The sequence below is a fragment of the Pseudoalteromonas nigrifaciens genome (assembly GCF_002221505.1).
Classification (GTDB): Bacteria; Pseudomonadota; Gammaproteobacteria; order Enterobacterales; family Alteromonadaceae; genus Pseudoalteromonas; species Pseudoalteromonas nigrifaciens.
The window spans coordinates 57,672-115,342 of sequence record NZ_CP011036.1 but is presented as its reverse complement, the minus strand read 5'-3'; the positions used below and the strand labels follow the sequence as shown (position 1 = coordinate 115,342).

The window sequence follows — 57,671 nt, the reverse complement described above, 5'->3', positions numbered from 1 at the left end:
CATCTAAGGTATCTTGAAAACCCATATCTAGCATTTGGTCGGCTTCATCTAATACGAGCGTTTCTACATCATCTAAACGCAAAGTACCTTTACGAATATGATCGTCAACTCGCCCCGGTGTACCAACAATAATATGTGCGCCATGTTCAAGTGAGCCAATTTGTGGACCAATTGATACACCACCACATAAAGTAAGTATTTTAATATTATGGATGCCACGCGCTAATTTGCGCATTTCTACAGCTACTTGCTCTGCCAACTCACGTGTTGGGCACAATACTAAAGATTGAATGCGAAAACGTTTTACGTTTAATTTAGCCAATACGCCTAAGCTAAACGCCGCAGTTTTACCTGACCCCGTTTTTGCTTGAGCAATAATGTCTTTTCCAGCCAGTACTGGCGGTAAACTTTGCGCCTGAACAGGTGTCATGTGGGTGTAGCCGAGTGTTGATAAGTTATCAACTAACCCAGAAGGTAAAGCCAAAGATGAAAAAGCAGTTGTGGTCACAGTAAATCCCAATACAAAAAAATAACATGGGGAAAAGCCCCACTCAATATGCTGCTAATAATAGCAGAATTCCTAATTGGCAACCATTAAGCATTATAAAAAAACACACTAAAAGGCATTGCAAATGATACTGGTTTTCATTAAGATTAACTCAGCATTAATACTATCAACCCGGAAACAACTAATGAAACTAAGCCCACTTTTTATCGCACTGCTAGCAAGTACTACTGCGAGTGTTTATGCAAACGCAACAGATATAGAACATATAGAAGTAAAAGGAAGTTATTTTAATGACTATAAAGTAGACAATGCTAATGGCGCAATGAGAACGTCAGCTTCGTTACTTGATACCGCACAGTCGGTTACCGTTATTACCGACACCATAGTAAATGAACAACTCGCAACTACGTTAGGTGAAGTACTTACTAACGATGCCAGCTTAACGCCAGGTTCAAAGCAACGTAACCGTGAAGTATTTAATTTACGTGGGTTTGAACTGAGTTCATCTACAGGTTACTTGCGTGACGGCCATCAGCACTGGTCGCACTACCAACAACCTATCGAAATATTACAACAAGTTGAAGTTATTAAAGGCCCATCAAGTATTTTATATGGCCAATCGGGTCCTGGTGGCTTGGTTAATATGGTCACTAAAAAACCCACGTCACAAACATTATTTAAAGCCAGTGCCGATGTTGATCAACATGGTTCAACTCGCTTTATGCTGGATGCGGGCGGTGCACTTACTGAGTCGGAAGATTTACGTGCTCGCGGTATTTTAGTAAAGCAAGATGTTGATTATTGGCGTGAATACCAAAATGGTGAAAACCGTGAACGCGATCGCTTTTTAGGTGCATTAATTGTTGATTACGATATTAGCGATAACGCCTTAGTACGCGTACATTACGACCGCACAGATGACGAAGCCGGTTTAGATACGGGTGCCTGGATTGATAGTAATGCCAATGTAATTGGCGACGATAAAACAATTCGCGATATGTCTTGGGCGTTTACAGATATAACGGTAGAAAACCTAGGTGTTGACCTAGAAGTGTTTTTAACCGAAAACTGGCAAGTAAAACTTGGTTACAACGAGCAAACATTTGAGCGTCAACGCTTTGAGTCAGCACCTCGTAAACCAAGTAACTTTATCGAAGGTGATAGCTACGCGTCACGCCCTTACGATCGTTTTGATGATTGGCAGTTTAAAACCGCCTTTGTTGACTTTATTGGTGAATTTGAAACCTTTGGTATTCAGCACCAATTTTTAATTGGCGCAAATTCGCTTGATTATTATTATGGCCAATTAAAAACTAATGCCGAATCATTTGACTTTAGCGCCGGGCAAAACGAACCATTTCGCCCAGCTATAAGCTATAAAACAGATGACACTGTTAGCTCATCTGCTTATGACTATTACGGTATTTACATGCAAGATCTCATTTCGTTCTCACCAGAATGGCAGTTATCTTTAGGCGGTCGTTACGACAAGCAAAGTAAAGAAAATAGTAATAATGAATCGTTTGTTCCTAAAGTGGGTGTGCTATATCACCCTAATGCCTCGGCCACTATTTACGCTAGTTACTCTGAAGGTTTTGAGCCGCAAAACGAAACGCTAGTAAATACAAACGATGTTAATAATGGCATGAAGCTCGATGCGATTACCTCTGAGCAAAAAGAAATTGGTATTAAATGGCAGCTGTTTGACGATCGATTAATGCTCAGTGGCGCATTATTTGATATTAGCAAAACAGGCACTTTAGTGAGCGAAGATCTTGTAAACCCTGTTGATAATATAACCAGCATCACTACTCAAGCTGGCGAGCAGCGCCATAAAGGCTTTGAATTAGCGGCGCAAGGTGCAGCAACTGATCGCTTATTTGTAATGGCATCAACTATGTACTTAGATGCCAACTACGAGCGCGACGCAACATTGCAAGGTAAGCGCCCTACCGATGCCCCTAAATGGTCTGCATCACTTTGGACGCGTTATGAATTAAACGACGTAATTGCATTAAACGCAGGTGCATTTTACGAAGGCGAACGCTTTGCCGACAATGCCAATACCGTTACTAAAGATGCCTACACCCGCGTAGATGTGGGTGCAACGTATAAAATAAACTTAAACAATACCGACGTTAACTTACGCCTAAATATTGAAAACTTATTTGATACAAACTACCTAGCAGGCGGTGGTTTAAATAATGTAACCATAGGTGAAGGCGCGAGCGTACGCTTAGCAGCACAATTTAGCTTTTAATTAATACAGCCCATACACATTTAACTGTATGGGCTTATTTAACTATACGGTTGTTAAACAGGCAATAATTGTAAGGTGTGAATTAGCGCTATTTTTTGAATATTTTTAAATAAGCTAAATGCCCAAGCACAACAACTAAGCCTGCTATAACACCTAATAAGCCATCAAATATAAGTGGTACCAGCACTTCACCTGTAGTACCTACAATTGTTTGCCCATAATTGGTTACCGCTATTTGAATATGATGCAAAGCTTTAATGCCATGCACTAAAATGCCGCCGCCCACTAAAAACATTGCAACTGTACCCGCAAATGCTAAAAACTGCATAAGCCGTGGTGCTGCCGCTAACAACCCTTTGCCTAGTATTTCTTTAAATTTATTAGCCGATAGCTTAGATTGATTAAGTAAATATAGACCTGCATCATCAAGCTTCACAATTCCTGCAACTAAGCCATAAACGCCAATAGTCATAATTATGGCAATAACACACAATACCAATGCCTGATTTATTAATGTAGCAGCTGCAACTGTGCCAAGCGTAATTACTATGATCTCAGCAGAAAGTATAAAGTCGGTTCTAATCGCACCTTTAACTTTTTGCTTCTCGTATTCTACTAGGTCTAATTTGTCGCCCTCACTTTCGCTTTTATCATCATGAGGCAAAAACTTGGCAAATACTTTTTCTGCGCCCTCAAAACATAAAAATAATCCACCTAACATTAATAAAGGCGTAATTAACCAAGGTAACCACACACTTATTAATAACGCCGCAGGTACTAATATTGCTTTATTTAAAAACGATCCTTTTGCTACCGCCCACACCACAGGTAGCTCACGCTCTGCAGCTACACCGGTAACTTGTTGAGCATTAAGCGCTAAGTCATCACCTAATACACCCGCTGTTTTTTTTGTAGCAACTTTACTCATAGTTGCAATGTCATCTAGTAGCACAGTAATGTCGTCTAATAAGGTTAAAAGATTAGTACCTGCCATATAAATACCTAGCTTAAAAATAATATTATTAACATAACTTAAAGCCGCATTTTCACCAACGGTTAATTTTGCTTTGCTATGCTGATTAAAATTAATACGCAAATATCGATAATTACTTGCTGTTTGCACTGGAGATATAAATGAAAGCGCTGCTGATAATCGCATTAACTGTATTAGGCTTATCTGCTTGTAATGAGCCCACAATTAACACTCGTTATCTATGTAATCAAAAAGAAGCCACGCTTAGCGTTATCAATGAGCAAACAGCAGCACTAACACTTAATAATAATACTTATCAGCTTAGCCGAGAAAAAAGCGCCTCAGGTAATAAATACATAAATAAAAATGTGTTGTTTTGGAGTAAAGATAGCGAAGCCATGCTTATTATTGAAGGGACAAAATACCACTGCCTACAACAGTAGGTAGTACAATAAAACTAATAAAATTAAACCGTGATAAAGCAAGTTTAGTGATACAAAGTAACTGTATTTTTCCAAGTGCTAATAGCTAAGTAACTGAGCATGCAATTTTACGTTACTTGGGTATAATACTTTTAACTTTATTGCTTAATAGCGGCCCACAATGAAATACAAAGATCTTCGTGATTTTATCGATTTACTTGAAAAAAGAGGTGAGCTTAAACGCATCACTCAAGAAATCGACCCGTATCTTGAAATGACCGAAATAGCCGACCGTACATTACGTGCTAAAGGCCCTGCGTTATTATTTGAAAACCCTAAAGGTTACGATATTCCGGTATTGGCTAACTTATTTGGCACACCCAAGCGTGTTGCCATGGGTATGGGCCAAGAAGATGTAAGCGAATTACGTGAAGTTGGCAAGCTTTTGGCTTTTTTAAAAGAACCAGAGCCACCAAAAGGCATTAAAGAAGCGCTAGGGCAAATACCTGTTTATAAACAAGTGCTTAATATGCCAGCAAAAGAAGTAAAAAAAGCCCCCTGCCAAGAAGTTATTTTACAAGGTGATGAGGTCGATTTAACTAAGCTGCCTATTCAACATTGCTGGCCAGGTGATGCTGCACCGTTAATTACTTGGGGCCTTACCGTTACTAAAGGGCCTTATAAAAAGCGCCAAAATTTAGGAATATACCGCCAACAACTGTTAGGCAAAAATAAAATTATTATGCGCTGGTTGTCTCACCGTGGCGGCGCGCTTGATTTTCAAGAATGGTGTAAAGAAAATCCAGGCCAACCGTACCCGGTATCTGTGGCATTGGGCGCCGATCCGGCGACTATATTAGGTGCAGTAACCCCTGTACCCGACACATTAAGCGAGTACGCTTTTGCAGGCTTACTGCGCGGCAGTAAAACTGAAGTAGTTAAATCAATATCAAACGATTTACAAGTACCCGCAAGCGCCGAAATAGTACTTGAAGGCTACATAATGCCAGGTGAAATGGCGCCCGAGGGCCCATATGGCGATCACACTGGATATTATAACGAAGTTGATGACTTTCCGGTGATGACAGTAACCCATATGACCCACCGTAAAAACCCTATTTACCACAGTACCTTTACCGGCCGCCCGCCTGATGAGCCTGCTATTTTAGGGGTGGCATTAAACGAAGTATTTGTACCTATTTTACAAAAACAATTCCCTGAAATTGTTGATTTTTACTTGCCACCAGAAGGCTGCTCGTACCGCATGGCTATTGTTACCATGAAAAAACAATATCCTGGCCATGCAAAACGCGTAATGATGGGAGTGTGGTCTTACTTACGTCAATTTATGTATACCAAGTTTGTTATTGTGTGCGATGACGATATTAACGCCCGAGATTGGGAAGATGTTATTTGGGCAATTACTACGCGTATGGACCCCGCTCGCGACACCACTTTAATAGAAAACACACCAATTGATTATTTAGATTTTGCGTCACCGGTTTCTGGCCTTGGCTCTAAAATGGGTATGGATGCAACGAACAAATGGCCTGGCGAAACAAACCGTGAATGGGGCGAGCCGATTGAGATGGATAAAGCCACCAAAGATCGCGTAGACGACATTTGGCAGAGCCTCAACATTCTCTAATATCCTAGACCAATAGGCTATAAAACAACCCTGCAGATATGCTAGAATCAACACATTCTATTGCGTATCTGCTATGAAAAGCGCTGCTAAAAGGTAAAAAATGCAAACATTAAAAGCTGAAGTTGTTGCTATCAGCCCACTTACAGAATTTGTTCATAAAGTAATTTTAAAACCACAACAACCGGTTTCGTTTGAAGCAGGCCAATACATGCATCTTGTATTGAGCGAAAATGACAAGCGTGCATTTTCGATTGCCAGCCGCCCTTCACAATGCGATCAAATAGAGTTACATATTGGCGCTTCGGGAACCGATACATATGCAATGCAGTCGCTTGAACATTTACGCAATGCACTTAACGAAAAGCAGCTAATAGAGATAGAAGCAGGCTTAGGTATATCGCAACTTCGTTTACAGTGTGAACGTCCAATTATTTTACTTGCTGGCGGTACTGGGTTTTCATATGCAAAATCAATGGCTGATCACCTAGCTGAAATTAGCTGCGACCGCCCGGTATTATTATACTGGGGCGTAAGAGAAGAATCGGCACTTTATGCACACCGCGAAATGCAAGTGTGGGCCGATAGCCACAAAAACTTTCAGTTTATTCCGGTAGTAGAAAACCCATCGCCTGATTGGCAAGGACATACCGGTTATGTACACAAAGCCGTAATGCAAGATATAGTATCGCTAGCGCCTTACGATATTTACATGGCTGGACGTTTTGACATGATAGGCATAGTTCGTGACGATTTTATTGCTCATGGTGCTATTCGCGAAAACATGTACGCAGATGCGTTTGCATTTATTAAATAATTGCACTTAACGCTCTCATTTCAAATATTAAGGCATCTAAATAGGTGCCTTAATTGTTTTTATAACAATAAATAATTAATAGTTAAAATCTATCAACATCATCAACATAAACAATTTCCTAAAAGTCGATCTATAAACCATACTTTGTATAGAACATTCAGCGGGAGAGACCCATATGCTAAATACAAAAGTAAAAGACTTTATGCAACACAAGTTGCCAAACATTACCCCAGATACCGAAATGACCACTGCCATTGCAGAGCTGCAAAAATTTAAATTACTTGGTGCCCCAGTATTCGATAGCAATAAATTTTTAGTTGGCTTTATCTCTGAGCAAGAGCTGCTTAAACCACTCATGCAAAGCAGTTATTTTTGTGATGGGGTGGTGAAAGTATCGCAACTAATGCAAACAGAAGTCGTGACTGTAAATGGCGACACCAACATTATTGAACTTGCTGAGCAAATGAGACCCGGTAAACCGAAAAACTACCCTGTGGTTGACGGCGAAAAAGTAATAGGAATGATCAGCAGAGCCGATATTCTCAAAGCCCTTTACGATAACTACCTAGCTTGTCAAACACACTAATTTATAAATACTTCACCTGAACTCTGGTTACTTAGATACAAAAATGCCGCTATTAATAGCGGCATTTTTTATACTAATAATATTAAATTAGCGCGTACTTGCCATTGTTAGCAGTGCTTTTTTATCGCTGTAACTTAAGTAGGCTATTTCAAGCGCATTAGCTTGCGCTTTTTCCATATCGGCTTGTGATAAACCAGCTTGTGGCGCTGCCACTAAGTATTCGTGTTCAATTTCAATACCTTCAACCGCTGGATCATCGGTATTAATACAAGCCAAAATACCATGATCTAAAAACTGTTTTAGCGGATGCTGAGCTAAATCATTTACGGTACTGGTTTGTATATTACTAGTTAAGCACGACTCAATACCAATACGCTTATCGCGCAGATAGTTCATTAATTCAATATCTTCAATTGCTTTAACGCCATGGCCTATACGGCTCGCACCTAGCTCGTTAATTGCTTGCCAAATACTTGGTGCACCTAGTGCTTCACCGGCATGAATTGTTGCTGCTAAGTATGCGTCGTGTACTTGCTTAAAATGCTCTACAAATAACTCACCCGGAAAACCAATTTCATCACCGGCTAAATCTACAGCCACTAAATCGTCTTTAAAAGCGAGTAAGGCATCAAGCTCTTGTTGGCAAACTTTTACGCCATAAGTGCGTGATAAAATACCAATTAAATTAGCTTTTACATTAGCGCCTTTGGTTGCCGACTTAATGCCATCAATTACCGCCTCAACCACACCTTGAGGGTGTAAACCTTGGCTTTGTGCCATGTAGTAAGGGCTAAAGCGCAGCTCAACATAATCAAGCCCTTGGGCTTGTGCATCTTCAATATTTTCAATCGCTATACGTCTACAAGCATCGTAGTCACCTAATACAGTTACACCCCAATCTAACTTTTGTAAAAACGCCATCAGGTTTGGCTCAGGATCAATGACTTGTACATGAGGGATAAGTGCTGCAACGTTATCAGCAGGCAAAGTTATATTAAACTGACGACCAAGTTCTAATATGGTTTGCGCTCGTACATTACCATCTAAATGGCGATGAATATCTAGCAAAGGTAGTTTTCTATTGATCATAGTAGCAACTCAGTTAGGTTAAAATTGCGCGCATAATACGCAGCTATAGTAATAATTCAAGTCTAGTTTATTTAAAATATACTTTTGAGGCCATATGTCTGCTTTTTATGCAAAAAAGCAGATGATTTTATTTTTCTATCGCCGCTAAATAATGCCAAAGAGCTTTGAACAAAATATTCGCATCTATTGGTTTCGTTATTATAGCTATTCATTCCACAGGCAAGCGCTTTTTTAACATCGTCATCATGGGCATTAGCCGATAAACCTATAATAGGCAAATCTAATAAGCCTAGCTCATTACGTATTACCTTGGTTGCTTGTAAGCCGTCCATTTTGGGCATTTGAATGTCCATAAGGACAATGTCGTAACTTTTTTCAGTTAACATTTCAATTGCGGCAAAGCCATCATTAGCAATATCAGCAACACACCCTTTGGTTTTTAAAATGGCAGTGGCTACATGTTGGTTTAACGGGTTATCCTCAACTAAAAGTACTGCGCTGTTCGCAAATGATACGTTTTCTATATCCACGTCACTAAAGCTTTGCTCACTTTTCTCTACTTTAGGTAAAGGGGAGTTAAGCGGTAAACTAAAGGTAAATGTTGAACCTTGCCCTGCAGTGCTTTTTAAATCTATAGCGCCACCCATAAGCTCAACTAGCTTTTTACAAATACTGAGGCCCAACCCTGTACCGCCATATTGGCGTGACGTAGAGTTATCTGCTTGAGCAAAAGGCCTAAATAATTTCTTTTGTGCCTCTTTACTAATACCAATACCTGTATCGCTTACACTTAAATAGGTCATGGTTTTCGATTGCCAAATTTTCAGTGTAATACTCCCTTGAGCAGTAAATTTAACCGCATTATTGAGTAAATTTAGTAGCACTTGCTTTAAACGAATAGCATCGGTGTTAATCATCAAGTTTGTATTTTTATCGTAATCTAGCTTTATTTCTAACGACTTAACACTTACTTCAAATTGTATTAAGTTAATTATCTCTTCAGCCAAGCGCCCTATATCAACGGGTTCTTGCATTAAATCAAGTTTACCTGCCTCCATTTTAGAAAAGTCGAGCAAGTCATTTAATACTCTAAGTAACACCCCTAACGCACCATCAGCTTGCTCTATGTAAGTACGGGCTTGTTGCCAATCATTTTGTTGTAACGCTAAGTAGTGTAAGCCTTTAATACCATTAATTGGCGTGCGCACTTCGTGGCTCATATTCGCTAAAAACTGGCTTTTTATTTGACTCGCTTCATCAGCTTTTTGCTTTTCTTGGCGTAATGTGCGCGTTTGCCTAGCAACTTGCTCGCGTATTTGAACATTTGTGCCTGTAACAGAAATTAAAAATGCTACCAGTAACCAAACAAACAGCATCCCCACTATTTGTGCCAACCAATATATTAACCAGGAGGTTGTAACTAAGGGCTCGTGCAACTCAACCTGCCACATACGGTTACCAATGAGTAGCTGGTAGGACTTTAACAAGTCCATTGACTCGTTGTTGGCAATATAAATAGCGTGGGTATTATTGGTATTGTTAATATCTAAAAAGCTTGCTGTAACTAAGTTTTCATGATCAAAAAGCAACGACTGCGATAGTTTTTTTAAGCTCACTACCGCAACGGCAAAACCTTTAAAGTCATCTTCAGTCTCTATACTTCCAAATACAGGATGCAAAAATAACACCCCTAACTCAGCCTGATTTTGCACCAACTTAACCGGTTGGCTAATGACCATTTCGTTAAGCGTTTTTGACTTATTTAATGCCTCTTGCATAAAGTCGTTTGATGCTAAATCAAAGCCAATAGCATCTTCATTGCCTTTTAATGGGTATGCGTACCTAATTGGATAATATACATCTCGCTCAGCAACGGCTTGCCATTGGTTGGTTGGTGATTTTTCTTTTACAAAAAAATGTTCAACATCGGCTAGTTGCGTCATTTGTTGATATTCTAACAGCGCACTTTTAGGAACATACGGTACCCATTCAAACGCCAATATTTCTTCGCTGTAGCTTAACTGTTTTGCCGTAAATTGCCGAAACTCTTTAAAGTTCACATCTTCACTGCTCGAAAAAAAAGTAGCCAGTAAAGCCAAGTGTGCAGAGATTTCATCTAATTTATGAGTAATTGAGTCTTGTACAGCTAATGTTTTTATCTCTTGTTTTTGAATGTTTTTTTCTTTTTTAACACTGGCAGCACCATAAAAGCTAACACTAATAAGAATGTAAATAAGTAAAGAAGGCAGGATAACTTGTAGCCGGTATCGCATCACTGAGTAATTAAATGCAGCCAGCATCAATGGCGTAAAAATGAGCACCCCAATACTGTCGCCAATCCACCACGCAATAAAACTATCTAGCGCGGCATGTTGAGCAATTATATTATTAAAAACAAGTAAGCTGGTGCCGACACTAGCACCAATAATACAACATACAGGGCCGGCTATAATTAAGCTTTGTACACTATGTTTTAGTGACGATAAATCGAGGGGGGCTTTAATAACTTTAATTATTATTTGCGCGCCAAGCCATGCTTGAAAAACAACAGCGATAGCAATTGCAGCGGCTTGGAAAAAAACTTGCCAGTTTAATATATCAACAACATTATCAAGGTGAATTAAGCTAGTAAGTAATGCACCAACAAAAACACCTAAAAAAGACTTACGGCCCCATAACAAAAAGCTTGCTACAGCTATGCCCGCAGGGGGCCAAGATGCCACAGCGAAACCATCTATAGCAAGCAATAAATTACTAAAATAGCCTGTAATAAAGTAAGCGCAAGCTAAGCTAAAAGACAATTTAAACAAACCTTTCATCGCCTTTTGCTCCTTGCAATATTAAATGGTGTTTATTAAATGTAACTCATTATTTATAAAGTACCAATGCTTTATCTAGTTGTGCACTTTTTTCATAACTTAACTTTGCTTGCTGCATATATTGTTTTTTATTTTCATTATTTAGTGCTTTATCAAACACCCTTGCCGCTAGGTCGTAATCACCTTGCGCATTAGCAAGACAAGCCAAAGCGAGCAGTAATGAGTTATTTTGCTCATCTTTTTTAAGTCGATCTTGAATACTCGTTTGTAATTTACGGGCATTTGCCGTTGTTGCTTTACTTAATATGTTAGCTAATTGTGCATGTTGTTCTTCATGCTTAACCATTTTTATTAAGTCATTTTCAATTACGCTTAACTGCCCTGCAGCAGCCATTTGCGTTAAATAAGCGCTGTAGGCGTAGCTATGTAGCTTTTTAGGTAACTGCTTATATTTAGCTGTTACTTCATCAACAGGAAATGAGGCAAAATAGGCATTAAAAACGCGATGCCACTGCTCATTTGTTAGTACTTTTTTGCGTAAAAGACGCGGTAAAAATGCTTCTAAAGCACTAAAATGTTGTTGCTGCACTAGCACTTCGGTGTAAATTTTTAGCTCAAGTGCTGTCGCTTTTTTCGATTCTGCAATAACCCGTAGTTGCGACTCTATAGCGCTACTATTACCACTAGCTAGCCATAGTTTTGCTACTTTTAGTTGCTGCTCTGGGTTTATATCAAATAAGTACTCAAGGGCTTTGTCGGTTTGATTATTAGCTAGTGCCGCCTTAGCAAGCAGTGCTAAACGTATATCTTGATACTGATCGGGTACCTTGCTAGATAGCGCCTGCTCTATTTGTGCATAGTCGTCATTAATTACACTCCATAGCGCCTGCTCAATTGCAGCTTGCTTGCGCCCTTGGCTACGAGCAAAAAAACTATGCTTAGTATTGCGATAAATAGAGAATAAATAACGCACGAGTTTATAGGTTAAATAACTAACGACTAATACTGCGATTATTAGCACGGCAAACGAAACAATTGTGCCTTCAATTGTGGTGTTGTTAAACGAAATTAGTACATAGCCTTTTTCGTCCAATAAAAAAGGGGCTGCTGCTAACACCACAACAAGTGCAATAATTAAAATGATCAACCCTATCATTTTGCCCACTCCTTAACTTGCTGCGTGCTTTGTAAGTTTACTTTAGGGTTAAAGTTTAGCTGCTCTTTTTCTAGATTAGACAGCGACTTTAAAACCATTTTTGTAACATCATCATCTTGTTTAAAGTATTCAGCCACTAAACGTTTTGCTTCGCTTAGTGCTGCAAAGTAAACACTGGCGTGCTTGCTCAATAATGCATCTTGCGCTTGCGTTATATAAAGCTTAACTCTTTGATTTACCAGGTGTCGCTGTTGTTCACTTAATAATGGCTCTATAGCAACGCCTTCACGATGACGAATAGTAATAAAACCATCTAAAAATTGATCCCAACTATTTTTTAAGTTTTGCTGCCAATCGCTAAGATCTTCACTTAATACCTTGTCATCAATTTTTGCTACTTCTTCAGGCAGGTTCACCGCATTAAATACCAATTCATCAATATTTTTCAGCACACTACTAAGCTGTAAATAAATAGCTTCAACGGCAATTGGTTTTATGGCATCTAAGGTTTGTATATCTTGTGTAATGGCTTGGCGCACTGTAATAGTACCGGGGTGATCGCTAAGTAAAGCATCTAAACGTTTTAATACAGCGCTAGTTCCTTGATAGTCGTTTTCGGCCCACAACTTAAACTCAGCCATGCGCTGCAAGCTGGTAACTTCTTGTGGATTTAAAGACGAGCCTTGCTGCTGCGCTTGTTGTAAGGCAGCCTTTAGTTCTTGCTGGTTTTTTGTAGTACTTTCGCGCATTGCAGCTGTTACTTTTTGCTCAGACGTTAATAGTGTCTGTTGCAAATTAGCTTGAGCTAACTTAAGTGCTTGCAGCTCTTGTTGTAGTAATTTATTTTGCTCATTTAATTGATTAACAGCTAAGCTTTGCGTCTTGCTCGCGTTGAGCTTTTGATAAAACTCAAAGCCAACTCCAGAGGCAACAATTAATGAAATAATAAGTGCTAAGCTCCCAACTTTACTTACTCGTTGCTTAGTATTGTCAGCCTTATCAGTTGCTTTAAGCGTTTCGCTTTTAGCCGTAGCTTTGCCATTGTTGGCTGTTGCATTAGTCGTTTTTTGCGCTGCTTTATCTACCGTTGACGGTACTGACTGTTCGCTCATTTTGCTACCTTGCTGATTAATGCAGGTAAACATAGCGTTATCGCTAGCTCCTGCTGCAATATGTATATTAGCCGAACTTACCTGATGCTGCTGTAAATAAGCGCCTATACGCTCACTAGCTACATAAAATCGGCACTGTTGTAACCATTGTCTTTGGGGTGCAGCAAGGTTTTTAAAAATAGCATCAACCGCCGCATTACTTGTTATGACTATACCGTGTACATTCTGGCTTTGCCAGTGGTCTATCCAGTTGTTAGGCTCAGGGTCTATGGGAGTACGCTGATACACTACGCAGTTATTTAAAAAGGCACCACGCTGCTTTAGTGTTTTAGCTATATCAGGACGCCCCCCTATTCCTTTAACCAATACAATATTACAGCTATCAACATCGGCAAGCGATTTAAGCGCTAATAACCCCTCTGAGTCGTGCTGTTTAGGAACAGCCGCTCGCACGCCAAACACCTCATAAATAGTGTCGGCTGTTTGTTGGCCAACCCCATAAAATTGCGCTTTTATATTAATATCTGGCTTTAATTCACTCAGCGCCAAAACCGCATCTTGCGACACAAAAATAATTTTATCGGCATTAGTTAATGGGCTGAGCTCAATACTATCGGGGGTTAAATACTCTATTTTTAATACGGGAAATAAAGACGCTTGATAACCCGCTTGCTCAAGTTGTTGTGCAAGGGCTGCGCCTTTTCCTTGGGGACGAGTTATCAAGATATTTAACATTACGCGTCTCTATATACTTCAGCTAATATTCTGTCTGCACCTTGAGCCAATAACATTTTAGCCAGCTCAACCCCTAGTTTTTCTGCGTCATTAACGTGGCCGCTAACTTCATCACGTAAAATTTCGCTACCATCTATTGCGCCTACTAAACCACGTAAGTGCACTTGATCGCCGTTAACTAGCGCATAAGCACCAATTGGCACCTGACACCCACCTTCTAAATGGCGGTTCATTGCGCGCTCGGCATTTACCCGAATACGTGTTTCGCTGTGCTCCAGTGGAGCAAGTAATGCTTTTATTGCTTCGTCATCAGTACGACACTCAATACCTACAGCACCTTGTCCATTGGCAGGCAATGACACTTCAGGCTCAATATAAGCACGAATGCGGTCTTTCATTTCTAAACGGATCAAGCCTGCTGCTGCTAAAATAATTGCGTCGTATTGGCCTGAATCTAATTTTGCTAAGCGTGTATTTACGTTACCGCGAAGGTCATGAATTTTTAGATCTGGACGTGATGCGCGTATTTGACACTGACGACGTAAGCTTGAAGTGCCCACAATTGCACCTTGTGGCAGCTCGTCAATATTGGCAAAGTTATTTGATACAAAAGCATCACGTGGATCTTCGCGCTCACAAATAGTGTGTAGTGTTAACCCTTCTGGAAACTCTACAGGCATATCTTTCATCGAGTGCACGGCCATATCGGCCAACCCTTCTAGCATGGCTTGTTCAAGCTCTTTAACAAATAAACCTTTACCACCAATTTTAGCTAAAGGGGTATCTAAAATAATATCGCCTTGGGTCGACATAGGCACTAATTCTACTAAAATACCTGGGTGATAATGCTCTAATTGCGCCTTTACAAATTCAGCTTGCCAAAGTGCCAATGCACTTTTACGAGTAGCAATACGCACTATATTTGTTGTTTGGGTCATAAAAAATACTCACTTAATAATTGCAATTTAGCTGGCTCAATCAGCTAATATTCTAAATTCTTTTTGAGCAATTAATTGGCCTTGCTCATCAATTACATCAACCCGCCATTGGCCTATTTGCGAGTCCATTATATTCTTGGTCGAATACGTACGATAACGAGAGGATGTTATATCTAACTCAATTTCAGCCACAATATCATCCTCAAAAAACCATACATGCTTTACCTGTTGGCCTTGTAAGTTTTTTAGCTCACTAAAAAACGATAACGTCTCGTCAAATTGACTTAAACGAATATCTGCAGCAAATACATTTACCGGCTCTCGCTTGCTTACTTTACGTGTAAGCACTGCTCGGCTTATTTTATCGGTATCTATTTGCGCGCCAAGTGCCACACTCGCTAGCTGCGCTAAAGGGGCAAAGCCCTGCGTGCTAGAGAGTGCAGTATCACTAATAGCGGCAACATCTGTATCAACTAATAAATCGGTAGTAGGTACTTGCTCAATATTAACCGGCTCTGGTGAGTTGTTTTTAATCTCAGCTTGCGGGATTACGGGTAACTCTGCCGCTGCTACTTTATCAGGCTCTGCTACTTTTTGCTCTGCAACTAAATTAATAGGCGCAACTAACAACTCACTTTCACTGTTTTGTGACGCAACTGTTGCCGAGGTATTTAGCTCTACTTGCGTTGTTTGTAATGAAGTAACAGCACGCTGGCTTGTATCGTTACTTTGCGCCAACACTCTATCCTCTGGCTCATTGGGGTGTTCGTCCTGCTCGGCACTAACGGCACTGGTTAAGCCATATATAACGGCAGCAGAGGTCATGAGTAGCAGCATAGAAATACTCACAATACGACGCCAATTCCACTCGTAGGTTAGTGTAGTTACACTTTCTTGTGGTTCGCGTTTAACATTTGCTTTAATAACTATTTTTTGACTCATTTTAACCTCAGCGGCTCCATTATTAGCTTAAGCGAGCAATTAACCAATGGCGAATAGCTTGCAGTTCTTCTGCGCAAACCTGGTGAGCCATAGGGTACTCTTGCCAGCTTACATCCATGCTAAGTGCTGTTAATACTTCGAACGCACTTTTACCTGCACTAGGCGGTACTACATTATCTTGACTGCCATGCGCCATAAAAATATTTAAATCTGTGTGTAGTGCTTCATCTGCCAGCTTTTCTGGTACACACATATAGGTTGAAAGCGCCATTACACCCGCCAGCTTTTGCTCAAAACGTGGGGCTAAATGCAAAGCTACAACGCCACCTTGGGAAAAACCCGCTAAAATAATTTTATCAGCAGCAATACCATTGGCTATTTCTTGGTTAATAAGTTGCTCTACTTTAGCGGCAGAATCTCTTACACCTTGCTCATCGGCACGTTTATCTAATTCTATTGATTTAATATCATACCAAGAACGCATTTCCATGCCACCATTTATGGTGACCGGTTGCACAGGCGCGTGCGGAAAAATAAATCGCAGCCCTAGTTCATTTGGTAATTGTAACTGTGGTGCTACGGGTGCAAAACCTTCCCCCGAATCACCTAAACCGTGCAACCAAATAACGGTTGCTTTATGCTCACCTTGAGCCGGATATTCTACAAACTCTAAACTCATAACGATGATTGCCATTTAACGTCTTGGCCAGCTTGGCGAGTTGATGCCTCGTTAATAAACTGCCAAAACTCTGCGCCAGAGCGATTATCTATCCACTTATCACCACGTAATTCAAAATGATGTCCGTTAAATTTAGTCGCAACCCATACTTGGTGTAAAGGTGCTTGCTTGTTAATCACAATTTTACTGTTGTCAGGAAAAATAAGTTCTAAAATACCTTGTGCCGACTCATAATCTAAATCTGCTTCACAATCATCAACTTGTTCTTCAATTGTGAACATAAGTGCTTCGGCTAATTGGTGATATTCATGATCAGTCATGGTTAATTTCCTTTGCAGGCGAGCCGCCTAATAGTGGGTGCGTTTTTGTACAGCTAGTGTAACAGGAATAAAATCATCCGCGAATAGCTGCATTTTTTAGATATTCTGTTACTCTGCGATTATAAAGCCAGCAACACTATTAATCTAATGAAAGCGATACATACTTCACAATTTAAGCAACTATTAATAAGCACTGTACTGCTAAGCGCATTAGCTGGCTGTGGTCAAAGCGGTCCGCTCTATTTGCCAGAGCAAAAAGCAGAACAAAATAAACCTCAAGACGTAGCTAATCCAGCAACTCAAACTGAGCAAACCAATACACCTAAAAAGCAGGAGCAATAAATGGATTTTTTTAATTATAAAAACAATCAATTATTTGCTGAAGACGTAAGCATTGCAAGTATTGCTCAGCAATATGGTACGCCATGCTACGTTTATTCGCGAGCCACCTTTGAGCGCCATTATTTAGCCTTTGCTAATGCTACTAAAAATCATAAATCCCTGGTGTGCTACGCCGTTAAAGCCAACTCTAATATTGCGGTACTCAATATATTAGCGCGTTTAGGGTCGGGCTTCGACATTGTATCTAAGGGTGAACTGGCGCGAGTAATTAAAGTCGGTGGCGACGCCTCCAAAGTGGTGTTTTCGGGTGTGGCTAAAACAGCAGACGAAATAGCCTATGCATTAAAGCTCGGAATTAAATGCTTTAATGTTGAGTCGGTCTCGGAGCTAGAACGTATTTCAGAAGTGGCCTGTGAGCTAAATTTAGCAGCGCCTATTTCTATTCGCGTTAACCCCGATATAGATGCAAAAACGCATCCGTATATTTCTACCGGCTTAAAAGAAAACAAGTTTGGTATAGATATTCAAACAGCTGTGAGCGTGTATCAGCATGCCGCTTCACTGCCTGGATTAAACATTATTGGCGTTGATTGCCACATTGGCTCGCAACTCACCGAAACCAGACCTTTTCTTGAAGCACTTGATAAGCTACTAACGCTAATAGATGAATTAAAAGCGTGTAACATCGAGCTTACCCATTTAGATATAGGCGGTGGTTTAGGGGTAACTTATAATGACGAGCAACCTCCGCACCCTAGCGAATATGCAGCGCAAGTTACTGAGCGCCTAGTTAATTATCGCCACCTTGAGCTTATATTTGAACCCGGTCGCGCCATTGCTGCTAACGCAGGAGTTTTAGTTACTCAAGTTGAATTTATTAAACAAAACCAAGATAAGTACTTTGCTATTGTTGATGCAGGCATGAACGACATGCTGCGCCCAGCGCTTTATCAAGCATGGCAAAAAATCATTCCGGTATCGGTACGCGACGACGAAACCCCTACTCATAACTTTGATATTGTTGGCCCTGTTTGCGAAACTGGTGACTTTTTAGGTAAAGACCGCGAGTTAGCACTTAAACAAGGCGACTTACTGGTACAAAGAAGTGCCGGTGCTTATGGCTTTACTATGAGTTCAAATTATAACTCGCGTCCGCGTGTTGCAGAAATAATGGTAGATGGCAGTCAACACCATCTTATTCGCGAACGCGAAACCATAGAGAGCCTGTATCAAGGTGAGAAAATTTTACCTTAAACGTTTTTGTAAGTCCCTGCTCTGTGGCATGATTAGCGCAGAGCAAAACCGAATTAGAGCGCTATGTTAGTTAATTTTTCCAAAATGCACGGCTTAGGCAACGACTTTGTTGTGATTGATAATATTACACAAAACGTTTTTTTGTCGCGAGATCAAATAATAAAACTGGCCGATCGCCATTTTGGCATTGGCTTTGACCAACTGCTAATGGTTGAAGCACCATACTCCCCTGATCTCGATTTTCATTACCGTATTTTTAATGCCGATGGCACCGAAGTAGAGCAATGCGGCAATGGCGCACGTTGCTTTGCCCGCTTTGTACGTATGAAAGGCCTTACCAATAAACACAAAATTACTGTGTCTACTAAGTCGGGTAATTTAACCCTATACATAGAAAAAGACGGCCAAGTAACTGTAAATATGGGCCATCCTAATTTTGAGCCAAGTAAAATCCCACTCAAAGCAACCAAGCGCGAACTGACCTATATTATTCGTACCGAAGAGCATACTGTTTTTAGTGGCGCGGTTTCTATGGGTAACCCACATTGTGTATTAGAAGTTGACGATATTACTACCGCACAAGTTGATATTTTGGGTCCGTTACTTGAAAACCATGAGCGTTTTCCGCAGCGAGCTAATATTGGTTTTATGCAAGTTATTTCCAAAGAGCATATTAAATTACGAGTGTGGGAGCGCGGTGTAAACGAAACATTAGCATGTGGTACAGGCGCTTGTGCAGCAATGGTTATTGGGTTTATTCAAAATAAATTAATCAGCACAGTACAAGTAGACTTACCCGGTGGCAGTTTACAAATTCGCTGGAACGGTGAAGGCCACCCAGTACGTATGACCGGCCCAGCAGAGCATGTGTTTGATGGACAAGTGGCACTATGAGTGAGCTAAACGCGCAGCAAGTGGTAGATTATTTACAACACCACCCTGATTTTTTAATTCAGCACCCTGAGCTACTTGCTCAGCTTGAGCTGCAACAACAAGCTCAAGGTGCAACATCTTTGGTGCATATTCAGCAGCGGCAATTGCGCGAGCACAATACGTTGTTAAAAAATCAAATTGCCAGCATGAGCAAATACGCTGCACAAAATGAGCAAGTGTATCGCTTATTTAGCCTATGCCATCAACAGCTTTGCAGTAATAACGACTTCGATGCGCTTGCCAGTAACTTACAAGATATTATTTGTAGCAATCCAGATATTAGCGACTGTCGGTTAGTAAAGTACGACACTAAATATGCTCAACTTGTTGAGCATCGCCTGAGTAATTCAGGGCACTATTTAGGGCGTATTAATCAGCAAGAACGAGATTTGTTATTTAGCGATACGACGCAATCAACGGCTATTTATTTAATTGGTGATATTAACAAGCCAATTGCTATTTTGGCTTTTGCCAGCAACAACGCCAACCACTTTGAGCCCGCACAAGACACCCTTTTTGTACTAGACTTTGTAGTCGCTCTGCAGTCAAGGTTGCTGGAACTTGCATGAGTGACAACCCTGCGCCAAATATCAGCGACTTAAGCGATAACTGGCGCACGCCTATTACTTTATTTAGCGACTATTTAAAGTTTGAAAGGCAATACTCAGCGCACACTGTTAACCAATATGTCAGCCAACTTGGCTTTGCAGCGCTTTACTTTAGTAAGCTCTGCGACGACTGGTTTAGTGTACAGGGTGAGCATATTCGCCGTTACAGCATGGCACTGCGCTCAAAACAATTAAGTGGCCGCACTATTAGTTTAAAGCTCAGTTGTATTCGCAGTTTATATAAATTCTTAAAAGCCAAAAATATTGCTAAACAAGCGCATTACCATAACCCAGCGGTAGGCATAAAAGGGCCTAAGTTTGCTAAGCCTTTACCTAAAAATCTCGATGTAGATCAAATGGCACGCTTGCTCGAAATACCCGACGACGAACCTCTGGCCATTAGAGACAAAGCCATGATGGAGCTTATGTACTCATCAGGTTTACGTATTAGCGAGTTAGTTGGTGCCAACCTACAAGATATAAGCGCCGCAAATGGTGAAATATTAGTACGCGGTAAAGGCAATAAAGAACGCTTAATTCCGGTAGGCAGTAAAGCGCTAAACGCGCTAAAAAAATGGCTCATAATACGCCCTCAATTTGCAACCCCTGACGAAGTGGCAGTATTTTTAAGTAGCAAAAAAAATCGCATTTCGGTACGCCAAGTACGTTTAAGAATGCAAGAATGGGGCATCAAGCAAGGCATTAGCTCGCAAGTGCATCCGCACAAATTGCGCCACTCGTTTGCTTCGCATATTTTAGAGTCATCTGGGGATTTACGCGCGGTACAAGAACTGCTCGGGCACAGTAGTTTGTCGGCCACTCAAGTGTATACTCATTTAGATTTTCAGCATTTAGCCAAGGTGTACGACAACACGCACCCAAGGGCAAAAAAGCGAACCGATTAGGAAACCATAATATGATCCGCTTTAATCGTGCCATTGCACCTGTGTCGGTATTAAGCTTCGACCTAGACGATACCCTTTACGACAATCGCCCTATTATAAAAGCCGCCGTACAAGCGCAAACTGATTATTTAAATACCCTGCCGGGTTATCAACATCAGGGCTTGCAGCAATGGCTGCATTGTCGTGATTGTGCACTGCAACAGCAGCCAAAATTAATTGAAGATGTAACACAGTGGCGTTTGCAAACACTGGGCTTACTTCTTGCTAAGCAAGGCTTTAATGCCGACGACGCAAAACACTTTGCAAGTGCTGCGTACAAGGTATTTGCTCAAGCTCGCAGTAATATAACCGTGACCGATGACGTACTTAACTTACTCGATAAGCTCGCTACTCGCTTTACCCTTATAGCCATAACCAACGGCAATGCCGATGTGAGCCAGTTTAATTTAAATAATAAATTTAACTTGGTACTGCAAGCGGGTTTACATGGTAAAGCTAAACCGCACAATAACTTGTTTGATCAAGCAGCTACACATTTACAGGTGCCACACAAAGCTATTTTACACATTGGTGACAGCCTAGATAGCGACGTGCAAGGCGCTAATAATGCCGGCTGCCAATCTGTATGGTTAAATAACCAAGCTGCCAACTATACTTACAAAGGCCTTGCCGATATTGAAATAACTAACATTAATGCCTTATCACACTTAATTTAAGTGCACGTGTACTAGTTTAATATAAATCAGTAAACAGATAGGTTAGAGTTAAGTATAAAAATAATCCTAAGGACAGAAAGTGACTCTAAGTGACTACCTAGAAAAATTGGCAAATGAGCCAAAAAGCATCGAATTTACCGACACTATGGCAATTATCGATACACATTACCGCTTCACCCCTTGCGCATTTAATAATCATGGTTTACTTAGTGCTGCGAGCGAGAACAATGGTTCTTGCAAAATTTTCGCTTTTGCAAAACTAAACCAACTTAGTAAACAAAATACGCTCGATTGCTTTGGTCAGTTTTATCATCAAGATGTGCTTAACAACCCCAAAGGTAGCGATCATATGAATATTCGCACCTTTATGCTTGCTCCTGAAGTGACCCCGTTTTTAGGCGTAACCTTTACAGGCGAGCCACTTAAAGCTATTTAATCACCCTGCAAGGGTTTAATAAGCGATTTTTCCATAAAATAGCGAGTACCCGTGCGCGGATAATTATTAAGTTGATACTTAACTTGGTAACCGTGCTTTTCATAAAAAGGCTTGGCTTGAAAATCAAGCGTATCGAGCTGCCCCCTCGTTGCCCCAAGCTCAACTGCAGCCGCTTCAAGTGCGACTAATAACTTAGTCGCCAAGCCATTGCCACGTACTAACTCGCTGCACCAAAGCCAATTTATCTGCAACCAATTGCCAAATACACAGCCACTAATCCCAGCGACCAATTCCTCTTGTGCGTCTAAAAACTGATAACCAATAGACATACGCTCAGCATCAAAATGCGCGCTATTAAACGCCACTATTTTTTGACGAAGCGCCTGATTTAAGCAATCGTCATTATTTGCATATAATTGATACATTAACGCCTCTAATATTTATAAAATTAAAAATTATTAAACCAACAGCTGCTTATAAAAATGCATATTCTGTAGCGCCTAACACTAAATTTATAGCTATTTACCCACCTTCAGTAATGTTTACTTGGCAGCTTTGCTATAATCTGCTGCACACTTTTGCCAATGACTAACAGCAACCATTTATGAGCACCAAAATTCGACTCGCTAAATACATTGCCCATGCTGGTGTTTGCTCGCGTAAACAAGCCTCACGCTTAATTGACGAAGGTGCAGTGATAGTAAATAACCGCCCGGCTAATCATATTGACCATGTTGATGAGCAAGACCAAATAACAGTTAACGGGCAAATTATTAAAGGCACTGCTGAGTTAATTTATTTTGCTTATCATAAGCCTGTAGGTATTGACTGCAAGCTTGATCAGAATGACCCTGCTAGCCTTTATCACCACCTGCCTACTATTACGCGGGTTTACCCTATTGGCCGTCTTGATAAAGACTCCCGTGGCTTGCTTATATTAACCAACGATGGTGAGTTGTGTAACCAACTAATTCATCCCGACTTCCACCAGCCAAAACGTTACTTAGTTAGCGTTAATAAAAGCATTGATGCCGAGTTTTGTACAAAAATGGCCGCAGGTGTACCGGTAGATAAGCAAATAACCTTGCCCTGTAGCGTTGAAAAAATAGCAGACAAACAATTTAGTATTATTTTAAAGCAAGGGCTTAATAGGCAAATTAGAAAAATGGCACACTATTGTGGTTACAAGGTAATTGACTTGTATCGCGAGCAAATTAGCGAGCTAACCCTGCAAACGCTAAACCTTGCCCAAGGGCAATATATTGCAATTAATAAAAGCGATATTATAAAGTAAGCGCCTTTTAAAACGCTTTGGGGTTTTAAAATAAATTTAAAAGCTCACTGCAATCATTGCAATAGCTGTACTTATACCAACAAACCACATAATTGAGCGCATAATATCTAGGTTAAGGTAGTAAAAAGCACAAAATAAAACACGCGCTACAATGTGGCTCATCGCCAAGGTTTCGGTTACCGCATTAACATTATTAGTGCCTAATACCACCGCAAGTGCAACGGCAAATACTGCTAACGACTCAAAACAGTTTTGGTGTGCAGCTAAAGCGCGCGCTCCTAAACCGGTTAATTGAGTTTGTTGTTGGCGCGGATGCTTGTTGTCGTAGCCGCCCAATTTATTAAGTTCGATTACTGCGGGTATTCTTGCTAAATAAGGCATTACAACGGCCAATAAAGCACAAGCGATTAAAATAGTCATAGTACGGTTCTTTGTTATTGTTAATTATTTAAAATAACACACCCACTATAAAAAAGCCGCCAGATAAGCGCCTGACGGCTAAACAGTAACATCAAGCCAACTATAAACTAATTTACGGCAGTTAAACTGCGGCATATTGTCGCAGCTGAGCCTAAAGCACTATCGCTTTACTTTGTATACCTTGTTAACTTATCGCCCTCTATTATTTTTGTATTGTTATTATGACTTGGGTATTTTTCACTTTTTTAGCCGCTTTTATGCAGGCGTGGCGCAATGCACTAAAAAGTAAGTTAAGTAGTAATGTGAGCGTAGCTGGCGTTACTCTATCGCGTTTTATTGTTGCAGGCCCTATTGCTGCTGTGTATTTGTATGGTTTATATCAATACCAAGATACCGCTATGCCTAGTTTTAATAATGCTTTTTGGGGCTTTATTATTGGCGCAAGTATTATGCAAATTCTTGCTACTGGCTTAATGGTTAAATTATTTAAAATGAATAATTACGCTGTGGGCGCTGGGCTTGCAAAAAGTGAGGCTTTGGTTGCCGCTATTTTAGGAGTATTATTTTTTGGCTCGGCGTTAACCTTATTGGGTTGGTTGGGGGTATTTTTAGGGGCTATTGCCGTACTGCTAATGAGCGGTATAACCAGCATTAAACGCTTCGATGCCAAAACAGCTTTATTAGGGCTTGCGTGCGGTACTTGCTTTGCGCTTACTTCATTATGGGTACGTGAGGGCAGTTTAAATTCAGGGCTATTATTTCCTCACTCTGCTGCTTGGGTACTGCTTTTTGTTATTAGCTTACAAACTCTAATATTGCTGGGTTATTTATTATTAAAAGAGCCACACACCCTCAGTAAACTTTGGCAATATAAAAGCACAACTGTTGCGATTAGTATTTTTAGCTGTGTGGGCTCTATTGGCTGGTTTAGCGCCATGAGCTTGCAGCATGTTGCCTATGTAAAAACGCTTGGCCAAATAGAGGTGTTTTTTACCATACTCATTGCCGTACTGTGGCTAAAACAACCGCTTAAAAAACAAGACAGCGCCGGGTTATTACTCATTGCTGTTGCCGCTATTTTAGTCATGCTGCCCAATTAATTACTGGCAAAAAAAGCGCAGGCTTTTAATCCTGCGCTTTTTTTGATTAAACCGCGTTGAGTTTACTTTTTAATGACTTATTTTAAGTGTGATCACACCGCAAATAATCATTAAGACACCGGCAATACGGCCAAAAGTGGCGGCATCACCATAAAACAAAATGCCCACAATAAATGTGCCAGCAGCGCCAATGCCTGTCCATACCGCATAAGATGTACCCATAGGAATATCACGTTGAGCTAGCCACAACATAAAACCACTAACCACCATAAATGCAACCGCAATGCCAATACCTAACCAGCGGCTGTCACTTTGTTGCGAAATTTTTAAGCCTATTGGCCAGCCAATTTCAAGCAAGCCCGCAATTATTAAATACATCCAAGCCACTTAAAGCACTCACTCTATTAAAAATTTGCGGTATTTTAGCGAGCTAATTTATTCATTAACAGCAATAAACAAGATTAATGATAATTAACCAGCTCACACTTTAATAAGCTACCTATTTTGTAGTGATTAAAAGCTACTTTTTTGCTTATCCGCACTAACCTTTTTATCGTCGCTCACTTTTTTTAGCATTATGTCGTATAAATCTTCACGTCGATCTTTTAAGTTACGTACTGTCCCTTCGCTGTGAAGAATTTTTAATTTATCCATATCAAGGTCACTAAATAACAACATTTCGGTATTAGTGGTTGCCTCATTGAGTGTTGCATCATGTGGGAATGAAAAGTCAGACGGTGTAAGTACTGCCGATTGTGCAAACTGTACATCTAGGCTTTCTACTTCTGGTAAGTTACCAACAGAGCCTGCTATAACCACATAACATTCGTTTTCAATAGCGCGTGCTTGAGCACAATGACGTACCCGTAAATAGCTATTTTTAGTATCAGTCCAAAAAGGTACAAATAAAATTTCTAAGCCTTCTTTGGCCATAATTCTAGATAGTTCTGGAAACTCAACATCGTAACAAATTTGAATACCAACACGCCCAGCATCAGTTTCAAATACCGCTATTTTGTCGCCGCCTTGAATAACCCAGTCATTTTGCTCATGCGGGGTAATATGAATTTTACGTTGCTCATCTATTTTACCGCTGCGGTGACATAAATAACTGACGTTATAAATTTTATCCCCGTCGGCTACTGGCATTGAGCCGGTAATAATATTGGCATTGTATTCAATTGCCATACGCGACATAGCATTTTTAAAGGTTTCTGTGTACTCGGCTAAATTGCGGATCGCTTCGGTTTGATTAACTTGCTCAGTTAACCCCATTAGCGGGGCATTAAAAAACTCAGGGAATAAAATAAAGTCACTTTGATAATCAGAAACCGTATCAACAAAATACTCGACCTGCTTGAGCATTTCCTCTACCGACTCCACCTTACGCATTTGCCACTGCACCGCACCTACACGCACAATCGACTTTACTATATTAATAACGGTGTCGGTTGGTTCGTACAATATGTTATTCCACTCCAGTAATGTGGCATAACCTACTGATTCTTGATCTTCGGGTAAATACTTTTTAAGTAAGCGTTTAACTTGAAAATCGTTTGCTAGCTGAAAACTTAAGATAGGATCGTACAGCTCTTTTTGATCTACTTTAGCTATATATTCCATTGGGGTCATTTCATTACTGTGATTGTAATAACGCGGAATACGACCACCCGCTAAAATAGCGCGTAAGTTGTATTGGCGGCACAATTCTTTTCGGGCATCGTACAGCCTACGCCCAAGGCGCATACCTCTGTGCGTTTCGCTAATCGCAACATCTAAGCCATACAGTGCATCGCCAGCGGTATCACTAAATACGCGGTCATGACCATCGGCTATGTCTTCATAGGTATGGGGGTTAGAAAAGCGGGCATAGTCTACTTGCACGCTTAATGCTAAGCCTACCAGCACACCATCATCCACAATGCCTATTTGCCCTTCTGGAAACTGGTCTATTAATCTAAAAATTGTATGGCTAGGCCATGCACCACCTAAATCTGGGTATGCTTGATCCATCAAGGTTTTAATTTGTGGGTATTGCTCTTTAGTTAAATTACAAATTTCGAGATGGGTTTTTTCTACCGTCATACACAACTCCTTGAGGAATGGGGAATAAAAAAGCCGAACATACGCCCAGCTTAATAAAATAGTTGATGTGCTATTACTTAATTCATTTTTATTGTTTTAAACTACGATAAAAAAGTGTAGTTACACGCTCTTTAGGTAACCAGCTAGCGTATTCAAGGCCAAGCTCTGCCAATGGGTCGGCGTTAAGTACTTGCTCTAAGCTCGCCTTGTTTTGCATTGCTTTAAGCATAACATCTTTGGCTTTTTGCACCAGCTTACGATACACCACCAGCCCTGAACGATCGCTTAGCGGACCATGTCCTGGGATCACTTTTGTATTATCGTCAATTTGTTTCACTACGTCATCTACAGCCGCTAAAATACCATCAACACTGCCACCACTGTCTACATCTACAAACGGTAAGCTGCCAAAGTTAAAGAAAATGTCGCCCATGTGTACAATGTTAGCCTTGTTAAAAAATATGACTGCGTCACCGTCAGTATGTGCATGCTGATAATGCATTACATGAGCATGTTCGTTGTTAAAGTGCAGCTTTAAATCGTGGCTAAAACTAATCCGTGGTAAAAAATCTGACCCTTCACCATGCTCCGCTACTAAGCGCTTATGCACATTATCGTGAGCAATAACGTGGGCACCTGCTTTAGCAAAATTTTCGTTGCCTCCGGTGTGGTCGCCATGATGATGGGTGTTAATTACAAACTCAGTACTGCCGGGCTGTAAATCGCTAATCGTCTTTTTAATATCGCTTGAAAGCTTGGCAAATTGATCATCAATAATATAAATACCATCGTCGCCGACACTTACAGCAATATTGCCTCCTTGACCAAGTAACATATAAATATGCTCGCTCAGTTTTTGCGTTTTAACTACAACACTTTCATCGGCATAAGCCGCACTACTTAACAACAAGCCAGTGATTAATACGGGAAGTAATTTTTTCATTTTAGTGCTCACTTATATTTATAATTAATTATCGTCTATTTATGAAGAATAACTACACGACATAGACTCTGCCTTACCTAAAAACCAAACATACGGCTGTAAATTTAATCTCGAAAGATAAACAAGCTCTAGCTTAGTTCACTAAACAGCTACTTGCCTTTTGGCGATATTATTATTTGATGTACTAGCGCTTGTGGTAATAATGGCGTGTTTTCTGCATTAATATATTGACTAAAACCGGCACGATAAAAGTTTGATAACGGGTGCCCCGACTGCCCGCCAGGTACGGTTAAAATGGCGTTTTCTAAATGTCCTGGCTGTACAATAAAGCGCTGTGAAGCACCAAAGCTACGCCCCTGCACTGCTGGCATGTAACTATCACCAAACCCTGGCGTTTTTGGCATATTTAAAAAGCGGGCAAGTATTGGTATTTGTTTAGCAAACGGATGCTCTATAACCAGCTCGTTTACTTTGCCCCACTGCCAGCCTTGAATGTTATTACCGTATTGCGTACTGAGTTTAGCAATAGTTTGACTAAATGCCCCCTGCAGCTGCTGCTCCCAAGTTGAAAATTGTGGATTGAGCCAACTGCTTGGTTGCGCGTTAATAAGCTGCCAAACTGCCGGTTCTAAGTCACGCCTTACGTAGCTCAACGTGCCATTTTTCTCACTTAAGCTTTGCTGCAACGTACTAAAGGTAATATTAATCACTTCATCGCGATAATGCTTTACCAAGGTATAACCTACTGAGCTTGCACACGCGCACTGCTGCCAGTTTTCAACAGCGCTAATATACGCGGCGTTATTACCTTCATCGGCTTTGAGTTGCTTGAGCAATAAAGCGTGCCAAGGAATTAAAAATCGTGCTTGGTTATCAAGCTGTAATTGATAAAAATCATCTTCAACAAATTTTTGTTTTTCAAACAAGCGGTCGCGCACTTGTGTTGCACGCGCGCCAAGTGAATAGCCGCCGTTACCAAAGCGCTCGTTATCCTGAGCACTTACCACCCGTGAGTTTGCAGTCCATATTCGTCCACTTACTGGGTTTTTAACCACGGGGCGCTGCGCTTCATTTTGCAACCAAAGCGGCGAGTAATCAGTACTTTTCACACTAAGCTCGCTGGGTTTTTTACGCCCAGGAATCCCCCCCATTAACTTCCATGCGGCACTGCCTTGGCTATCAACTACAATTAAATTTTGTACCGGAATACCTACATCGCTGGCTATAGCAAGGGCATCATCAACTTCGGTAGCCTGTTCGAGCTGTAATAATTGCATATTAACCGCATAACTTTGATGCGCCGCCCAGCTCAGTGCATAAGCTTGCCCGTTAATATATTTTACCGGGCCATATTCGCTCAGGGTAAGTGTGTAAGTTTCGGCTTCATTATTAGGTAATGCAATTTGCTCATCTACTTGCCACGTTTTATTGTTACTTGTAAGCGCAACCCAATCCGCGGTATCAATATAACCATTGGTAAACCCCCATGCGATATGATTATTAGTGCCCACTACAATAGCTGGCGCCCCCGGTAACGATACGCCCGTAACTTGGGTTTTTACATTGTTATGTACATAATTTAGTTGCGCTTTGTACCAAATAACAGGCACTGCCATTGCTAAGTGCATGTCATCGGAGAGCATAGCAGATCCGGTTGTAGTTAATGCGCCGGTAACTGCCCAGTTATTACTGCCGCGCTCTTGGCTTGCTGCAAAAGAATTAAATGCATACATTGCTGGTGTTGATGATTGCACAGTGGATGATTGCTGCGTTTGTTGCTTGAGTATTGGTAGTTTAGGTATGCCTGCGCTGTAAGGTGCTAGTTGGCTGCCATCAAGCGCAGCTTGGTATTGACTAGGTTGCGTTAAAAACTTGAGCATATGTTTGCCGTATTGCTGCTCAATTTGAATTAATGCTTGGTCGCGCTCAAAGGTGGCACTTTGTAAATCAAGATACATACTAAAAATTATTAATAGGCTATCTTCGCTTTGCCATGGCCTTTGCTGTGCACCAGTGAGCAAATATTCAAAGCTTGAGTAACCTATTTGCGCTAACCCTTCGTTAACCCCTTGAGCGTAGCTTTTAAGTAATTGCTTATCCGACTCAGGAAGATTTTTTAAAATAACTTGGCTGCGTTTACGCAATTGATGAAAACGCATTTTTTTATCTAGTGCTAGCGCCGCCTTACCAAAAATTTCGCTCAACTCACCAGCGGCATTACGCCTCAGTAAGTCCATTTGAAAAAATCGGTCTTGCCCATGCGCATACCCCAAACCATAAGCGGCATCGTTGTGGCTTTGTGCTTTGATAACAGCTTGACCAAGTACGTCGCGCGAAATAATGACCGGCTCATTAATCGCTTCGCTATGACCTTTGCCGTCAAGCGCTGGTAAACTCAAACTAAGTACACCATAAACAACCGCAGTACCGGCCAGCCCTAAAACCACTACTAACAGCAGCAAGCGCTTGATTACTTTAAACATCCAGCTATCCTTTAAAAATTCTAATAAAGTATTATTAACATATATTTACTATCCTTCTATTAAAAAGTCATATTCTGCGGCGCAAAGGATGAAATAAACCTCAAAATCCACGATAATAGCTAATCCACATATTGTGCAGCCCTAGTTGAGATGAGTATGACTGATAAAACATTTATAAAAGGTAAAGACCGCGATTTAGAATCGTCGATCTCTACTATGCAAAATAAGCTAAAAGCCCTTAATATTAATATTGAGGAAGCGTTATGGCTTAACCCTGTAGCTAACTGTTATTCGGTACATATTCGTGACCAAGACTGTGGCGTAATGTTTACCAATGGTAAAGGCGCAAACGACAAAGCATCGTTAGCTTCGGCATTAGGTGAATACTTTGAACGCTTAAGCTGTAACTACTTTTTTGCTGACTTTTATTTAGGTGAAGAATTTGCCCATGCAGAGTTTACCCATTACCCAACCGAAAAGTGGTTTACAGTAACAAACGATGAAGTGCCTGAGGGCATTATGGATGAAAGCTTATGGGACTACTTTGACCCAGAGCGCGAACTTAATGCATCGCACCTTTTCGATTTTAACTCTGGTAATGTTAAGCGTGGTATTTGTACTGTGCCATACACCCGCCAAAGCGATAACCAAGATGTGTATATTCCGGTTAACGTTATTGGTAATATTTTTGTATCTAACGGTATGAGTGCCGGCAATACTAAATTTGAAGCACGGGTACAAGGCTTATCCGAAGTATTTGAACGCGCTATAAAAAGCCGCATTATTACTGAGGGCTTGTGTCTGCCTATCGTGCCTGAAGAAGTAGTTAAGCTGTACCCTAAAATTCATGAAGCGTGTGAAGAGTTACGCAGCCATGGTTTTCACTTACGTATTGCCGATGCCTCTCTAGGCGGTAAATACCCAGTAATGAGCGTTACCCTTATTCACCCAGCTGATGGCTCTGTATTTGCTTCTTTTGGTGCTCACCCATCGTTTGAAGTGGCACTTGAGCGTACCGTAACAGAACTATTACAAGGTCGTCGTTTAGATCAACTTGATGTGTTCCAACCTGCTACTTTTGATAATGATGAAGTTGCCTCTCCTGAAAACACTGAGCTGCACTTTATTGATTCTAGTGGCTTAATTTCTCATGACTTTTTCCGCGCAAAAGCCGACTTTGACTTTGTGCATTGGGACTTTAGCGGCACAACTGAGCAAGAATATAACTTTTGTACCGACTTAATTCATAGCATGGGGCATGATATTTACATCATGGATTACACCCACTTAAACGTATATGCATGTCGTATTCTAGTCCCTGGTATGTCAGACATTTACCCAGTTGATGAACTAATTTGGCGTAACAACAATGAAGGCGCTAAGTTCCGCGAAACATTTTTATCACTTGATCAGTACGACGTTGAGCAATGGATGGAAATTTATGACTCACTAGAGGAAGCGGGTCATAGCGATATCATTCGCGTTGCCGAGTTTATTGGTTTAGTAACCAACCCTGATACATCTTGGGATACACTGCGTATTGGTGAACTAAAAGCGCACCTTTGCCTAGCCGCAGGTAACGAAGAAGCCATTGATTGGGTTGACTGGATATTACATACCGGGCAAGTAAACGAAGATGCAATGCGTCACTTTCGCTGTTTAAAAGCTATTTTAGAAATAAAATACGATGACGAACGCGAATATGCAGACTATCAAGATGCATTAGGCTTAATGTTTGGTACTGCCAATGTAACGCTCGCAATTGAAATAGCCGAAGGCCGTAAATTATTTAACGGTTTAACCTTCCCAGGCTTATCGCTTACTGGCTTTACAAAGCATGCTGCATTACTCGATGGTTATCGCAAGCTCCATGTAGCTAAACAGCAGCATTGGGCACGCGAGGTTAGCGACTCGTAATTTAGTTAAACTATTAATTATAAAAATAAAATGGCGCATAATCTGATGCGCCATTTTTATTTGTACAATAAATTAGCTATAGTGGATACTGTCTAATATAAAAGCAAAATGTAGCTAATGTCGCCAATGAATAATAGTAAAAATAATAAAGTTCATAATTTTAAGCTGACCTTCTGGCTATCACTTACTCTTATTGTATTAGTAAGTGTTGTACTTGATCGGATTAACTATAACCGAGCAAAAGATGCACACCGATTACAAATACTCTCTGAAGTAAGCACTTACCGAGCACAACTTGAAGCTATTTTAGTGTCTAATATTCAGCTAATTCGTGGTTTAGGTGTTGCTGTTGCCGCAGAACCAAATTTACAGCAAGCACGCTTTGCGCAAATTGCTGCCCCCTTATTTGAGACCTCAAACGAACTACGAAATATTGGTGGCGCACCCGACATGGTAATTAACATGATCTATCCGCTTGCCGGTAACGAACAAGCCCTAGGCCTTAACTTTTTAGACAATGAAGCTCAACGTATCGATGCAATTAGAGCCAGAGACACAAATAAAATTGTAATGGCTGGCCCATTAACGTTAATACAAGGGGGTTCTGCACTTGTTGCTCGCGTTCCTGTTTATAAAGCGGATAAATCCTTTTGGGGGCTGCTTTCTGTGGTATTAGATCTTGAAAAAGTATATGCAAACGCAGGTATTAATGAACTCGAAAAACAATACAACGTTGCTATTCAAGGACGCCATGGCTTAGGCACAAAAGGCGATTTTTTTTACGGTGAGCCCGCCATAATAGAGCAAGATCCTCTTGAGTTTTCTTTAAGTTTTCAAGGCGGTAATTGGCAACTTTATGTTGCTCCTAAAAAGGGCTGGAGCCCTGTAAGTTCTTCTATTTGGCCTTTGCGTGTAGCTATAATAATTATATGCGGCCTATTAATTTGGGCGTTTTTATTCTTTTTAAAAATGTTTAACCGCCAACAAAAAAATGAAAAAATGCTAGAGGTTATGAGCGATCTGGCGCTAGTAGGCGCTTGGTCGTTTAATTTAGAAAACAAACAAGCGTATTGGTCTGATATGACCAAAAAAATATTTAAATATTCACCTGACGAACAACCACAATGGCCAAAGGATCTTGGCTACTTTAAGCCCGGAAAAAGCCGAGAAAAAGCAGCTAAATTAATTGAACGAGCAATTAAATTTGGTGAAAGCTACGAAGCTGAACTTGAAGTTATTGATGCTAAAGGTAATATTATTTGGGTATTGGTACACGGTGAAGCTGAGCATAAAAATGATCGCTGTATAAGAATATTTGGCTCATTACAAAATATTGATACCCGTAAAAAAATAGAATTAGAAAATAATAAAATATCGTTATTTAACGAAGCCTTGGCGTCTTTAACCGTTAACGATCAAATTTTAAACGGACAATTAAGCCAATCTAAAGGTGTGATTACTCAAGCAATTTGTCAGGCGCTCAACGTAGATCAAGCCAGTATTTGGCTATTTAGCGACAATAGAACCCAGCTCAAGCCTATTGCCTTTCATAATATAAACACCACAACAAATAACAACAATGAACCATGGTTACAAAAAGATATTCCTGATTTTTTTGAAGCCATAGAGCATAAAGCCATATTTAGTGCAGCAGATGCACAGCAGTGCCCTATTTTAATGCCAATTAAAGAGCACTACCTAAAGCCACTAAAAATAAATGCCATGTTGTGTGCAGTTATTCCTGCCGGAAGTGGGATCATAGGTATGGTTTGCGCCGAGCAATGCAATACAACCCGCGCTTGGGCGCACAACGAAGAAAGCTTTTTAATTGCTGTAGCAGCACTTGTTGGCAGCCTTTACTCTAGCCAAAAGCGTATAGAAACAGAGCAACAACTAGTAACCGCCAAAGAAACCGCAGAGCAAGCTGTAGCTGCTAAAAGTGAGTTTTTAGCGAGCATGAGTCATGAAATTCGCACCCCAATGAATGGGGTGTTAGGGATGCTTAATATTGTTAAAAACACAAAGTTAGATCAACAACAAATGCACCACATAGAGCTTGCTCAGTCGTCGGCGCAATCATTACTGAATATTATTAACGATATTTTAGATTTTTCTAAAATAGAGGCTGGTAAATTAGATATTGAAAAAATTCAATTTAATTTACCACGTTTGTTAGGTGAGGTTGTTGAATCATTTGCGCTTAAAGCGGAGCAAAATAATACCATCTTAATTTTAGATGCAACCCTCATCACCGTCAGCGAAATAGTTAGCGACCCTAATAGGTTACGACAAATATTAAGTAACTTAATTAGTAACGCGGTTAAGTTTACATTTGACGGAAAAATAGTAGTCACCGCAAAAATTGATGAAACAACCGATGGTACATCTTTAGTTTGTTCCATTATTGATACCGGTATTGGCATAAAACCAGAAAAACACTCCACATTATTTGACTCATTTACCCAAGCAGACACCTCTACAACACGCCAATATGGCGGCACAGGCTTAGGGCTCGCTATTGTAAAACAGTTATGTGAGCTGATGGGAGGTGAAGTAAGCGTAACCAGTATGCTAAACGAAGGCAGTACTTTTTCGTTTTCAATAAAAATAAAACCTAAATTAAGTAAGCAGCAAGACCTACCTAGCCATTTAATTAAAAACAAACATATTTTAATTATTGATAGTTGCTTATTAAACTCAACCATAGCTAAAAAGCAGCTGATAATATGGCAAGCAAATGCCAATACCTTAACCGACTACACTGCTGTAAGTGCGTATTTTAAAGATCAGGCAACTACAACCCTCGATGCTATTTTAATCGACTATTATTTTTTTGAACAAGCGCCGCAATCGCAAATTACTGAGGTTAAAAATTACCTAGCTAAGCACAGTTGTAAGCTAATAATAATGGCACCTATGAGCTATTCCAAAGATGACTCTACGCTAAGTTTAAAAGTAGACTCAATGATTTTTAAGCCATTAACGCCCTCAGACTTATTTGACTCTCTTGCTAATGATAAATACATAGAACAACAGCAACAACAGGCACAACTACAAAATAAACTCACTGAAACGCCATTAGTTAATACAAATGAGCCACAAGTTTTATTAGTAGAAGACAATAAAATTAACCAAGTTGTTGCTGGGGCTTTATTAAAACAAGCCGGTATTTCATTTGATATTGCTGAGAATGGACGTGAGGCGATAAAGCAACTAAATGAGCAACCCGCTAATACTTACCAGTTAATTTTAATGGACTGCCAAATGCCTGAAATGGACGGCTACCAAGCAACTAAAGCGATTAGAAATGGCGACTCGGGTAAGCATTATCAAAACATAACTATTATTGCTTTAACAGCCAATGCAATGCAGGGAGATAAAGAAAAGTGCTTAGCAGCAGGTATGAATGATTACTTAAGTAAGCCACTCGATTTTAGTGCACTGCACCCTAAACTTCAGCAATGGCTTGGCACTCAATAAAAGTGTAAGCTAATCATATAGTTTATTAGTTGAGATGAGTTATGCAATTATCAGCAAATCAACAGCGTATTATTGGCTGTTTACTAGAAAAGCAAAGTACAACTCCCGAACACTACCCTTTGTCGTTAAATGCGCTAACTAATGCGTGTAATCAAAAATCAAATCGTGCACCGGTTTTAAACTTAACCGACAGCGAAGTGCAAATTGCACTCGATGAATTAATAAATGCTCGACTGGTTACCATTGATGAAGGGCTTTCTGGGCGAGTAAATAAATACGACCACCGTTTTTGTAACACCGAGTTTAGTAGCTTAAAATTTAGTGCGCAGCAGCGCGCAATTATTTGCTTGTTACTGTTACGGGGTGCACAAACTCCCGGAGAATTAAAAACGCGATGCGCACGATTAGCAAATTTTAATAGTGTAGATGACGTTGAGCTTGCACTTAATAAATTAATTGAAAATGACATAATAACCAAACTCGCGCGCGAATCGGGTAAACGTGACTGTCGTTATATGCATTTGCTTGGCGAGCAGCCAATAAGTGAAATAACACGCCCTGCAGAGCAAACGACTGATGAGTTAAAAAGTGAAGAACTCAATGAGTTACTCGCCGAAGTAGACGAGTTAAAAACCGAGTTACAAAAAATTAAAGCTCACTTAGGGCTTTAATTTGTTAGCCCTAAATCACATAATACAAGTGCTCTGCTGAGCGAAATAATTATTTAACCCTAAGGAGTTGGCCATGCGCGCCGAGATTATGGCTGCAATGAAAGTGCAGCCAGTTATTGATGTAAATGCTGAAATTAGCCGTCGTGTTAACTTTATTAAAGCCCGCTTAATAGCAGCCCATGCAACGTCTTTGGTATTAGGTATTAGTGGTGGAGTCGACTCTTCAGTGTGCGGTCGTTTATGCCAACTTGCTGTTAATGAACTTAACCAAGAGCAAAGCACTACTGATTATAAATTTGTTGCGGTACGCTTACCTTACGGTGTGCAAGCCGACGAAAATGAAGCGCAACTAGCGGTTGATTTTATTCAACCTAGCAGCCGCATGACGGTAAATATTAAGCCCGCAACCGATGCGCTACACGAACAAACAATGGCGGCTATTGTTGGTAACGGTGAATCACTCCCTGAGCAAGAAAAAATTGATTTTATTAAGGGTAATGTTAAAGCCCGTCAACGCATGATTGCACAATACGAAATTGCTGCATTTTGCCAAGGTTTAGTAGTTGGCACCGATCACAGTGCCGAGAATATTACCGGCTTTTATACCAAGTTTGGTGATGGCGCTTGTGACCTTGCACCGCTTTTTGGCTTATCTAAACGCCAAGTGCGCGCTTTAGGTAGTACATTAGGTGCTTCGTCTGTATTAGTTAATAAAGCACCTACCGCAGATTTAGAAAGTGATCGCCCAGGACTTACCGACGAAGAAGCGTTAGGTTTAAGTTATGAGCAAATTGATGACTTTTTAGAAGGTAAACCGGTTACGCAACAGGTTGAACAAACACTTAGCGCTATTTATCAGCGTACGCAACATAAGCGTCAACCAGTGCCAACTATATACGATGAGCTTTAATACAGTAATTATCGTACGATACCTTAGTAATTTGACTGATCGACCGCTTAAAGTATTACGTAAGATTTTAATTAAATTGGTATTAACGCTGATCCCCTGCCAAAAGAGAGCTTTGTAGTATATATGACACCACCGATTTTAATTACAGGTGCTGGGCAACGCATTGGCCTTGCTTTAGCTAAACATTTTATTGCACAAGGGCAGCCGATAATTATTACCTATCGTACTCGCCACGCTGCAGTTGATTTACTGGAGCAGCAGGGCGCTGTATGCATTTATGCAGACTTTAGTACTGATGATGGTATTAGCACTTTTATTAAAGCACTTAAAGAGCATACCAACTCACTACGCGCTATTTTGCATAATGCTTCCAGTTGGGACTGCGAAGCTAATAACGCCAACTTTGCGCAACTGTTTGACAATATGATGCGAATTCATGCAAAAACACCTTATTTAATTAATTTACTGTGTGCAGAGTTATTACTAAATTATCAAACTGAGATGAATACTCCCGCAGATATTATTCATCTTACCGATTACGTAGTAGAAACAGGTAGCCCAAAACATGTCGCTTATGCAGCAAGTAAAGCAGCGCTTGATAACTTAACTAAGTCGTTCAGCGCCAAGTACGCACCTAATATTAAAGTAAATTCGGTTGCACCATCGTTAATTATTTTTAATGAGCATGATGATGAACAATATCGTGCTAAAACGCTGAAAAAGTCATTAATGGGTATCGAACCAGGATGCCAAGAAATAATCAATAGTATTGATTTACTATTACATAGCCACTACATCACAGGCCGCGCTATACCTGTAGATGGTGGTCGGCATTTAAAGTAAACCAAACTAAATTAACTGAGAAATTTATGCATAACGAATTAAAACAAAGCTATGAAAATATTATTACCGCTGTAGGGGAAGATCCTAACAGAGAAGGCTTACTCGACACGCCAAAACGTGCTGCTAAAGCAATGGAATACCTAACTCAAGGGTATCGTCAAACATTAGAAGAAATTACTAATAACGCAGTATTTACCTCAGATGCAGACGACATGGTATTAGTACAAGACATAGAGCTTTATTCTATGTGTGAGCATCATTTATTACCTTTTACTGGCCGTTGTCATATTGCTTATATTCCCAATGGTAAAGTATTGGGACTGTCTAAGTTTGCCCGTATTGTTGACATGTTTGCCCGTCGTTTTCAAATTCAAGAGCAACTAACTCATCAAATTGCTAAAGCCGTTGAAGAAGTAACGGGTGCAACCGGGGTTGGCGTAATTGTTGAAGCCAAACATATGTGTATGATGATGCGCGGCGTAGAAAAGCAAAACTCAAGTATGCGTACCTCTGTAATGCTGGGTAACTTTAGAGCCGATCCAAAAACACGTAATGAGTTTTTGCAGCTAATAAAAGGCTAACTTATGGCTAATGCAATTATTAACGTAACCAATTTACGACTGCGTACTTTTATTGGCTTTAACCAAGAAGAGCGCGAGAAAAAGCAGGATGTAGTGATTAACTTAGAAATTCATTACCCTGCACACGACGCCTGTAAAACCGATGAAGTAGATCAAGCACTAAACTACAAAGTAATTACCAAAGAAGTAATCACTTTAGTAGAACAAGGCGACTTTTTATTACTCGAAAAACTGGTTGCTGAAATTCTTGCTGTTTGTCATTCACACCCAAGTGTTCATTATGCTAAGGCTCGCGTAGATAAACCGCATGCATTACGCTTTGCCGATTCTGTGTCTTTGACGTTAGATTGGGCTAAATAATACGTGTGGATCAATTGATTTAGAATAAGTAAGAAAGCTTAAATAAGCTTTTCGACACCTAAGGTAAGGGCGATAACGGCTAAGTAGCGTGCCCCCTTACCTAGTGTTACCAACAATAAAAACGTACTAAAACGCACTTTAAATATTCCCCCTATTACGGTAAGCGGATCGCCAACTATAGGTAGCCAGGCAAATAATAAACTATATACACCGTATTTATTAAACTGCTTTTGTGCTTTTTCAAGCCCCTGCTCTGACACTGGAAACCAGCTTTTATCTTTAAAGCGCAGTACTTGAGTACCCAACCAGTAATTAACGCAGCTCCCTAATACATTGCCCAAAGTGGCAGCTAGCCATAACAACAATAAATTTACTTTACCTTGGGTCATCATAGCTACCATTACCACCTCTGACGAGCTGGGCAATAAAGTAGCCGATATAAAAGCGCTAAAAAATAGCGTGAGATAAAGCATAGTATCCTTAACAATAGGAAGTAAATAAAAAAAAACCCAGCAAAAGCTGGGTTTAAAATACGCTATTAACAAACCGACATTGCTATTTTATCAAATTTAAACTCAACGGGTAGTCAAACTCTTTACCATCATTGGCTTTAACCGCGGCAATAACCACCATTACAAACGAAAATATAGCGACTATTGGCAGTAAAATTACACCAATAACAACAAACATTAAAAGAAAACACACAAAGTAAGCAATCATCATAGTGATTTGAAAGTTGAGTGCTTTTTTGCCATGAACATCAACAATCGGCATGTCATCTTTTTTTATTAACCACACAATTAACGGCCCAATTACAGAGCCTAATGGCACAATAAATCCAGACAAGGCACTTAAATGACAAAGCATTGCCCATGTGCGGTCATCTTTTTTGACGGGTTCCAGCTGTTGCTCATCATGCATAACGCTATCCTTATATTTACTATTTTTGCGTGAGTGTAAGTGTGTATTTCATAACTATAACTCAGTTTATAAACTTATTTAGCTAACTTAGTAATAAATTAAGGCATCACTTTTAAATGATGCCTTTAGCTTATTACTCAATGGTTGTACTTTGCTTACTCTTTAATACCCATTAAATCGAGCATAAATGCATAGTTTAGCGCGGTATCTTCTAAGCGCTTAAAGCGCCCTGATGCACCGCCATGCCCTGCTTCCATATCAATTTTAAACAGTAACTTATTGTCATCTGTTTTATAGTCACGCAGCTTAGCAACCCACTTTGCTGGCTCAAAATACTGTACTTGCGAGTCGTGCAGACCCGTAGTTACTAGCATATTAGGGTACGCTTGCTTAGACACTTGATCGTACGGTGAGTAAGATAGCATGTACTCATAGTATTCTTTTTCATTTGGGTTTCCCCACTCACCATATTCGTTAGTTGTTAGTGGAATACTTTCATCAAGCATGGTTGTAACCACATCCACAAAAGGTACTGCGGCAACCATACCTTTGTAAAGTTCAGGAGCTTGGTTTGCTACTGCGCCCATTAATAAGCCACCAGCGCTACCGCCTTGGGCAAATATTTTGTCTTTAGCGCCATACTTTTGCTCTACCAGTGCTTTAGTCACATCTATAAAGTCATTAAACGTATTCTTTTTAGTAAGTAATTTACCATCGTCATACCAAGGACGACCTAACATTTGCGAGCCTCGAACATGGGTAATAGAAAACACAAAACCACGATCAAGCAAACTTAAACGCGCGCTTGAAAAAGTTGGATCCATAGTGGCGCCATACGAGCCATAACCATATTGTAGCAATGGGTTCGTCGCATCTTTTTTAAATTTATCTTTACGGTAAACTAAGCTTACGGGTACTTTTACACCATCGCGGGCGTTAATAAATATACGTTCAGATGCGTAATTATCAACATTAAAGTTGCCTAGCACAGCTTGTTGTTTTAAAAGCGTTTTATCCGTTGTTTTTAGGTTTATATCGTAAGATGAACCCGGCGTGGTCATGCTCGTATAGTAAACACGTAACTTATTGCTGTTTATATCGTTATTACCATAAGCACTAATAGTGTAGGCACTGTCGTTAAAAGATAATAACTGCTCTTGATTAGTGCTTAAATTGCGTATTATTTGTCGCGATTGCCCCATTTCACGCTGTTGGTAAACCAAATAGTCATTAAATAACTCTATCCCTTCTAGCTTTATATCATCACGTGCTGGGATCAGCGTTTGCCAGTTTGCTTGATCATGTGCTTTATTAATAGCGACTTTCATTAGCTGAAAATTAACCGCATTTAAATTAGTGACAATATAATAACTCTCACCTAATTTAGAAATACTATACTCAAGATTCGCTTGGCGTTTAATTAAGCGTTGAGGCATTGCTTTAACGTTATTTGCGCTAAGCACCGACATACCTGATGCAGTGCTACTACTGTGCCAAATATAAATTTCAGTACCGTCTTTGCTTTTACTTAACCCTGTGTAATAGCTTGAGTCTGTTTCTTCGTAAACTAGTTCGTCATTGGCCTGCGGCGTACCTAAAGTATGGCGATAAACCTGGTAGCCTAACAAAGTCTGTAAGTCTTTTTTAATGTAATACAGTGTTTTGTTATCGTTTGCCCAAACAAGGTTACCACTTGTGCCTTCAAGCGTATCTTGGAGTAGCCTCCCGGTGCTTAAATCTTTAATTTTAACGGTATAAATACGTCTACTGAGAGTATCTTCACCGTAAGCCATTAAGTTACCGTTTGGACTCACATCTAAACCACTTACAGCATAATAGTCATGAGCCTTAGCAAGTTCATTTACATCTAAAATAACCTGTTGGTTAGTTCCTGAAAAGTCACTGCTACGCACATAAGTAGTGTACTCGTTATTGCCACGAGTTTGCGACGAGTAATAATAATCACCTTTTTTTATCGGTACTGAATCGTCATCTTTTTGAATACGCCCTTTAAGCTCGGCAAAAAGTTTAGCTTGCTGCGCTTGAGTATGAGCAAGCATGGTATTTGTATAGCTATTTTCAGCCTCAAGGTAACTAATAACATCGGCTGCTTTGCGTTCATCGTCACGCAGCCAATAGTAATTATCAATGCGGGTATCGCCATGAATAGTCATGGCGTGCGGTACTTTTTTAGCTATAGGTGCAACAACTTGAGGTAACTGCTCTGCTGTAGTACTTATAACGTTTGTTTGGACTGCTTCGGGCGCCTGATTGCAGCCACTTAAAATAGCTAAAGATGATATAGCTAGAACACAAGGGATATGTTTCATAAGATAAAGCCTTTACTTTAGTGAAGCTAAATAAAAAGGGAGCCGAAGCTCCCTCTAAGTAACAATTAAGTTATAAGCTTACTTTTGCTTACGACGACGCATAAATGCAAGCGGCGCAGTAAGTAATAACCAAGCTAATGAACCCGAAGATTTTTTCTCTGGCTCTGGTGTTACAACAACCGGTGGTGGTACTACTTTAGTAATACTAACCGTAACCATTGCAGGCTCTGATACATTACCACGCGTATCAATTGCCACTACTTGTATCTGGGCTGAAGAATCACCTGTCAGTAAAGCTGTGTTAGTAACAACAACTTGACCATCGGCATCAACACCCAAACCTTGGTGAGTATTTGACTGAACAAAGTACTCTGAAATAGCTAAATCAAACTCAGACTCTGTTACTGTTAAAGCACCTACAACGGTACCGTTTGCTGCATCTTCAGAAACAGTAAATTCACCACCAACAAGCGCTGGCGCTGAAACATCTGGAACCTCTAAATCAGCAGCTGCCATCACTTTAACAACATCTAAGCCTGAAGCCTGTGTTAGCGCAAATGGACCACTTGCTGTAACAACTGCTTTTTCACCTGGTTTAAGTGTTGTAACTGCTTCACCTGTTTCAAGCGAGGTAAATGCTACTTGAGGTTGCATACCAAATACAGTTGAACCTGTAACACTATCAGTTTCAGTAAATACACCACTTTGATATGCAGCATAACCCACAGATGCTTTAAAGTTCATCTGCTCGCCTAGTAGTGTCCCATCTATATTAAGTAGTTCAGAACAACCAGAGAAGGTAATGGTGTCCTCTCCCGCAGAGTGATAAAGCGGAGTACCCCACGCCCATGAATCATTACCCGCGCCATCTGTCTCACCAATTAGCGTACGGCTACGCCCAGGGAACGCTGTATCGCGGCCACGGTCGTTTAAGTTTGTCATAAACTGATCTGCTACACCGTCATTATCGGTATCAATTTCTAATCTGTAACCCGCTTGGAAGGTATGCGTTAGTGGGTCACGTAGTTGAATCGATGAGGTAACAAATATGCCTGAGTCACAAAACTCTGCATTAAACGCCGAGAAAGTAGTTGCTAGAATATTAAATTCAGCTTCTGCAAATGTTTTCTCAACACCCACTGCAACAATGCTTTCTGCTTGTGGCATAATTTCAGTTTGACCACTATTTGTAACAACAAGAGCCATTTCACTATCGACGATTTGCGATGAAACGCTTAGCTCAGTAGCAGCTTTAGGCATTGCATGATAAACAAGGTGTAAATCATGGTCAGTATCTGTGCTGGCATCATCAAACACCAAAGCACCATCAAACTCTACTGAGGTTAATGCTGCACTTCTTGCTGCAACTTCCTCTGCGCTAAATGGGTTATTTAGATTCCACTCTGGTAACTTAGCTGGATCAACGGTTAATACTACGTCAAAATTAATAGCTTGGCCTGCAGGAACAGTAATTGATGCAGGGAAATCCCAACTAATAGCCGCAGTATCTATATCGCTCTGGTAACGCGCTTCTGTACGTAAGTTATAAGTTTTAGCGTCAGCTGAGAAGTTCTTAACTGTTACCGTTTTAGTTAACGATGCAGTTTCTGTCATGCTTTCTAAGCCAAATGAAAGCGCTGCTTGCTTGGTATTAAACTTAGCGTTATTTACCCATGCAGCAACCGGTAAATTAACCGCTTTAGCTACATTAACTAAACCTGCGCCAATCATACTAATAGGTGCTAATTCTGAAGCAGGATTAATTGCTAACGGCTCGTTTGTTACATTTAAATTAGCCGCATTCATTATTGTTGCTTTAATTTCAAAGGCATTACGATCTGGATGTGCTTCACGAATCATCGCAACAGCACCAGCAGTAATTGGACCTGAAAAAGATGTACCTGAAACTGGGTTAGTACCAGTTTGAGTACCTGCTGCTGCAACATCAATACTAGTACCTGGTGCGGTAATTTCTGGTTTTAATAAACCATCCATTGAAGGACCACGAGATGAGAACGTAGCTACAGCGCCAGATGTAGTTTTAATGTCAATGCTAATATCAAATGTTGCCGGACCACCTGCTGCTAACTGTGCTTTTAAAGCCGCACCTGCAGCAAAATTAATGCCTACGTTTTTAATTGTTACAGCAGCATCAAAACCACCCATAGGAGCTGGTGTACCATCATCAGTATTGTTTGCAATCATCACAAACTCTGCACCATTTATTTGTGCGTTTAATACTTTGTCGGTAAATGCACAAGCACCACGGTCTATTAATACAGCTTTACCGGTAAAATCAACATCGGCGGCAAACGCAACACAACCATTTTGGTTAGCGTCTGGATAAACTAACTCAATGTCTGCACCTGTAATTGTATAAGCTTCTTGTGGACCAAAGCTTGATGGCTGAATATCACCTTCAACACCAGCAATAGTGCCTGTAGCAACACCTATTTCAGTTGTAGGGTGTGTCATTGCACCTACAGATAAGGCATTAGGTGTAGTACTTGGGCCGCCTATACGGAATGGGTTATCACCATCGTTACCCGCAGAAATAACCATATTAACGCCTAATTCAACAGCACGCTGAATTAAGTATTGTGTACCGCCGCCAGTATATGTGTCGCCAAACTCGCCACCAAGAGACATATTCATTACATCTACACGGTCAGAAATATCACCATCGCCATTAGGATCCATTGCGGCTTCTAGTGCTGCAGCCTGTGCGGCACTTGGACAACCGCCACCACATACAGAGTAAACATAAAGTTCAACGTCTGGCGCAATACCATTTACTGAGTTTGAAGATGAAGTACCATGGTTTGTTGGAGCCCCTGTTGCTGGAGAATTAGCAGGATCGTTCTCTATCGGATCAGCGTCTTCATTAATAAAGTCGTAACCACCTTTAACAACACCTTGAGGCCAAGCCACTGTAGTAGGATCGGCTTGCGCCGCTAAATATGCTTCAACTGTACCTGCCCCACCAAATGCTTGGTGAGTGTAATCAATACCTGTATCTAATACCGCAACACGCTGACCTTTACCGCTTGCAATACCGTCTACAATAAGTGGTTTTGCATTAATATAGTCAGAGCTTGCTGCAACATGCAGTTCGCTATCGAACATAGGTAATACTTTTGCTACTCGTGAATCTTTAGCAATTTTAGCAAGTGCTTCAGCCGAAGCTTGAACGATTAACGTAGGTGCTAATATTTTGGTTTTACCAATTATTTTCGCATCAAAATCTAAGCTATTTAACTCAAGAGTCATAGTGTCTTGAAGTTGCTCTATGTTAGCTGTAATTTCACGATTATTTGATTGCTGGTAAGTACCTGCAACATAGGCGTCTACTGATGTTGTAGCGCGTAATACAATCATATGTGCCGATGGTTCTTTTTTATCTGCAACTTGTTCTTTTACTGCTTCAGCTTTTTGATAAGTAATATTAGCCGTAGGTAAGTTACTTGCACTTGCAAGTGTTGCAATAAATGCGCTTGAGACAGCAGTGGCAATTGCTGTTTTCTTTATTATATTTTTAGACATCATTTCCCCTAGGATAGGTTATGTATTATTGTATTTACTATATTCAACCATGGGCTTAAATATAAAACTTAAACCCATACGTGAGCAACACCTTAGTTACATTTAAGTTACAAGCAACACATAAAAACAGAGAAAACACTAGCAACAAACTGATTCCAAAGGGAAAAGAAAGAAATTAAGTTTGTGAATGATTGTAAACAACCAACACTTATTTTGAGATGTAAATGGATAACGAAGTAATTAATATTTTAAGCATGGCCAAAGTGATTCAAACCGCGGTTGCTCCCGTCTTTTTAATTACAGGTATTGCTGCCACTTTAGGGGTTTTATCAAACCGTTTAGCGCGTATAACAGATAGAGCTCGTTTGCTTGAACGTAGACTAAAAGTAAGCACTGATGATGACTTTAATCTGTCGTTAACCACCGAGCTAAGAGCGCTGCTAAAGCGCTCTCGTTGTATACACCTTGCATTTAGCTTGAGTGTGTTAAGTGCATTGTTGGTTTGTGCGGTTGTTATGTTATTATTTTTATCGCATATTCAATCAGTTAACTTAGGCGTAACGATAGGTAGCTGTTTTGTAGCTGCTATGGCTTTGCTTATATTTGCTTTTATGTCGCTACTTTGCGAAGTGTTTTTAGCCACTCGCAGTATGCGCCGTGGCATGATATTCGCCGACGTCGATATTAACGATTAAGCCTCAAGCAAACCAAACTATCGCTTTCACTTGAATAAAAGTGGCAGCTAAGATACAAAGATAGAATTAGAAACTTTTACTAGGGATAAGTTTAATGAAATTGAAGCAAGTATTTATCGGGGCATTATTATCAACATGCGCACTTAGCGTATCAGCAAATTCTGCATTTAAAGAGCCAAGCGACGCTATTGAATATCGTCAAGCTGCATTTTCTATGCTCTCAGTACAAATTAGTGACATGGGCGCTATGCTTAAAGGCAAAATTCCTTTTGATGCAGATAAATTTAAAGCACGTGCAAATAACGCAGCTGCACTGGCAAAAATGCCATGGGAAGCGTTTTACGAAGGTACTGATAAGGGTGATACTGCTGCACTTGCCGCTGTTTGGGCTGAAAACGACACTTTTATGAAAAAAGCAACTGCATTTCAGCAATACGCAGATGAACTTGCTGTAGCTGCACAGTCTGGCGATAAAGCTGTTATTGGTAAAGCGTTTGGCGCATGGGCCAAAGGCTGTAAAGATTGCCACACGCAATTTAAAGACTAAGTTTTTAAATAATAAAGGCGCCTATTTAATTCATAATCGGATTTAAATAGGCACCTTTTTATTTTCAACCCAAGTTAAGTAAATAACTAAGTGGCTCACTGCCCCAAGTTGTCATAAGCACTACAAGCAATATTAAAAATACGACCCAAGCTAACCAAGGTGCTTTTGTAAGTATTGCTGGCTTTTCATTTGGCTGTTGTTTCGTTCCGGTGATCATCGCTTTCACTAAAGGCTTGCCTTTAATCTTATAAATTACAATTGCTAAAACATGCAAACCTATCGCATAAAGTAAAATATCAAAGTTTAAACTATGTAACCAATTAGCAAAATCAACTGTACTGCTCGACACGTACTGCGCTAAAGGCCCATCAGTTAAAATACCATCACTACTCATTAAGCCACTAACAAGCTGAGTAATAATAAGTATAAAAAACAACAACACCATATAACTACCTGGCGCAGAATGCCCAAGCGGAGTTTTATTAGTTTTAAGTGAGGTTATTACCGCTTGCGGGGAGTGTATTAACGCGCTTAACTTAGCTGTTTTACTGCCTATAACCCCCCATATTAATCGCGTTAAAATAAGTGCTAAGGTAAAAAAGCCAGCAATAAAGTGCAGTTCAATCATACCTTCTTCAATACTAAAATAGAGCACAGCAATACTAAACACTAATAACCAGTGAAAGCTTCTGACAAAGCCATCCCATACTTTTACTTTAAACATTAGTTATCTCGCTAATTAAGTTATTGTTTCATTATTTCAAACTTTGTTTAGATTTGCATTAAACCTATTATTTAAAGCATGCTTTATGGCACACTTAAGCAATTAATTTTACTGGCTAATATTTCTGCAAATGAACAGACCATCGCGTGCAATTTTAAAAGGTTTTGTTGACATGTTACCGCTTTGTTTGGCGGTGATCCCTTGGGGAATACTCTGTGGCTCACTGGCTATTCAAAATGGTTTTACTGCCCTTGAAACTCAAGCGATGTCTTTATTAGTGTTTGCGGGCTCTGCGCAGCTTGTCGCTATTGAGTTAATTGCGGGAAATACGCCACTACTCACCATTTTGTTTACTACCTTTATAATTAGCTCTCGGCATTTTTTATATGGCTTAGCGGTACGTCATAAAGTAATTGATCAACCTTTGAGCTGGCGTCTACCTGTAAGCTTTGTATTGACCGATGAGTTGTTTGCATTTTCGCACCACCCTAAAGCCTATCGTACAAAAATACGTTTAATTTACGCACTTAGCGCCGGTTTTAGCTTTTATATTGCATGGAATTTATGGACATTTATAGGCATTGTTGCTGGTACTATGCTCCCCGATTTAACCCATTTGGGCCTCGACTTTGCTATAGCCGCTACATTTATAGCTTTAGTTATTCCGGGTGTTAAAAGCCTCGCCTCACTCGTTACAGTTATAGTCGCAGGCATTAGCGCTACACTGTTTAAAAGTACCGGATTTGAGTTATGGCTGGTGAGCTCTGCATTACTGGCCATGAGCGCAGGATACTTTACAGCAAGAATAACTGCTAAAAAGGAGCGCAACTTATGATGACCACTATTTTACTAATGGCCTGTATTACCTTTTTTACCCGTTACTTATTTTTGCACCGCGCTTTACCCTTTAAAGTTGGGCCTAAAATGCAACAATTTTTAAGTTTTAGTGCACCAGCGGTACTTACGGCTATTTGGGTACCTATTGTATTTTTAAACGATGATGGCATTAATTTAAATTGGCAAAACCCTTATTTAAGTGCGGCTATAGTAGCTATTATTGTGGCTTATAAAACCCATAATATTTACTACACTACGATTGCGGGTATGGGATTATTTTTAATTTTAAATTAAAAAATAGTCTTAATATATACAACAACCATATTAAGCAATGTACTTAAAAGAGTAAATTGAGCATCAACAAAGATAAGGTAAAGCATAAATAATGCACAAGTTTCATCAGTTAAGCGCCACCAGTTTGCAAGGTAACACCATTAATTTTAGCGAGTTTGCTGGTAAAGTCGTGCTTATTGTAAACACGGCAAGCAAGTGTGGTTTTACCTACCAATACGAGTCACTACAGGCTTTGCATAATAAATATGCTAGCCAAGGCTTAGTAATTTTAGGATTTCCGTGTAATCAGTTTAATCAGCAAGAACCCGGAGATGCACAGCAGATAGAGCAAGGATGTTTAATAAACTACGGGGTTAATTTTTTAATGGCCGCTAAAGTAGAGGTAAACGGAGAGCATGCTCATTCGGTATTTCGTTATTTGAAATCGACACAACCTGGCTTTTTAACTCGCAAAATAAAGTGGAACTTTACTAAGTTTTTAATCGCAGCAGACGGCTCACCAATTAAACGCTATGCACCCTTTACCAAGCCAGAAAAGCTAGAGCTCACCATTCAAAAAGCACTGCAACAAAGTAATAAGTAACGCCGCTCAAAAGTAATAAAGAGGCACACGGCCTCTTTATTGCCAATCTAATCAAAATTTAAACATACATAAATGCGTACATTTAGAGTCTAATTCACATTGGTACTTTAGTTATACTAGCGCAATTTAATCGGTGTAATCGCTTAAATCGTCTTCGCCTAGGTTTTTACGCAAGCGCTTTTGCTCAAGGTAGTCTTCCAACTTTTTCTTAACCTTTTGCTTGTTCTTATCGTGCTGATTACGCCCGAGCATTTCGTACTCGTCTTCAACAAAATCGTCATCTAGCGCATCGTAACTAAATGTCTTACCCACAACCCACTCCATAAAGTGTTTGAGACCAACCAAGGATTTTATAATCGCAATAATTGGTAAAATTAAAATGTTCGACACATAAAGTGCAATGCAGTTTAGCGCCAAAATAAAGCCATGTAGCTATCTTAAATAGCCTCCATGTCAATACTGTGAATAAATAGCGCTAAATTCGCTTTATGGAAAGTGAGAGTTTTTTATCGTATCGATAAATAAAATTAATTACTGCTCTAGCTTTAGCCAATTTGACTAAAAAATAGTTTTTTTATAATAAACCTTTGCTATAGACAATACTAAAAATAAAACCAACCTATTGTTTAATATAATAAAAAAACATTGGCACTAAACTTGTTATTACTTATTTATCATCAATAAAAAACTGAGAATAAATATGAAAAAATTACTATTAATGAGCACTTTAATATGTGCACCTGCCGTTGTGGCACATAATGATAACGATTCAACAGTGTCATTTAATAATGAGCAATGTAATGTAGAATTTAAAAATGATGTACGTATTAAGCCTGACGAACTAGAGATTTTTACCGCCAATAAGCAAACTATGCAATTTAATACCAATGGCAATTTAACCATTAATGGTGAATCGGTAGCGCTTAATCATTCCCAGCAAAAGGCGCTAACTCAATATTCAGATAGTTTACGCACGCAATTACCCGAAGTAGCAAATATAGCCTTAGAAGGCGTTAAAATTGCAGGTGTTGCACTGCAAGAAGTTGCTAATGCTTTTAATATTGATGGCCTCGATAATATCTCATCGTTAATGGACGACATTAAACTTGAAGTACAAAATACTTTTTATCAACAAGATACCTTTGTTATGGGCCAGCAAAGCTTTAACCAATTTGGTGAAAACTTTGAGCAGCAGTTTGAACAACAAATAGAGACCGCTGTTGAGTCTGCTGTAATGCAATCTATGGGGAGTATTTTAGTTGCTTTAGGTTCTGAATTACTTGGCTCAGGAGGCGACATGCAAGCCTTTGAACAACGTATGGAAAATATGGGTACGCAAATAGAAGAAAAAGTAGAGCAGCATGCCGATGCGCTCGAAAAACGTGCCAATGCCTTATGCGAAAATTTTGCCAATATAGCTAAACAAGAAGAACAGCTAGTAGTACAAGTACCTGAACTTAAAGGTTACCAATTATTTAGCTTTAAACAAAACTAGTTTACAAACTTCACTTAGGTAATTATTTAACATCCCTTTGCAGCCGTTACGCTTAACTTAACGGCTGTTTTTTATTGTGCCGAAAAACTTGTTACAAGCTGTTGATCCCCTTTAAATTAGGCTACTTTTTTGCTAGTAAGGTAAGTTTACCTAGTGTGACAATTGCTTGCTCTATTTGCTCACCCCACTGCACACCATAGCTTAGCCTTATACAGCTTTTGTATTTATTTGAAGCTGAAAATATCAACCCTGGAGTAATGCTTATACCTACCTCAAGCGCTAACGAAAATAGCTTTTGGCTATCATACTCGCAGCCTAAGTCTAACCAAATAACACAGCCACCTTGTGGATCGCTGATCCGTGTACCTTTTGGCATGGCTTGCTGTAAGCAACGTCGCATATGCTCTTTATTCGTACGTAAACGCTGCCTAAGTACTTTTAAATTACGATCGTATTCACCGCTAAAAACAAATTCTGATAACGTCCATTGATTAATTAGTGAGGTAGAACAACTCAATGCTCTTTTATAACGCCTAGCTTGCCCTGCAAATTTCCCCGCAATAAGCCAACCAACACGATAACTAGGGGCAGCCGTTTTAGAAAAAGACGAACAACTTAGCACCAAGCCTTTTTTGGAATACGCTATAGCAGGTGTACCTCGTTTGGGTGTAAAGTATAGGTCGCCATATACGTCATCTTCAATGAGCACTACGTTATGGCTTTCAACTAATTCCACCAGCTGTTCTCGATTTTTATCTGGCATAAAACTACCAACCGGATTACTAATAGCCGTAGAAAATAAGCACGCTTTAATATCGTGCTCATTAAGCGCCTGCGCTAAATCGTTTAGCCAAATACCATTATCTGGGCATAAAGGTATTTCAAGTGCTTTAAGGCCTAAACTTTCTATTAACTCTATAATTCCGTGATAGCAAGGGCTCTCTATGGCCACTACATCACCGGGCTTAGTTACGCATTTGAGTGCAATTGCCAGTGCTTCTTGCGCACCATTAGTGATCACCATTTCATCCATATTAATGCCAATGCCAAAGTCTAAATAGCGATGAATAAGTTGCTTTTTTAACGGTGCATAACCATCCAGTGGCCCGTAATTAATAGCGCTACTACCGGCAAGCGTCATTACTCGGCGCATATTTCTGGCTAAGGCTTTATCGGTTGGTGCTGCAGCAACCGGGTTAGCCACTCCAAAAGGCACCACATGGGCCTGATGAATGGCTGTGTATACCTGCTCAATCAGCGCCTGCTTGTTAACAATCACGGGCTCGCGGCTCAGCTTAACTCGTTTTGGTAAGCTGCTTGCCATGTTAACGGCTTTTAAAAAGTAGCCTGACTTTTCGCGTGCCTCTATAACCCCTTGATCCTCTAGCGCTTGATAGGCCTGCTTTACCGTAGGAATACTTATATTAAGGTTGCTAGCCATTTTACGTAAAGACGGCAGTTTTTCTGAGGGCAATAAAGCCTGTTGAGCACTCATATCCCTGATCAGTTGAATAACTTGCTGGTACAAAAACTCATGACCTTGATGGCTAACCGCTTTTAAAATCATTACACCCTCAATCTGTATAGGTTACATATTCCATTTTCTGTATATGGTAAGTATACAGATAAGCTTTAAAATAGCAGCTTAATCGACTTTGGAGAGCAGTATTGAAAAGTGCAGCGCTATATATAACAACTGTTTTAATTTGGGGCTCAACCTGGTTGGCCATAGAGTTTCAGCTAGGCGATATTGCTGTTGAACTATCGCTATTTTATCGTTTTGCAATCGCGGCATTATTAATGTGGTTATATGTGGCATACAAAAAACCTAAAATGCGATTTAATTTAGTCGATCATGGTTTTTTCGTATTATTGGCCCTGTTTAACTTTGGCCTAAATTACTTAATGCTTTACTGGGCACAAAATCACCTTAGCTCTGCAATGACCTCGATTGCTTTTTCAATGCTATTAGTAATGAATATAGTTAATACCCGATTATTTTTTGGCAAACCTATTTCAAAACGAATTTATACCGGTGCTGTACTTGCCATTTTAGGTATCACCTGCTTGTTTTGGCCACAATTACAGCAACTCAACTTGAGTAACAGTGCATTCGTCGGGTTACTACTTGCTCTTGGAGGCACCTTTGTGGCTTCATTAGGAAACATGGTAAGTGTACGTAATTCACGCAAACAAATTGGTGTGTTACAAGGTAATGCTTGGGGCATGTTATACAGTGCCATTGGCTTAGCCTTATATGTATTTATAAGCGACGTGCAATTTAATTTCACTGCACCTACTAGCTATTGGCTGTCGTTATTGTACTTATCTATTTTTGGCACTGTAATCGCCTTTGCTTGTTACTTTGCACTGTTAAAAAATATTGGCCCCGAAAAAGCCAGCTATGTCATCGTACTGTTTCCTTTAGTTGCGGTAACACTAAGCAGCTTTTATGAAGGCTTTGAATGGCATGCAAATACCTTTGCAGGGTTTAGCTTAGTACTACTTGGTAACGCCATAGTGCTTACCCCAACAAAACGAATTAATGCCTTTTTAGCAAACAGAGCGGTTGCTAGAAGAGGCTCTGTCCCCAGTTAGACGCGTTATTAACGCAACTAACGCAAAAGCGCCTACTGTAAAGTAGGCGCTTTTTTATTGGTTAATATAAAAACAGCTGCCAAGTGTTCGTTATAACTCCTAGTAATACTAACTTTATTAAAAACACCATTTTGCTAAAAAGCTAAGTAATTCACCCATGCAATGCAAATATAAAGTGCATTACACAAACTTTTTTTAGAACTTTACTGGAATTTTTTTAACGCTCATAAAGTTAATTTTATAAACACTAATTAAACAGCATAAAAAATCATTTAATTAAAATAATTTAATCTGAATAAATAACCAAAAAAGAATGCTTTTATCGCATTAAAAATAAAAACAAACACAGAGACCCCATAACAAAAGGGATTTAAAAACTAACGGCGTGAATAAAAATGCAAAAACACCCAAACCCACCAAGTGAACGGCAGGTTAATAAAATCCTTTCGGATTAAAATAACTAATGCTTCGAACTCAATTTTTATCGCTTTATTTTTAAACAATTAAGAGGCAGAATGCCCCTGTTTTCACCAACCACAACTCGGAGTTAAGTAATGAACCCAATTAACACATTAAATGAAACAGCTGCTACTCACATTGCCGTTAAACCAACAAATCGTAAAGCTAAAATGTTAGCAAAGCTTAATCGCTTCGGTAAAAGACTCGCTCTTGGTAGCACAGCTCAATATAAATAGTCACACAACCATGACTATTTATACGGTGCAGCAAGCACCCAACCACTAAATAAAGCTTCTTATTTAGCTCCCACTGCTTGCTGCAACCTATTTAATTTTACTAAAATTGTCTTTATTTCCCCTTATTTACAAAAAAAACCTCATTTTAGCCTAAATTTTAAGCAAACAGTCTTTTTGCTATTTACACATGCGTATGACCTAAGTATTATTCTGCGTCACGGAGAGATGGCAGAGTGGTCGAATGCACCGGTCTTGAAAACCGGCATAGGTTTGTAGCCTATCTAGGGTTCAAATCCCTATCTCTCCACCACATTTATATTGGTGGCTTTAATTTTTATTTCCATCAATAAAAAAACGGTTATGCGTTGGAGAGGTGTCCGAGTGGCCGAAGGAGCTCCCCTGCTAAGGGAGTATAGAGTTTGTAGCTCTATCGAGGGTTCGAATCCCTCCCTCTCCACCATACTTAATTTAAACCACTTAGTTGTGGTTTTTTTGTGCCTATAATTTAACACCAAGACTAAATTGGGAGGGTGAGATCCCTCGACAGGGTTCAACAAAATGTCGGGAACATTTTGGGCCGCTGCAAGCGTCGAGCAGCGATTGATTACATGGAGGTAAGCAAGTCTATCCCTCCCTCTCCACCATATTTAATTTAAACCACTTAGTTGTGGTTTTTTATGCCTATAATTTATAAAACTAAACAAATTGTACCAAACTATAACTTAGGGCATGATTAACTTAACTTTAAGCCAATTTAGGTTTAACTATGATCCGGGTTATATTGCTATCAATTTGCTTAACCGCGCCAACCTTTAGCTTGGCAGAAAACATTACTGTTTATAAATGCGTTATTAAAGGTGTTCCTACATTTAGCCAGCTGCCCTGTGCTCTAGATGCACAAGCCATTACGCTAAAAAATATTAATGTAACCACAGCCTATAGCAATACAACTGCTAGCAGTAAAATTACAGATACTTCTGTTGATGATTACTTAAAAACGCAGCAAATTAATCGTGATATAAAACGCTACCAACTGGCTATTAAACAATATCAGCAGCAATACACAGAAAAAAAACAGCAAATTGATTACATGACGCAAGATAAAGCCAATCGTTTAGGGGCTTCCTCTATTGCCAATGCGATTGCAACTAAAACATCAGCTCTTAAACAGTCATACGATGCTTTAATTGGGCAAGCACAGCAACAAATAGAGGCGTTAAATCAGCAAAAAGAGCAACTTAGTCAACAACCTTAATCGCTTTTTTTATAACCGCTATAAACTTATGTATTGCGTCGGCGCTATTATATATATGCGGTGAAACTCGTATACCAAGCTTTCTGGCATCCACACTAATCCCTGCACTATTAAGCTCATTCAATACATGTTGTTGCTGCATGTTAAAGTTTAAAATAGCAGTACCACTGCATTGATGCTGCAGCGTGGGCGACACAACATATTTACCCAACTGTTGCTGAATAAGCGCAAGCATTGCTAAATTATGCGACCTAACTTTATCAATTCCCAATGCGGCAAAATAGGCAATACTATTGGCTGCAATAATATAAGGTACAACTGAGGGAGTACCGCCCCAAAATTTAAGCGCTCCCTTGTTATAAATAAAATGATTTATATCAAACTCAAAGGGATTTTGATGAGAAAACCAGCCAACATCTTTAGGCTCACAAACAGCTATTTGCTGTGGGTTAACCCATAAGTAAGCAGCACCAGGGCCGCCACATAGCCATTTAACGCTAGAGCCAATCATAAAGTCAGCATTTAAGGCGGTTAAATCAAGCGGTATCACCCCTGCAGATTGCGCAACGTCAATGATTGATAAGCTATTCGTTTTTTTACTCAAAGCAACAATATCGTGTACAGGGGCTTGTACCCCTGTATTTGAATATACGTGACTGATAAAAACTAAATCTATGTTATCCGTTAAATAACGCTGCCAAACGGTAATATCGGTTAAGTTTTCATATTCAGGAATAAATGTTATTTGCGCGCATTTTGGCAAAGCTTTTTGCATCGCAAAGCCCATACTTGGAAAGTCGCTTTGCGTCATTAATACTTTGCAATTTTTTTGCTGTAATCGCGGATGCGACATTAACAATTTGGTTAAGCCGCTGGATAAGTTAACTTGTGGACAAAATTGCTCGCTAGGCGCATTAAATAACTGCCCTAATGCGGTATTAAATTGCTCGACTGCAGGTAACCATTGCTGCCAGGGTTCTTTATTTGACGATTCCCACGGCGAAAAATAATGAGCCGCTAAATGCTGCTGACTATTTTTCAGTGGACGCCCTACTGAGTGGCTTAATAAATAACAGCCTTCGGCCATACAAAAATCGTGTTGATTCATCTTATTTAATCCACTGTTTTAGCAAGTTTATATCGTCGTAACGTGTTTTTATATCGTCGCGTTTAGCGCTGGCACGTTTATCACGGAGTTTTTCTAACGAATCGAGCAAAACATGTAATGGTGGGCCACTGGCTGTTACTTTACTCATATGTTGCTGTTGCATTTGCTTTGACGGTTGCGCAATAAATTTTTCAACCAATTGATTATGATGACCGATTGCAGTGTCACCATGTAATTTACACACCTGAATAAATAGCTTTGCGTGGTATTTAAACCAGTCATTGTCTTTATATTGCTGCGCCTGTAAAAAGTCATCCATAAAGCTTTGCATGCGCATTGCTTCGCGCAATATTTGCTGATCTTCTGGCATCATATATAAAAACTTATCCACCAGCATTTGTGAATAACTTGGCTCGTTGGCATTACACAGCCCAAGTAGCATATCGATAACGTTTATGCCGGCAAAATCTCCCGCATTAGCACCTCTGTATATCTCATTGCCTACTCGATGCGGTTTATAATAAGGGCGCACACAATTAAAAAAGCGCTCTGTGTCTAACTGAGTATAAAGTGCATTATTCGATTCAATTACATCTATTAACGCTTGTTTTGCTACTTTTAATAGCTCGGCACAGGTGGGGTGCGAAATACCTAATGGTAATATTTTTAATAATGCATCGCTGGCGCGTTTATATGCCAAAATACCTTGGGTGTTGTAATCAATAAATAGTTTTTCGTCGGGTAAATTAGTAAAACGTTTATAC

54 protein-coding genes, 2 tRNA genes and 1 pseudogene (2 of these 57 cut by a window edge) are annotated in these 57,671 nt (G+C 39.9%); 32 read left to right on the top strand and 25 right to left on the bottom strand.

What is annotated here, in order from left to right; translation table 11 throughout:
* Positions 1 to 508 carry the beginning of an ATP-dependent RNA helicase DbpA gene (gene dbpA / locus PNIG_RS00565; RefSeq protein ID WP_089367555.1) on the bottom strand. 881 nt of this gene lie to the left of the window's left edge, so the window shows 508 of its 1,389 coding nt (coding positions 1-508); the start codon lies at positions 506 to 508; its stop codon lies beyond the left edge, outside the window.
* 184 nt (positions 509 to 692) lie between these two features.
* On the opposite strand from dbpA, the gene PNIG_RS00560 reads away from it, so the two are divergent.
* The gene (locus tag PNIG_RS00560; protein WP_011326835.1) at positions 693 to 2,768 is read left to right on the top strand and encodes a TonB-dependent siderophore receptor; all 2,076 of its coding nucleotides are present in this window, start codon (positions 693 to 695) and stop codon (positions 2,766 to 2,768) included.
* 88 nt (positions 2,769 to 2,856) lie between these two features.
* On the opposite strand, the gene PNIG_RS00555 is transcribed toward PNIG_RS00560, so the two are convergent.
* Entirely contained in the window at positions 2,857 to 3,762 is a 906-nt protein-coding gene (locus PNIG_RS00555) for a DUF808 domain-containing protein (protein WP_089368920.1), read from the bottom strand.
* 140 nt (positions 3,763 to 3,902) lie between these two features.
* Between PNIG_RS00555 and PNIG_RS00550 the strand changes: the two genes are divergently transcribed.
* The 4 genes from PNIG_RS00550 to PNIG_RS00535 all read left to right on the top strand — a co-directional run bounded on the left by PNIG_RS00550 (position 3,903) and on the right by PNIG_RS00535 (position 7,211).
* Complete coding sequence (locus PNIG_RS00550) at positions 3,903 to 4,184, top strand: MliC family protein (protein WP_011326833.1); 282 nt, start codon at positions 3,903 to 3,905, stop codon at positions 4,182 to 4,184.
* A 160-nt stretch (positions 4,185 to 4,344) separates the two neighbouring features.
* The gene (gene ubiD / locus PNIG_RS00545) at positions 4,345 to 5,811 is read left to right on the top strand and encodes a 4-hydroxy-3-polyprenylbenzoate decarboxylase (protein WP_011326832.1); all 1,467 of its coding nucleotides are present in this window, start codon (positions 4,345 to 4,347) and stop codon (positions 5,809 to 5,811) included.
* A gap of 100 nt (positions 5,812 to 5,911) precedes the next feature.
* Entirely contained in the window at positions 5,912 to 6,625 is a 714-nt protein-coding gene (fre, locus tag PNIG_RS00540; protein ID WP_011326831.1) for an NAD(P)H-flavin reductase, read from the top strand.
* A gap of 175 nt (positions 6,626 to 6,800) precedes the next feature.
* A complete protein-coding gene (locus tag PNIG_RS00535) occupies positions 6,801 to 7,211 on the top strand; it encodes a CBS domain-containing protein (protein WP_011326830.1) in 411 nt (136 codons plus the stop codon).
* Between the two features lie 87 nt (positions 7,212 to 7,298).
* Here the strand turns inward: PNIG_RS00535 and add are convergent, their stop codons facing one another.
* The 8 genes and pseudogenes from add to cyaY all read right to left on the bottom strand — a co-directional run bounded on the left by add (position 7,299) and on the right by cyaY (position 17,001).
* Complete coding sequence (gene add, locus PNIG_RS00530; protein WP_089367554.1) at positions 7,299 to 8,300, bottom strand: adenosine deaminase; 1,002 nt, start codon at positions 8,298 to 8,300, stop codon at positions 7,299 to 7,301.
* Positions 8,301 to 8,427: 127 nt separating this feature from the next.
* Positions 8,428 to 11,119 (bottom strand): annotated as a pseudogene (locus PNIG_RS00525) (CHASE domain-containing protein).
* A 49-nt stretch (positions 11,120 to 11,168) separates the two neighbouring features.
* The gene (locus PNIG_RS00520; RefSeq protein WP_089367553.1) at positions 11,169 to 12,275 is read right to left on the bottom strand and encodes a heme biosynthesis HemY N-terminal domain-containing protein; all 1,107 of its coding nucleotides are present in this window, start codon (positions 12,273 to 12,275) and stop codon (positions 11,169 to 11,171) included.
* Positions 12,272 to 14,122, bottom strand: coding sequence for a uroporphyrinogen-III C-methyltransferase (locus PNIG_RS00515; RefSeq protein WP_089367552.1), 1,851 nt, complete (start codon positions 14,120 to 14,122; stop codon positions 12,272 to 12,274). Before PNIG_RS00515 ends, PNIG_RS00520 begins: the two co-directional genes overlap by 4 nt.
* Positions 14,122 to 15,060: a hydroxymethylbilane synthase gene (hemC, locus tag PNIG_RS00510; RefSeq protein ID WP_011326825.1), complete on the bottom strand. Its 939-nt coding sequence runs from the start codon at positions 15,058 to 15,060 to the stop codon at positions 14,122 to 14,124. Before hemC ends, PNIG_RS00515 begins: the two co-directional genes overlap by 1 nt.
* 36 nt (positions 15,061 to 15,096) lie before the next feature.
* Positions 15,097 to 16,002, bottom strand: coding sequence for a DUF2914 domain-containing protein (locus PNIG_RS00505; RefSeq protein WP_089367551.1), 906 nt, complete (start codon positions 16,000 to 16,002; stop codon positions 15,097 to 15,099).
* Positions 16,003 to 16,024: 22 nt separating this feature from the next.
* A complete protein-coding gene (locus PNIG_RS00500) occupies positions 16,025 to 16,681 on the bottom strand; it encodes an alpha/beta hydrolase (protein WP_041454309.1) in 657 nt (218 codons plus the stop codon).
* On the bottom strand, positions 16,678 to 17,001 hold the full coding sequence (cyaY, locus tag PNIG_RS00495) for an iron donor protein CyaY (RefSeq protein ID WP_011326822.1): 324 nt from the start codon (positions 16,999 to 17,001) through the stop codon (positions 16,678 to 16,680). The genes PNIG_RS00500 and cyaY overlap by 4 nt, the downstream gene beginning before the upstream one ends.
* A 147-nt stretch (positions 17,002 to 17,148) precedes the next feature.
* On the opposite strand from cyaY, the gene lptM reads away from it, so the two are divergent.
* The 7 genes from lptM (at position 17,149) to PNIG_RS00460 (ending at position 22,195) form a co-directional block, all read left to right on the top strand.
* Complete coding sequence (gene lptM / locus PNIG_RS00490; RefSeq protein WP_011326821.1) at positions 17,149 to 17,343, top strand: LPS translocon maturation chaperone LptM; 195 nt, start codon at positions 17,149 to 17,151, stop codon at positions 17,341 to 17,343.
* A complete protein-coding gene (lysA, locus tag PNIG_RS00485; protein WP_089367550.1) occupies positions 17,344 to 18,597 on the top strand; it encodes a diaminopimelate decarboxylase in 1,254 nt (417 codons plus the stop codon).
* A 63-nt stretch (positions 18,598 to 18,660) separates the two neighbouring features.
* Positions 18,661 to 19,491 carry a diaminopimelate epimerase gene (gene dapF, locus PNIG_RS00480; RefSeq protein ID WP_011326819.1) on the top strand — a complete coding sequence of 277 codons (831 nt, stop codon included), beginning with the start codon at positions 18,661 to 18,663 and terminating at the stop codon, positions 19,489 to 19,491.
* Positions 19,488 to 20,099, top strand: coding sequence for a DUF484 family protein (locus PNIG_RS00475; RefSeq protein WP_089367549.1), 612 nt, complete (start codon positions 19,488 to 19,490; stop codon positions 20,097 to 20,099). Before dapF ends, PNIG_RS00475 begins: the two co-directional genes overlap by 4 nt.
* Positions 20,096 to 21,043: a tyrosine recombinase XerC gene (locus PNIG_RS00470; protein WP_086997027.1), complete on the top strand. Its 948-nt coding sequence runs from the start codon at positions 20,096 to 20,098 to the stop codon at positions 21,041 to 21,043. The genes PNIG_RS00475 and PNIG_RS00470 overlap by 4 nt, the downstream gene beginning before the upstream one ends.
* An 11-nt stretch (positions 21,044 to 21,054) precedes the next feature.
* Positions 21,055 to 21,759 (top strand): HAD-IA family hydrolase, encoded by a 705-nt coding sequence (locus tag PNIG_RS00465; protein ID WP_011326816.1) that lies wholly within the window; start codon positions 21,055 to 21,057, stop codon positions 21,757 to 21,759.
* A gap of 79 nt (positions 21,760 to 21,838) precedes the next feature.
* On the top strand, positions 21,839 to 22,195 hold the full coding sequence (locus tag PNIG_RS00460) for a HopJ type III effector protein (protein WP_011326815.1): 357 nt from the start codon (positions 21,839 to 21,841) through the stop codon (positions 22,193 to 22,195).
* On the opposite strand, the gene PNIG_RS00455 is transcribed toward PNIG_RS00460, so the two are convergent.
* A complete protein-coding gene (locus PNIG_RS00455; RefSeq protein ID WP_089367548.1) occupies positions 22,192 to 22,620 on the bottom strand; it encodes a GNAT family N-acetyltransferase in 429 nt (142 codons plus the stop codon). The two genes, PNIG_RS00460 and PNIG_RS00455, sit on opposite strands and share 4 nt — an antisense overlap.
* A 179-nt stretch (positions 22,621 to 22,799) precedes the next feature.
* Here PNIG_RS00455 and PNIG_RS00445 point away from each other — a divergent pair, with 179 nt between their 5' ends.
* Positions 22,800 to 23,489, top strand: coding sequence for a pseudouridine synthase (locus PNIG_RS00445; RefSeq protein WP_011326812.1), 690 nt, complete (start codon positions 22,800 to 22,802; stop codon positions 23,487 to 23,489).
* A gap of 36 nt (positions 23,490 to 23,525) precedes the next feature.
* Here PNIG_RS00445 and PNIG_RS00440 read toward each other — a convergent pair whose 3' ends face one another.
* Positions 23,526 to 23,909 (bottom strand): MAPEG family protein, encoded by a 384-nt coding sequence (locus tag PNIG_RS00440; protein WP_086997040.1) that lies wholly within the window; start codon positions 23,907 to 23,909, stop codon positions 23,526 to 23,528.
* A gap of 221 nt (positions 23,910 to 24,130) precedes the next feature.
* On the opposite strand from PNIG_RS00440, the gene PNIG_RS00435 reads away from it, so the two are divergent.
* Complete coding sequence (locus PNIG_RS00435) at positions 24,131 to 25,009, top strand: DMT family transporter (protein WP_172459218.1); 879 nt, start codon at positions 24,131 to 24,133, stop codon at positions 25,007 to 25,009.
* 69 nt (positions 25,010 to 25,078) lie between these two features.
* Here the strand turns inward: PNIG_RS00435 and PNIG_RS00430 are convergent, their stop codons facing one another.
* From PNIG_RS00430 to PNIG_RS00415, 4 genes are all read right to left on the bottom strand, one after another.
* A complete protein-coding gene (locus tag PNIG_RS00430) occupies positions 25,079 to 25,396 on the bottom strand; it encodes a DMT family transporter (protein WP_041454308.1) in 318 nt (105 codons plus the stop codon).
* A gap of 126 nt (positions 25,397 to 25,522) precedes the next feature.
* Positions 25,523 to 27,094 carry a bifunctional GNAT family N-acetyltransferase/carbon-nitrogen hydrolase family protein gene (locus PNIG_RS00425; RefSeq protein WP_011326808.1) on the bottom strand — a complete coding sequence of 524 codons (1,572 nt, stop codon included), beginning with the start codon at positions 27,092 to 27,094 and terminating at the stop codon, positions 25,523 to 25,525.
* An 88-nt stretch (positions 27,095 to 27,182) separates the two neighbouring features.
* Positions 27,183 to 28,037: an MBL fold metallo-hydrolase gene (locus PNIG_RS00420; protein ID WP_089367546.1), complete on the bottom strand. Its 855-nt coding sequence runs from the start codon at positions 28,035 to 28,037 to the stop codon at positions 27,183 to 27,185.
* A 149-nt stretch (positions 28,038 to 28,186) separates the two neighbouring features.
* Positions 28,187 to 30,520, bottom strand: coding sequence for a penicillin acylase family protein (locus PNIG_RS00415; protein WP_089367545.1), 2,334 nt, complete (start codon positions 30,518 to 30,520; stop codon positions 28,187 to 28,189).
* A gap of 156 nt (positions 30,521 to 30,676) precedes the next feature.
* Here PNIG_RS00415 and ycaO point away from each other — a divergent pair, with 156 nt between their 5' ends.
* The 7 genes from ycaO (at position 30,677) to folX (ending at position 39,282) form a co-directional block, all read left to right on the top strand.
* Positions 30,677 to 32,437 carry a 30S ribosomal protein S12 methylthiotransferase accessory factor YcaO gene (ycaO, locus tag PNIG_RS00410; protein WP_089367544.1) on the top strand — a complete coding sequence of 587 codons (1,761 nt, stop codon included), beginning with the start codon at positions 30,677 to 30,679 and terminating at the stop codon, positions 32,435 to 32,437.
* Between the two features lie 117 nt (positions 32,438 to 32,554).
* Positions 32,555 to 35,917 (top strand): ATP-binding protein, encoded by a 3,363-nt coding sequence (locus PNIG_RS00405; protein WP_089367543.1) that lies wholly within the window; start codon positions 32,555 to 32,557, stop codon positions 35,915 to 35,917.
* Between the two features lie 41 nt (positions 35,918 to 35,958).
* A complete protein-coding gene (locus tag PNIG_RS00400) occupies positions 35,959 to 36,588 on the top strand; it encodes a YceH family protein (RefSeq protein WP_089367542.1) in 630 nt (209 codons plus the stop codon).
* Between the two features lie 73 nt (positions 36,589 to 36,661).
* On the top strand, positions 36,662 to 37,498 hold the full coding sequence (gene nadE / locus PNIG_RS00395; RefSeq protein ID WP_011326802.1) for an ammonia-dependent NAD(+) synthetase: 837 nt from the start codon (positions 36,662 to 36,664) through the stop codon (positions 37,496 to 37,498).
* A 123-nt stretch (positions 37,499 to 37,621) separates the two neighbouring features.
* Positions 37,622 to 38,341, top strand: coding sequence for a dihydromonapterin reductase (gene folM, locus PNIG_RS00390; RefSeq protein ID WP_011326801.1), 720 nt, complete (start codon positions 37,622 to 37,624; stop codon positions 38,339 to 38,341).
* A gap of 26 nt (positions 38,342 to 38,367) precedes the next feature.
* Positions 38,368 to 38,922: a GTP cyclohydrolase I FolE gene (gene folE, locus PNIG_RS00385; RefSeq protein ID WP_058372272.1), complete on the top strand. Its 555-nt coding sequence runs from the start codon at positions 38,368 to 38,370 to the stop codon at positions 38,920 to 38,922.
* 3 nt (positions 38,923 to 38,925) lie between these two features.
* Complete coding sequence (gene folX, locus PNIG_RS00380; protein WP_011326799.1) at positions 38,926 to 39,282, top strand: dihydroneopterin triphosphate 2'-epimerase; 357 nt, start codon at positions 38,926 to 38,928, stop codon at positions 39,280 to 39,282.
* Between the two features lie 38 nt (positions 39,283 to 39,320).
* Here the strand turns inward: folX and PNIG_RS00375 are convergent, their stop codons facing one another.
* From PNIG_RS00375 to PNIG_RS00360, 4 genes are all read right to left on the bottom strand, one after another.
* Positions 39,321 to 39,755: a YqaA family protein gene (locus tag PNIG_RS00375; protein WP_089367541.1), complete on the bottom strand. Its 435-nt coding sequence runs from the start codon at positions 39,753 to 39,755 to the stop codon at positions 39,321 to 39,323.
* 82 nt (positions 39,756 to 39,837) lie between these two features.
* Complete coding sequence (locus PNIG_RS00370; RefSeq protein ID WP_086997064.1) at positions 39,838 to 40,203, bottom strand: DUF4870 domain-containing protein; 366 nt, start codon at positions 40,201 to 40,203, stop codon at positions 39,838 to 39,840.
* Positions 40,204 to 40,358: 155 nt separating this feature from the next.
* Positions 40,359 to 42,533: a S9 family peptidase gene (locus PNIG_RS00365; RefSeq protein WP_089367540.1), complete on the bottom strand. Its 2,175-nt coding sequence runs from the start codon at positions 42,531 to 42,533 to the stop codon at positions 40,359 to 40,361.
* 78 nt (positions 42,534 to 42,611) lie between these two features.
* A complete protein-coding gene (locus PNIG_RS00360; protein WP_089367539.1) occupies positions 42,612 to 46,076 on the bottom strand; it encodes a S8 family serine peptidase in 3,465 nt (1,154 codons plus the stop codon).
* Between the two features lie 224 nt (positions 46,077 to 46,300).
* Here PNIG_RS00360 and PNIG_RS00355 point away from each other — a divergent pair, with 224 nt between their 5' ends.
* Both PNIG_RS00355 and PNIG_RS00350 read left to right on the top strand, forming a co-directional pair.
* On the top strand, positions 46,301 to 46,771 hold the full coding sequence (locus tag PNIG_RS00355) for a DUF2721 domain-containing protein (RefSeq protein ID WP_011326794.1): 471 nt from the start codon (positions 46,301 to 46,303) through the stop codon (positions 46,769 to 46,771).
* A gap of 94 nt (positions 46,772 to 46,865) precedes the next feature.
* Positions 46,866 to 47,318, top strand: coding sequence for a c-type cytochrome (locus tag PNIG_RS00350; RefSeq protein WP_011326793.1), 453 nt, complete (start codon positions 46,866 to 46,868; stop codon positions 47,316 to 47,318).
* Positions 47,319 to 47,382: 64 nt separating this feature from the next.
* On the opposite strand, the gene PNIG_RS00345 is transcribed toward PNIG_RS00350, so the two are convergent.
* The gene (locus PNIG_RS00345) at positions 47,383 to 48,042 is read right to left on the bottom strand and encodes a cytochrome b/b6 domain-containing protein (protein WP_089367538.1); all 660 of its coding nucleotides are present in this window, start codon (positions 48,040 to 48,042) and stop codon (positions 47,383 to 47,385) included.
* Positions 48,043 to 48,172: 130 nt separating this feature from the next.
* Here PNIG_RS00345 and PNIG_RS00340 point away from each other — a divergent pair, with 130 nt between their 5' ends.
* From PNIG_RS00340 to PNIG_RS00330, 3 genes are all read left to right on the top strand, one after another.
* Complete coding sequence (locus PNIG_RS00340) at positions 48,173 to 48,877, top strand: AzlC family ABC transporter permease (protein WP_089367537.1); 705 nt, start codon at positions 48,173 to 48,175, stop codon at positions 48,875 to 48,877.
* Entirely contained in the window at positions 48,874 to 49,173 is a 300-nt protein-coding gene (locus tag PNIG_RS00335) for an AzlD domain-containing protein (protein ID WP_041454306.1), read from the top strand. Before PNIG_RS00340 ends, PNIG_RS00335 begins: the two co-directional genes overlap by 4 nt.
* 91 nt (positions 49,174 to 49,264) lie before the next feature.
* On the top strand, positions 49,265 to 49,756 hold the full coding sequence (locus tag PNIG_RS00330; protein ID WP_089367536.1) for a glutathione peroxidase: 492 nt from the start codon (positions 49,265 to 49,267) through the stop codon (positions 49,754 to 49,756).
* Between the two features lie 126 nt (positions 49,757 to 49,882).
* Here the strand turns inward: PNIG_RS00330 and PNIG_RS00325 are convergent, their stop codons facing one another.
* Positions 49,883 to 50,068, bottom strand: a complete 186-nt coding sequence (locus PNIG_RS00325; RefSeq protein ID WP_007579801.1) for a PA3496 family putative envelope integrity protein — start codon at positions 50,066 to 50,068, stop codon at positions 49,883 to 49,885.
* A gap of 388 nt (positions 50,069 to 50,456) precedes the next feature.
* Here PNIG_RS00325 and PNIG_RS00320 point away from each other — a divergent pair, with 388 nt between their 5' ends.
* Entirely contained in the window at positions 50,457 to 51,251 is a 795-nt protein-coding gene (locus tag PNIG_RS00320; RefSeq protein ID WP_089367535.1) for a YggN family protein, read from the top strand.
* Between the two features lie 121 nt (positions 51,252 to 51,372).
* On the opposite strand, the gene PNIG_RS00315 is transcribed toward PNIG_RS00320, so the two are convergent.
* The gene (locus PNIG_RS00315; RefSeq protein WP_225740906.1) at positions 51,373 to 52,818 is read right to left on the bottom strand and encodes an aminotransferase-like domain-containing protein; all 1,446 of its coding nucleotides are present in this window, start codon (positions 52,816 to 52,818) and stop codon (positions 51,373 to 51,375) included.
* 101 nt (positions 52,819 to 52,919) lie between these two features.
* On the opposite strand from PNIG_RS00315, the gene PNIG_RS00310 reads away from it, so the two are divergent.
* From PNIG_RS00310 to PNIG_RS00295, 5 genes are all read left to right on the top strand, one after another.
* Positions 52,920 to 53,849 carry a DMT family transporter gene (locus PNIG_RS00310; RefSeq protein WP_011326785.1) on the top strand — a complete coding sequence of 310 codons (930 nt, stop codon included), beginning with the start codon at positions 52,920 to 52,922 and terminating at the stop codon, positions 53,847 to 53,849.
* Positions 53,850 to 54,403: 554 nt separating this feature from the next.
* A complete protein-coding gene (locus PNIG_RS19990; protein ID WP_167376929.1) occupies positions 54,404 to 54,544 on the top strand; it encodes a hypothetical protein in 141 nt (46 codons plus the stop codon).
* A gap of 219 nt (positions 54,545 to 54,763) precedes the next feature.
* Positions 54,764 to 54,854: transfer RNA gene (locus tag PNIG_RS00305), tRNA-Ser, on the top strand.
* 57 nt (positions 54,855 to 54,911) lie between these two features.
* A tRNA-Ser gene (locus tag PNIG_RS00300) sits at positions 54,912 to 55,004 on the top strand.
* A 306-nt stretch (positions 55,005 to 55,310) separates the two neighbouring features.
* Positions 55,311 to 55,799, top strand: coding sequence for an RNA-binding protein (locus PNIG_RS00295; protein WP_089367534.1), 489 nt, complete (start codon positions 55,311 to 55,313; stop codon positions 55,797 to 55,799).
* Here the strand turns inward: PNIG_RS00295 and PNIG_RS00290 are convergent.
* Together PNIG_RS00290 and PNIG_RS00285 are read right to left on the bottom strand one after the other, a co-directional pair.
* Positions 55,783 to 56,907 (bottom strand): aminotransferase class V-fold PLP-dependent enzyme, encoded by a 1,125-nt coding sequence (locus tag PNIG_RS00290; RefSeq protein WP_089367533.1) that lies wholly within the window; start codon positions 56,905 to 56,907, stop codon positions 55,783 to 55,785. The two genes, PNIG_RS00295 and PNIG_RS00290, sit on opposite strands and share 17 nt — an antisense overlap.
* 1 nt (position 56,908) lies before the next feature.
* Positions 56,909 to 57,671: the 3' portion of a PrnB family protein gene (locus tag PNIG_RS00285; protein WP_089367532.1), read on the bottom strand. The gene runs 407 nt beyond the window's last position; only the last 763 of its 1,170 coding nucleotides appear in the window; its start codon lies off the right edge, out of view; it ends in the stop codon at positions 56,909 to 56,911.

Excerpts from the sequence above, each read along its gene's own strand:
- PNIG_RS00560 (WP_011326835.1), top strand. The coding sequence starts at position 693 with ATGAAACTAAGCCCACTTTTTATCGCACTGCTAGCAAGTACTACTGCG.
- PNIG_RS00555 (WP_089368920.1), bottom strand. The coding sequence starts at position 3,762 with ATGGCAGGTACTAATCTTTTAACCTTATTAGACGACATTACTGTGCTA.
- PNIG_RS00550 (WP_011326833.1), top strand. The coding sequence starts at position 3,903 with ATGAAAGCGCTGCTGATAATCGCATTAACTGTATTAGGCTTATCTGCT.
- ubiD (WP_011326832.1), top strand. The coding sequence starts at position 4,345 with ATGAAATACAAAGATCTTCGTGATTTTATCGATTTACTTGAAAAAAGA.
- fre (WP_011326831.1), top strand. The coding sequence starts at position 5,912 with ATGCAAACATTAAAAGCTGAAGTTGTTGCTATCAGCCCACTTACAGAA.
- PNIG_RS00535 (WP_011326830.1), top strand. The coding sequence starts at position 6,801 with ATGCTAAATACAAAAGTAAAAGACTTTATGCAACACAAGTTGCCAAAC.
- add (WP_089367554.1), bottom strand. The coding sequence starts at position 8,300 with ATGATCAATAGAAAACTACCTTTGCTAGATATTCATCGCCATTTAGAT.
- PNIG_RS00520 (WP_089367553.1), bottom strand. The coding sequence starts at position 12,275 with ATGATAGGGTTGATCATTTTAATTATTGCACTTGTTGTGGTGTTAGCA.
- PNIG_RS00515 (WP_089367552.1), bottom strand. The coding sequence starts at position 14,122 with ATGTTAAATATCTTGATAACTCGTCCCCAAGGAAAAGGCGCAGCCCTT.
- hemC (WP_011326825.1), bottom strand. The coding sequence starts at position 15,060 with ATGACCCAAACAACAAATATAGTGCGTATTGCTACTCGTAAAAGTGCA.
- PNIG_RS00505 (WP_089367551.1), bottom strand. The coding sequence starts at position 16,002 with ATGAGTCAAAAAATAGTTATTAAAGCAAATGTTAAACGCGAACCACAA.
- PNIG_RS00500 (WP_041454309.1), bottom strand. The coding sequence starts at position 16,681 with ATGAGTTTAGAGTTTGTAGAATATCCGGCTCAAGGTGAGCATAAAGCA.
- cyaY (WP_011326822.1), bottom strand. The coding sequence starts at position 17,001 with ATGACTGATCATGAATATCACCAATTAGCCGAAGCACTTATGTTCACA.
- lptM (WP_011326821.1), top strand. The coding sequence starts at position 17,149 with ATGAAAGCGATACATACTTCACAATTTAAGCAACTATTAATAAGCACT.
- lysA (WP_089367550.1), top strand. The coding sequence starts at position 17,344 with ATGGATTTTTTTAATTATAAAAACAATCAATTATTTGCTGAAGACGTA.
- dapF (WP_011326819.1), top strand. The coding sequence starts at position 18,661 with ATGTTAGTTAATTTTTCCAAAATGCACGGCTTAGGCAACGACTTTGTT.
- PNIG_RS00475 (WP_089367549.1), top strand. The coding sequence starts at position 19,488 with ATGAGTGAGCTAAACGCGCAGCAAGTGGTAGATTATTTACAACACCAC.
- PNIG_RS00470 (WP_086997027.1), top strand. The coding sequence starts at position 20,096 with ATGAGTGACAACCCTGCGCCAAATATCAGCGACTTAAGCGATAACTGG.
- PNIG_RS00465 (WP_011326816.1), top strand. The coding sequence starts at position 21,055 with ATGATCCGCTTTAATCGTGCCATTGCACCTGTGTCGGTATTAAGCTTC.
- PNIG_RS00455 (WP_089367548.1), bottom strand. The coding sequence starts at position 22,620 with ATGTATCAATTATATGCAAATAATGACGATTGCTTAAATCAGGCGCTT.
- PNIG_RS00445 (WP_011326812.1), top strand. The coding sequence starts at position 22,800 with ATGAGCACCAAAATTCGACTCGCTAAATACATTGCCCATGCTGGTGTT.
- PNIG_RS00440 (WP_086997040.1), bottom strand. The coding sequence starts at position 23,909 with ATGACTATTTTAATCGCTTGTGCTTTATTGGCCGTTGTAATGCCTTAT.
- PNIG_RS00435 (WP_172459218.1), top strand. The coding sequence starts at position 24,131 with ATGACTTGGGTATTTTTCACTTTTTTAGCCGCTTTTATGCAGGCGTGG.
- PNIG_RS00425 (WP_011326808.1), bottom strand. The coding sequence starts at position 27,094 with ATGACGGTAGAAAAAACCCATCTCGAAATTTGTAATTTAACTAAAGAG.
- PNIG_RS00420 (WP_089367546.1), bottom strand. The coding sequence starts at position 28,037 with ATGAAAAAATTACTTCCCGTATTAATCACTGGCTTGTTGTTAAGTAGT.
- PNIG_RS00415 (WP_089367545.1), bottom strand. The coding sequence starts at position 30,520 with ATGTTTAAAGTAATCAAGCGCTTGCTGCTGTTAGTAGTGGTTTTAGGG.
- ycaO (WP_089367544.1), top strand. The coding sequence starts at position 30,677 with ATGACTGATAAAACATTTATAAAAGGTAAAGACCGCGATTTAGAATCG.
- PNIG_RS00405 (WP_089367543.1), top strand. The coding sequence starts at position 32,555 with ATGTCGCCAATGAATAATAGTAAAAATAATAAAGTTCATAATTTTAAG.
- PNIG_RS00400 (WP_089367542.1), top strand. The coding sequence starts at position 35,959 with ATGCAATTATCAGCAAATCAACAGCGTATTATTGGCTGTTTACTAGAA.
- nadE (WP_011326802.1), top strand. The coding sequence starts at position 36,662 with ATGCGCGCCGAGATTATGGCTGCAATGAAAGTGCAGCCAGTTATTGAT.
- folM (WP_011326801.1), top strand. The coding sequence starts at position 37,622 with ATGACACCACCGATTTTAATTACAGGTGCTGGGCAACGCATTGGCCTT.
- folE (WP_058372272.1), top strand. The coding sequence starts at position 38,368 with ATGCATAACGAATTAAAACAAAGCTATGAAAATATTATTACCGCTGTA.
- folX (WP_011326799.1), top strand. The coding sequence starts at position 38,926 with ATGGCTAATGCAATTATTAACGTAACCAATTTACGACTGCGTACTTTT.
- PNIG_RS00375 (WP_089367541.1), bottom strand. The coding sequence starts at position 39,755 with ATGCTTTATCTCACGCTATTTTTTAGCGCTTTTATATCGGCTACTTTA.
- PNIG_RS00370 (WP_086997064.1), bottom strand. The coding sequence starts at position 40,203 with ATGCATGATGAGCAACAGCTGGAACCCGTCAAAAAAGATGACCGCACA.
- PNIG_RS00365 (WP_089367540.1), bottom strand. The coding sequence starts at position 42,533 with ATGAAACATATCCCTTGTGTTCTAGCTATATCATCTTTAGCTATTTTA.
- PNIG_RS00360 (WP_089367539.1), bottom strand. The coding sequence starts at position 46,076 with ATGTCTAAAAATATAATAAAGAAAACAGCAATTGCCACTGCTGTCTCA.
- PNIG_RS00355 (WP_011326794.1), top strand. The coding sequence starts at position 46,301 with ATGGATAACGAAGTAATTAATATTTTAAGCATGGCCAAAGTGATTCAA.
- PNIG_RS00350 (WP_011326793.1), top strand. The coding sequence starts at position 46,866 with ATGAAATTGAAGCAAGTATTTATCGGGGCATTATTATCAACATGCGCA.
- PNIG_RS00345 (WP_089367538.1), bottom strand. The coding sequence starts at position 48,042 with ATGTTTAAAGTAAAAGTATGGGATGGCTTTGTCAGAAGCTTTCACTGG.
- PNIG_RS00340 (WP_089367537.1), top strand. The coding sequence starts at position 48,173 with ATGAACAGACCATCGCGTGCAATTTTAAAAGGTTTTGTTGACATGTTA.
- PNIG_RS00335 (WP_041454306.1), top strand. The coding sequence starts at position 48,874 with ATGATGACCACTATTTTACTAATGGCCTGTATTACCTTTTTTACCCGT.
- PNIG_RS00330 (WP_089367536.1), top strand. The coding sequence starts at position 49,265 with ATGCACAAGTTTCATCAGTTAAGCGCCACCAGTTTGCAAGGTAACACC.
- PNIG_RS00320 (WP_089367535.1), top strand. The coding sequence starts at position 50,457 with ATGAAAAAATTACTATTAATGAGCACTTTAATATGTGCACCTGCCGTT.
- PNIG_RS00315 (WP_225740906.1), bottom strand. The coding sequence starts at position 52,818 with ATGATTTTAAAAGCGGTTAGCCATCAAGGTCATGAGTTTTTGTACCAG.
- PNIG_RS19990 (WP_167376929.1), top strand. The coding sequence starts at position 54,404 with ATGAACCCAATTAACACATTAAATGAAACAGCTGCTACTCACATTGCC.
- PNIG_RS00295 (WP_089367534.1), top strand. The coding sequence starts at position 55,311 with ATGATCCGGGTTATATTGCTATCAATTTGCTTAACCGCGCCAACCTTT.
- PNIG_RS00290 (WP_089367533.1), bottom strand. The coding sequence starts at position 56,907 with ATGAATCAACACGATTTTTGTATGGCCGAAGGCTGTTATTTATTAAGC.